The organism is Streptomyces sp. NPDC001880 (assembly GCF_053594575.1).
Genome location: NZ_JBSFET010000004.1, coordinates 1 through 56,282, shown reverse-complemented (window position 1 = coordinate 56,282; position 56,282 = coordinate 1). Strand labels below are relative to the sequence as shown.

Annotated in this window: 49 protein-coding genes, 1 tRNA gene, 3 pseudogenes and 1 riboswitch (1 of these 54 running past the window's edge); of the genes and pseudogenes, 27 read left to right on the top strand and 26 right to left on the bottom strand. The window is 70.7% G+C overall.

What is annotated here, in order from left to right; genetic code table 11:
• Both ACWCQ6_RS03835 and ACWCQ6_RS03830 read left to right on the top strand, forming a co-directional pair.
• On the top strand, positions 1-1,377 hold the 3' portion of the coding sequence (locus ACWCQ6_RS03835; protein ID WP_451085166.1) for an MFS transporter. Its footprint begins 234 nt before the window's first position; the window shows 1,377 of its 1,611 coding nt (coding positions 235-1,611); the start codon falls outside the window, past its left edge; it ends in the stop codon at positions 1,375-1,377.
• Positions 1,378-1,564: 187 nt separating this feature from the next.
• Positions 1,565-1,942 carry a peptidase inhibitor family I36 protein gene (locus ACWCQ6_RS03830; protein ID WP_451085165.1) on the top strand — a complete coding sequence of 126 codons (378 nt, stop codon included), beginning with the start codon at positions 1,565-1,567 and terminating at the stop codon, positions 1,940-1,942.
• Positions 1,943-2,027: 85 nt separating this feature from the next.
• Here ACWCQ6_RS03830 and aceE read toward each other — a convergent pair whose 3' ends face one another.
• Positions 2,028-4,760 carry a pyruvate dehydrogenase (acetyl-transferring), homodimeric type gene (gene aceE / locus ACWCQ6_RS03825; protein WP_451085164.1) on the bottom strand — a complete coding sequence of 911 codons (2,733 nt, stop codon included), beginning with the start codon at positions 4,758-4,760 and terminating at the stop codon, positions 2,028-2,030.
• 471 nt (positions 4,761-5,231) lie between these two features.
• On the opposite strand from aceE, the gene ACWCQ6_RS03820 reads away from it, so the two are divergent.
• The 6 genes from ACWCQ6_RS03820 to ACWCQ6_RS03795 all read left to right on the top strand — a co-directional run bounded on the left by ACWCQ6_RS03820 (position 5,232) and on the right by ACWCQ6_RS03795 (position 10,107).
• Positions 5,232-5,669, top strand: coding sequence for a DUF3052 domain-containing protein (locus tag ACWCQ6_RS03820; RefSeq protein ID WP_451085163.1), 438 nt, complete (start codon positions 5,232-5,234; stop codon positions 5,667-5,669).
• Positions 5,670-5,894: 225 nt separating this feature from the next.
• Positions 5,895-6,353 carry a peroxiredoxin gene (locus tag ACWCQ6_RS03815; RefSeq protein WP_189541777.1) on the top strand — a complete coding sequence of 153 codons (459 nt, stop codon included), beginning with the start codon at positions 5,895-5,897 and terminating at the stop codon, positions 6,351-6,353.
• 145 nt (positions 6,354-6,498) lie between these two features.
• Positions 6,499-7,074 (top strand): TerD family protein, encoded by a 576-nt coding sequence (locus tag ACWCQ6_RS03810; protein WP_451085334.1) that lies wholly within the window; start codon positions 6,499-6,501, stop codon positions 7,072-7,074.
• 343 nt (positions 7,075-7,417) lie between these two features.
• On the top strand, positions 7,418-7,993 hold the full coding sequence (locus tag ACWCQ6_RS03805; RefSeq protein ID WP_451085162.1) for a TerD family protein: 576 nt from the start codon (positions 7,418-7,420) through the stop codon (positions 7,991-7,993).
• Positions 7,994-8,063: 70 nt separating this feature from the next.
• A complete protein-coding gene (locus ACWCQ6_RS03800) occupies positions 8,064-9,200 on the top strand; it encodes a DUF475 domain-containing protein (protein ID WP_451085161.1) in 1,137 nt (378 codons plus the stop codon).
• 172 nt (positions 9,201-9,372) lie between these two features.
• Positions 9,373-10,107 (top strand): TerD family protein, encoded by a 735-nt coding sequence (locus ACWCQ6_RS03795; protein WP_451085160.1) that lies wholly within the window; start codon positions 9,373-9,375, stop codon positions 10,105-10,107.
• A 43-nt stretch (positions 10,108-10,150) separates the two neighbouring features.
• Here ACWCQ6_RS03795 and ACWCQ6_RS03790 read toward each other — a convergent pair whose 3' ends face one another.
• Positions 10,151-10,969: a TerD family protein gene (locus ACWCQ6_RS03790; protein WP_451085159.1), complete on the bottom strand. Its 819-nt coding sequence runs from the start codon at positions 10,967-10,969 to the stop codon at positions 10,151-10,153.
• A 220-nt stretch (positions 10,970-11,189) separates the two neighbouring features.
• Between ACWCQ6_RS03790 and ACWCQ6_RS03785 the strand changes: the two genes are divergently transcribed.
• From ACWCQ6_RS03785 to ACWCQ6_RS03775, 3 genes are read left to right on the top strand one after another with little or no spacing between them, the layout of a single operon-like run.
• Entirely contained in the window at positions 11,190-12,353 is a 1,164-nt protein-coding gene (locus tag ACWCQ6_RS03785) for an HpcH/HpaI aldolase/citrate lyase family protein (RefSeq protein ID WP_451085158.1), read from the top strand.
• Positions 12,350-14,923 (top strand): phosphoribosyltransferase, encoded by a 2,574-nt coding sequence (locus ACWCQ6_RS03780; RefSeq protein ID WP_451085157.1) that lies wholly within the window; start codon positions 12,350-12,352, stop codon positions 14,921-14,923. Before ACWCQ6_RS03785 ends, ACWCQ6_RS03780 begins: the two co-directional genes overlap by 4 nt.
• Positions 14,920-15,780, top strand: a complete 861-nt coding sequence (locus ACWCQ6_RS03775) for an HAD family hydrolase (RefSeq protein WP_451085156.1) — start codon at positions 14,920-14,922, stop codon at positions 15,778-15,780. Before ACWCQ6_RS03780 ends, ACWCQ6_RS03775 begins: the two co-directional genes overlap by 4 nt.
• A 56-nt stretch (positions 15,781-15,836) precedes the next feature.
• Here ACWCQ6_RS03775 and ACWCQ6_RS03770 read toward each other — a convergent pair whose 3' ends face one another.
• The 4 genes from ACWCQ6_RS03770 to ACWCQ6_RS03755 form a co-directional block, all read right to left on the bottom strand.
• Positions 15,837-16,064: an FmdB family zinc ribbon protein gene (locus ACWCQ6_RS03770; protein WP_451085155.1), complete on the bottom strand. Its 228-nt coding sequence runs from the start codon at positions 16,062-16,064 to the stop codon at positions 15,837-15,839.
• Between the two features lie 61 nt (positions 16,065-16,125).
• Positions 16,126-16,716 carry a DUF4383 domain-containing protein gene (locus ACWCQ6_RS03765; protein WP_451085154.1) on the bottom strand — a complete coding sequence of 197 codons (591 nt, stop codon included), beginning with the start codon at positions 16,714-16,716 and terminating at the stop codon, positions 16,126-16,128.
• A gap of 109 nt (positions 16,717-16,825) precedes the next feature.
• Positions 16,826-18,193, bottom strand: a complete 1,368-nt coding sequence (locus ACWCQ6_RS03760) for a hypothetical protein (protein WP_451085153.1) — start codon at positions 18,191-18,193, stop codon at positions 16,826-16,828.
• Positions 18,194-18,264: 71 nt separating this feature from the next.
• The gene (locus ACWCQ6_RS03755; RefSeq protein WP_451085152.1) at positions 18,265-19,029 is read right to left on the bottom strand and encodes a DUF4097 family beta strand repeat-containing protein; all 765 of its coding nucleotides are present in this window, start codon (positions 19,027-19,029) and stop codon (positions 18,265-18,267) included.
• A gap of 219 nt (positions 19,030-19,248) precedes the next feature.
• Here ACWCQ6_RS03755 and ACWCQ6_RS03750 point away from each other — a divergent pair.
• Positions 19,249-19,323: transfer RNA gene (locus tag ACWCQ6_RS03750), tRNA-Val, on the top strand.
• Positions 19,324-19,395: 72 nt separating this feature from the next.
• Here ACWCQ6_RS03750 and ACWCQ6_RS03745 read toward each other — a convergent pair.
• From ACWCQ6_RS03745 to ACWCQ6_RS03735, 3 genes and pseudogenes are all read right to left on the bottom strand, one after another.
• Positions 19,396-19,707: pseudogene (locus ACWCQ6_RS03745) on the bottom strand (tyrosine-type recombinase/integrase); the annotation flags it as partial.
• Positions 19,708-19,859: 152 nt separating this feature from the next.
• A pseudogene (locus ACWCQ6_RS03740) lies at positions 19,860-20,057 on the bottom strand (hypothetical protein); the annotation flags it as partial.
• Positions 20,058-20,222: 165 nt separating this feature from the next.
• Positions 20,223-20,858 (bottom strand): TetR/AcrR family transcriptional regulator, encoded by a 636-nt coding sequence (locus ACWCQ6_RS03735; RefSeq protein WP_451085151.1) that lies wholly within the window; start codon positions 20,856-20,858, stop codon positions 20,223-20,225.
• Positions 20,859-20,985: 127 nt separating this feature from the next.
• Here ACWCQ6_RS03735 and ACWCQ6_RS03730 point away from each other — a divergent pair, with 127 nt between their 5' ends.
• Positions 20,986-21,924: an alpha/beta fold hydrolase gene (locus ACWCQ6_RS03730; RefSeq protein WP_451085150.1), complete on the top strand. Its 939-nt coding sequence runs from the start codon at positions 20,986-20,988 to the stop codon at positions 21,922-21,924.
• Positions 21,925-22,196: 272 nt separating this feature from the next.
• Here ACWCQ6_RS03730 and ACWCQ6_RS03725 read toward each other — a convergent pair whose 3' ends face one another.
• Complete coding sequence (locus ACWCQ6_RS03725) at positions 22,197-22,490, bottom strand: GYD domain-containing protein (RefSeq protein ID WP_451085149.1); 294 nt, start codon at positions 22,488-22,490, stop codon at positions 22,197-22,199.
• Between the two features lie 397 nt (positions 22,491-22,887).
• Here ACWCQ6_RS03725 and ACWCQ6_RS03720 point away from each other — a divergent pair, with 397 nt between their 5' ends.
• Positions 22,888-24,504, top strand: coding sequence for an MFS transporter (locus ACWCQ6_RS03720; RefSeq protein ID WP_451085148.1), 1,617 nt, complete (start codon positions 22,888-22,890; stop codon positions 24,502-24,504).
• Between the two features lie 125 nt (positions 24,505-24,629).
• Here the strand turns inward: ACWCQ6_RS03720 and ACWCQ6_RS03715 are convergent, their stop codons facing one another.
• Positions 24,630-24,704, bottom strand: a complete 75-nt coding sequence (locus tag ACWCQ6_RS03715; RefSeq protein WP_451085332.1) for a 50S ribosomal protein bL37 — start codon at positions 24,702-24,704, stop codon at positions 24,630-24,632.
• A 186-nt stretch (positions 24,705-24,890) separates the two neighbouring features.
• Here ACWCQ6_RS03715 and ACWCQ6_RS03710 point away from each other — a divergent pair, with 186 nt between their 5' ends.
• The 4 genes from ACWCQ6_RS03710 (at position 24,891) to ACWCQ6_RS03695 (ending at position 27,810) form a co-directional block, all read left to right on the top strand.
• Positions 24,891-25,541, top strand: a complete 651-nt coding sequence (locus ACWCQ6_RS03710) for a hypothetical protein (protein ID WP_451085147.1) — start codon at positions 24,891-24,893, stop codon at positions 25,539-25,541.
• A 153-nt stretch (positions 25,542-25,694) separates the two neighbouring features.
• Positions 25,695-26,135, top strand: coding sequence for a DUF7144 family membrane protein (locus tag ACWCQ6_RS03705; protein ID WP_451085146.1), 441 nt, complete (start codon positions 25,695-25,697; stop codon positions 26,133-26,135).
• A 32-nt stretch (positions 26,136-26,167) separates the two neighbouring features.
• Positions 26,168-27,514 (top strand): DUF1254 domain-containing protein, encoded by a 1,347-nt coding sequence (locus ACWCQ6_RS03700; protein ID WP_451085145.1) that lies wholly within the window; start codon positions 26,168-26,170, stop codon positions 27,512-27,514.
• Between the two features lie 71 nt (positions 27,515-27,585).
• Positions 27,586-27,810, top strand: coding sequence for a DUF2277 domain-containing protein (locus ACWCQ6_RS03695; RefSeq protein WP_072483455.1), 225 nt, complete (start codon positions 27,586-27,588; stop codon positions 27,808-27,810).
• Here ACWCQ6_RS03695 and ACWCQ6_RS03690 read toward each other — a convergent pair.
• The 3 genes from ACWCQ6_RS03690 to ACWCQ6_RS03680 form a co-directional block, all read right to left on the bottom strand.
• On the bottom strand, positions 27,797-28,465 hold the full coding sequence (locus ACWCQ6_RS03690; protein ID WP_451085144.1) for a DedA family protein: 669 nt from the start codon (positions 28,463-28,465) through the stop codon (positions 27,797-27,799). The two genes, ACWCQ6_RS03695 and ACWCQ6_RS03690, sit on opposite strands and share 14 nt — an antisense overlap.
• Before the next feature lie 737 nt (positions 28,466-29,202).
• On the bottom strand, positions 29,203-30,162 hold the full coding sequence (locus ACWCQ6_RS03685) for an SDR family oxidoreductase (protein ID WP_451085143.1): 960 nt from the start codon (positions 30,160-30,162) through the stop codon (positions 29,203-29,205).
• Between the two features lie 548 nt (positions 30,163-30,710).
• Entirely contained in the window at positions 30,711-31,355 is a 645-nt protein-coding gene (locus ACWCQ6_RS03680) for an HNH endonuclease family protein (RefSeq protein WP_451085142.1), read from the bottom strand.
• 236 nt (positions 31,356-31,591) lie between these two features.
• Here ACWCQ6_RS03680 and ACWCQ6_RS03675 point away from each other — a divergent pair.
• Positions 31,592-32,037 (top strand): annotated as a pseudogene (locus tag ACWCQ6_RS03675) (ABC transporter permease); the annotation flags it as partial.
• Here ACWCQ6_RS03675 and ACWCQ6_RS03670 read toward each other — a convergent pair.
• Positions 32,024-32,686, bottom strand: coding sequence for an HAD-IA family hydrolase (locus tag ACWCQ6_RS03670; protein WP_451085141.1), 663 nt, complete (start codon positions 32,684-32,686; stop codon positions 32,024-32,026). The pseudogene ACWCQ6_RS03675 and the gene ACWCQ6_RS03670 overlap by 14 nt on opposite strands.
• On the opposite strand from ACWCQ6_RS03670, the gene ACWCQ6_RS03665 reads away from it, so the two are divergent.
• Positions 32,643-35,414: an MFS transporter gene (locus tag ACWCQ6_RS03665; protein WP_451085140.1), complete on the top strand. Its 2,772-nt coding sequence runs from the start codon at positions 32,643-32,645 to the stop codon at positions 35,412-35,414. The genes ACWCQ6_RS03670 and ACWCQ6_RS03665 overlap by 44 nt on opposite strands.
• A 73-nt stretch (positions 35,415-35,487) precedes the next feature.
• Here the strand turns inward: ACWCQ6_RS03665 and ACWCQ6_RS03660 are convergent, their stop codons facing one another.
• Both ACWCQ6_RS03660 and ACWCQ6_RS03655 read right to left on the bottom strand, forming a co-directional pair.
• The gene (locus ACWCQ6_RS03660; protein WP_451085139.1) at positions 35,488-35,976 is read right to left on the bottom strand and encodes a GNAT family N-acetyltransferase; all 489 of its coding nucleotides are present in this window, start codon (positions 35,974-35,976) and stop codon (positions 35,488-35,490) included.
• A 43-nt stretch (positions 35,977-36,019) separates the two neighbouring features.
• Entirely contained in the window at positions 36,020-36,148 is a 129-nt protein-coding gene (locus tag ACWCQ6_RS03655; RefSeq protein WP_451085138.1) for a hypothetical protein, read from the bottom strand.
• A gap of 475 nt (positions 36,149-36,623) precedes the next feature.
• On the opposite strand from ACWCQ6_RS03655, the gene ACWCQ6_RS03650 reads away from it, so the two are divergent.
• Positions 36,624-38,621, top strand: coding sequence for a bifunctional glycosyltransferase 87/phosphatase PAP2 family protein (locus ACWCQ6_RS03650; RefSeq protein ID WP_451085330.1), 1,998 nt, complete (start codon positions 36,624-36,626; stop codon positions 38,619-38,621).
• 116 nt (positions 38,622-38,737) lie between these two features.
• Here ACWCQ6_RS03650 and ACWCQ6_RS03645 read toward each other — a convergent pair whose 3' ends face one another.
• Entirely contained in the window at positions 38,738-39,745 is a 1,008-nt protein-coding gene (locus ACWCQ6_RS03645) for an AEC family transporter (RefSeq protein ID WP_451085137.1), read from the bottom strand.
• A 168-nt stretch (positions 39,746-39,913) separates the two neighbouring features.
• Positions 39,914-41,164, bottom strand: coding sequence for a cytochrome P450 (locus tag ACWCQ6_RS03640; protein WP_451085136.1), 1,251 nt, complete (start codon positions 41,162-41,164; stop codon positions 39,914-39,916).
• Between the two features lie 280 nt (positions 41,165-41,444).
• Between ACWCQ6_RS03640 and ACWCQ6_RS03635 the strand changes: the two genes are divergently transcribed.
• The gene (locus tag ACWCQ6_RS03635) at positions 41,445-42,614 is read left to right on the top strand and encodes a steroid 3-ketoacyl-CoA thiolase (protein WP_451085135.1); all 1,170 of its coding nucleotides are present in this window, start codon (positions 41,445-41,447) and stop codon (positions 42,612-42,614) included.
• A gap of 113 nt (positions 42,615-42,727) precedes the next feature.
• Here the strand turns inward: ACWCQ6_RS03635 and ACWCQ6_RS03630 are convergent, their stop codons facing one another.
• From ACWCQ6_RS03630 to ACWCQ6_RS03605, 6 genes are all read right to left on the bottom strand, one after another.
• Entirely contained in the window at positions 42,728-43,468 is a 741-nt protein-coding gene (locus tag ACWCQ6_RS03630; protein WP_451085134.1) for a hypothetical protein, read from the bottom strand.
• A 197-nt stretch (positions 43,469-43,665) separates the two neighbouring features.
• Positions 43,666-44,487 (bottom strand): ECF transporter S component, encoded by an 822-nt coding sequence (locus tag ACWCQ6_RS03625; protein ID WP_451085133.1) that lies wholly within the window; start codon positions 44,485-44,487, stop codon positions 43,666-43,668.
• The gene (locus ACWCQ6_RS03620) at positions 44,484-46,196 is read right to left on the bottom strand and encodes an ABC transporter ATP-binding protein (protein WP_451085132.1); all 1,713 of its coding nucleotides are present in this window, start codon (positions 46,194-46,196) and stop codon (positions 44,484-44,486) included. Before ACWCQ6_RS03620 ends, ACWCQ6_RS03625 begins: the two co-directional genes overlap by 4 nt.
• Positions 46,193-47,350 carry an energy-coupling factor transporter transmembrane component T gene (locus tag ACWCQ6_RS03615; protein ID WP_451085131.1) on the bottom strand — a complete coding sequence of 386 codons (1,158 nt, stop codon included), beginning with the start codon at positions 47,348-47,350 and terminating at the stop codon, positions 46,193-46,195. The genes ACWCQ6_RS03620 and ACWCQ6_RS03615 overlap by 4 nt, the downstream gene beginning before the upstream one ends.
• Entirely contained in the window at positions 47,347-48,033 is a 687-nt protein-coding gene (locus tag ACWCQ6_RS03610) for an SCO2322 family protein (protein ID WP_451085130.1), read from the bottom strand. The genes ACWCQ6_RS03615 and ACWCQ6_RS03610 overlap by 4 nt, the downstream gene beginning before the upstream one ends.
• Entirely contained in the window at positions 48,030-49,304 is a 1,275-nt protein-coding gene (locus ACWCQ6_RS03605) for a prenyltransferase/squalene oxidase repeat-containing protein (RefSeq protein ID WP_451085129.1), read from the bottom strand. Before ACWCQ6_RS03605 ends, ACWCQ6_RS03610 begins: the two co-directional genes overlap by 4 nt.
• A gap of 131 nt (positions 49,305-49,435) precedes the next feature.
• A riboswitch (cobalamin riboswitch) is annotated at positions 49,436-49,509 on the bottom strand.
• Between the two features lie 130 nt (positions 49,510-49,639).
• On the opposite strand from ACWCQ6_RS03605, the gene ACWCQ6_RS03600 reads away from it, so the two are divergent.
• On the top strand, positions 49,640-50,200 hold the full coding sequence (locus ACWCQ6_RS03600) for a DinB family protein (protein ID WP_451085128.1): 561 nt from the start codon (positions 49,640-49,642) through the stop codon (positions 50,198-50,200).
• 55 nt (positions 50,201-50,255) lie between these two features.
• On the opposite strand, the gene ACWCQ6_RS03595 is transcribed toward ACWCQ6_RS03600, so the two are convergent.
• Entirely contained in the window at positions 50,256-51,296 is a 1,041-nt protein-coding gene (locus ACWCQ6_RS03595; protein WP_451085127.1) for an MBL fold metallo-hydrolase, read from the bottom strand.
• A 213-nt stretch (positions 51,297-51,509) separates the two neighbouring features.
• Between ACWCQ6_RS03595 and ACWCQ6_RS03590 the strand changes: the two genes are divergently transcribed.
• The 4 genes from ACWCQ6_RS03590 to ACWCQ6_RS03575 all read left to right on the top strand — a co-directional run bounded on the left by ACWCQ6_RS03590 (position 51,510) and on the right by ACWCQ6_RS03575 (position 56,193).
• Positions 51,510-52,970 (top strand): aldehyde dehydrogenase, encoded by a 1,461-nt coding sequence (locus ACWCQ6_RS03590; RefSeq protein WP_451085126.1) that lies wholly within the window; start codon positions 51,510-51,512, stop codon positions 52,968-52,970.
• On the top strand, positions 52,970-53,203 hold the full coding sequence (locus tag ACWCQ6_RS03585) for a ferredoxin (protein WP_451085125.1): 234 nt from the start codon (positions 52,970-52,972) through the stop codon (positions 53,201-53,203). Before ACWCQ6_RS03590 ends, ACWCQ6_RS03585 begins: the two co-directional genes overlap by 1 nt.
• 215 nt (positions 53,204-53,418) lie before the next feature.
• The gene (locus ACWCQ6_RS03580) at positions 53,419-54,225 is read left to right on the top strand and encodes a 3-hydroxybutyrate dehydrogenase (protein WP_451085124.1); all 807 of its coding nucleotides are present in this window, start codon (positions 53,419-53,421) and stop codon (positions 54,223-54,225) included.
• A gap of 30 nt (positions 54,226-54,255) precedes the next feature.
• Positions 54,256-56,193, top strand: a complete 1,938-nt coding sequence (locus ACWCQ6_RS03575) for a helix-turn-helix domain-containing protein (RefSeq protein ID WP_451085123.1) — start codon at positions 54,256-54,258, stop codon at positions 56,191-56,193.
• Positions 56,194-56,282 lie beyond the last annotated feature (89 nt).

Here is a 56,282-nt window from a genome sequence, read left to right as displayed (position 1 = left end):
GCACTCGCGGTCTCCCTGATCACCGCGGGCAAACTCGGTGACCGGTTCGGCCACCGCCAGACCTTCCTCATAGGTGTCGTGGGCTTCGCCGCGGCATCCGGGGCCATCGGCCTGTCCGACAGCGTCGCCCTGGTGATCGTGTTCCGGGTGCTCCAGGGCCTCTTCGGCGCCCTGCTGATGCCCGCCGCGCTCGGCCTGCTGCGCGCCACCTTCCCGGCCGAGAAGCTGAACATGGCGATCGGCATCTGGGGCATGGTGATCGGTGCCTCGACCGCGGGTGGTCCGATCCTCGGCGGCGTGCTCGTCGAGCACGTCAACTGGCAGTCCGTCTTCTTCATCAATGTGCCGGTCGGTGTGATCGCGCTGGTGCTGGGCCTGGTGATCCTCAAGGACCACCGCGCCGAGAACGCGCCGCGCTCCTTCGACATCGGCGGCATCGTGCTGCTGTCGCAGGCGATGTTCTGCCTGATCTGGGCGCTCATCAAGGGCGCCGAGTGGGGCTGGGGCGACTACAAGACGCTCGGCTTCCTGGGCGCCGCCGTGGCCCTGTTCGTGGTCTTCGCGCTCTCCCAGAAGAACGTCAGGGAACCGCTGATCCCGCTCGCGATGTTCCGCTCCATTCCGCTGTCCGCGGGCGTGGTCCTGATGGTGCTGATGGCCTTCGCGTTCATGGGCGGCCTGTTCTTCGTCACCTTCTACCTCCAGAACGTGCACGGTCTGAGCCCCGTCGACAGCGGCCTGCACCTGCTGCCGCTGACCGGCATGATGATCGTCGCCTCGCCGCTCGCGGGTGCCATGATCACCAAGTTCGGCCCGCGGGTTCCGCTGGTCGGCGGCATGGTGTGCACGGCGGTCGCCATGTTCGGCATGTCCCGGCTGGAGATCGGCACCGGCACCGTGACCATGTCGATCTGGTTCGGCCTGCTCGGCCTCGGCCTCGCCCCGGTGATGGTCGGCGCCACCGAGGTCATCGTCGGCAATGCCCCGATGGAACTCTCCGGCGTCGCGGGCGGTCTCCAGCAGGCCGCCATGCAGGTCGGCGGCAGCCTCGGTACGGCGGTGCTCGGCGCCGTCATGGCGTCCCAGGTCGACTCCAAGCTGGAGGACAACTGGACGGCGGCGCAGCTCCCGCCGCTCAGTCCGCAGCAGCTGGACCAGGCGTCCTCGGCCGTCGAGGTCGGCATCCCGCCGGTCGGCGGCAACGTCCCGCCGGAGATCGCGGGGAAGATCGCGGGCGTCGCCCATGACACCTTCGTGTCAGGGATGAGCACGGCGTTCATGGTCGCCGGTGTCGTCGCGGCGGTCGCCGCGGTGGTCGCCACGCTCACCAAGCGCGGTGCCAACGCCGGGGCGGGCGCGGGCGCCGGTCACATCTGACCGGACCCACGACGGCTCGCGGACTCCGCGCCCACGCGTCAGCACAGTGCGTACAACAGCCCCGCCGGACCCCTCCGGCGGGGCTGTCGCCTATCCGGGTGGTGTGGTCCGCGGCCCCTTTCCCGGACGCTTGGCCGCAGGTCAGGGTGCGTGCAACTGATCCGCACCAGCACGGGGGACGAATTCCATGCGTACGACCGTTCTTGCCAGCGCCCTGGCCGCCGCCTCCCTGGCCGCCATCGCCCTGACCCCGCAGACCGCCGCCCACTCCGCACCCGTCGGGCTCGGCTCCTGCGCCGCCGGCCAGCTCTGCCTCTGGGACGAGCCGGACTTCACCGGCACCCGCCGGACTCATGAGCTGTCCACCACCGACATCGACAGCTGTGTCCCGCTGCCGAAGGGCAGCAGGGTCCAGGCACTCGCCAACCGCACCGGCCGCCCCGTCACCACGTACCAGTCGGCGGAATGCGCCGAGACCGGCGAGTTCGAGACGTACCCGGGCGGCGGCACCTGGGTGCCCCGGTCCCCGTACCAGGTCAGGGCCTTCAAGATCTGGGAGAACTGACCGCGGGCCGGAGCACGTAGGACCGGCTCGCAAACGCCGAAGGGCGGCGGAACCTCCCGGCCCCGCCGCCCTTCGTGCGCACTCCCTACGCGTCGCCGCCGGCCGCGCCCGGGTCGGCCGCGGTCACATCCAGCAGCTCGTACCGGTCGATGGCCTGCTTCAGCAGCGAACGGTCGATCCGGTTCTCCTTCGCGAGCTCGGTGAGCACCGCGAGGACGATCGACTGCGCATCGATGTGGAAGAACCGGCGGGCCGCGCCACGGGTGTCGGCGAAGCCGAAGCCGTCCGCACCCAGCGACTGGTACGCACCGGGCACCCAGCGCGCGATCTGGTCCGGCACCGAACGCATCCAGTCCGAGACCGCCACGAACGGACCCTCGGAGCCGGAAAGCTTCCGCGTGACGTACGGGACGCGCTGCTCCTCCTCCGGGTGCAGCAGGTTGTACCGCTCCACCTCCACGGCCTCGCGGCGCAGCTCGTTCCAGGAGGTCGCCGACCAGACGTCCGCCCGGACGTTCCACTCCTCGGCGAGGATCCGCTGGGCCTCCACCGCCCACGGGACCGCCACACCGGAGGCCATGATCTGGGCCGGGATCTCGCCCCGCTCGGCGGCCTTGAAGCGGTAGACGCCCTTGAGGATGCCCTCCACGTCCACGTTCTCGGGCTCGGCCGGGTGCTGGATCGGCTCGTTGTAGACGGTGAGGTAGTAGAAGACGTCCTCACTGTTCTCGCCGTACATCCGGCGCAGACCGTCCTTGACGATGTGCGCGATCTCATAGCTGAAGGCCGGGTCGTAGGCGACGCACCCCGGGTTGGTCGAGGCGAGCAGCTGCGAGTGGCCGTCCGCGTGCTGGAGACCCTCACCGGTCAGCGTCGTACGGCCGGCGGTCGCACCCAGCACGAAGCCGCGGGCGAGCTGGTCGGCCATCTGCCAGAACTGGTCACCCGTGCGCTGGAAACCGAACATCGAGTAGAAGACGTACACCGGGATCAGCGGCTCGCCGTGCGTGGCGTACGCCGAACCCGCGGCGATCAGCGACGCCGTGCAGCCGGCCTCCGAGATGCCGTCGTGCAGCATCTGACCGGTCGGCGACTCCTTGTACGCGAGCAGCAGATCACGGTCCACCGCCTCGTACTGCTGGCCCAGCGGGTTGTAGATCTTCGCGCTCGGGAAGAAGGCGTCCATACCGAACGTGCGGTACTCGTCGGGCGCGATCAGCACGAAACGCTTGCCGATCTCCTTGTCCCGCATCAGGTCCTTCAGGATGCGGACGAACGCCATGGTGGTGGCGATCGACTGCTGACCGGAGCCCTTCTTCGCGGTCGCGTACGTCTTGTCCTCGGGCAGGGCCAGCGGCTTCGCACGCACCACCCGGGTCGGGACGTAACCGCCCAGACCCTTGCGGCGGTCGTGCATGTACTGGATCTCCTCCGAGTCACGGCCCGGGTGGTAGTACGGCGGCGCGCCGTCCTCCAGCTGCTTGTCCGTGATCGGGATGTGCAGCCGGTCACGGAACCGCTTGAGGTCCTCGACCGTGAGCTTCTTCATCTGGTGGGTCGCGTTGCGGCCCTCGAAATTCGGTCCCAGGGTCCAGCCCTTGACCGTCTGCGCCAGGATCACCGTCGGCTGGCCCTTGTGGGCCTTGGCCGCAGCGTAGGCCGCGTAGACCTTCCTGTGGTCGTGACCGCCGCGGCCCAGGTGCAGGATCTGGTCGTCGGTCATGTCCTTGACCATGTCGCGCAGCCGCGGGTCGTCCCCGAAGAAGTGCTCACGGATGTACGCACCCGACTCGGTGGCGTACGTCTGGAACTGGCCGTCCGGCGTGGTGTTCAGCTTGTTGACCAGGATGCCCGTGCGGTCCTGCGCCAGCAGCGGGTCCCAGGAGCGGTCCCAGACCAGCTTGATGACGTTCCATCCGGCGCCGCGGAACTGCGACTCCAGCTCCTGGATGATCTTGCCGTTGCCGCGCACCGGGCCGTCGAGCCGCTGGAGGTTGCAGTTGACCACGAAGGTGAGGTTGTCCAGGCCCTCACGGGCGGCGATGGACAGCTGGCCGAGCGACTCGGGCTCGTCCATCTCGCCGTCGCCCAGATAGGCCCAGACATGGGATTTGGAGGTGTCGGCGATGCCGCGCGCCTCCATGTAGCGGTTCATCCGGGCCTGGTAGATCGCGCCGAGCGGTCCGAGGCCCATCGAGACGGTCGGGAACTCCCAGAAGTCCGGCATCAGCCGCGGGTGCGGGTAGCTGGACAGGCCGTTGGGCGCCTTCGACTTCTCCTGGCGGAAGGCGTCGAGCTGCGCCTCGCTCAGCCGGTCGAGCAGGTAGGCGCGGGCGTAGATGCCCGGGGACGCGTGCCCCTGGAAGAAGATCTGGTCGCCGCCCAGACCGTCGTCCTTGCCGCGGAAGAAGTGGTTGAAGCCCACGTCGTACAGCGAGGCCGAGGAGGCGAAGGTGGCGATGTGGCCGCCGACGCCGATCCCCGGACGCTGGGCGCGCGACACCATCACGGCCGCGTTCCAGCGGGTCGCGTTGAGGACCTTGCGCTCGATCTCCTCGTCGCCGGGGAAGAACGGCTCGTCCTTCGTGGCGATCGTGTTCACGTAGTCCGTACTGCGCATCTCCGGCACGGCGACACGCTTCTCGCGCGCACGCTCGATGAGCCGGAGCATCAGATAACGGGCCCGCTCACGGCCTCGCTCGTCGACCGCGGCGTCGAGCGAGTCGAGCCATTCCTGGGTCTCTTCGGGATCGAAGTCCGGGACCTGGCTCGGCAGGCCGCCAATGATGATCGGGTTGCGATCGGATCCGGAAGCCACGCTGTTCCTTCGCTGTTCGGTAGTGCTCTACGGGGCCTGATTGACGGAGAACATGCCCCCGGGATGTATGCAAGTACGCCATCACCATCGTGTACCGCGAGGGCGCAAACGTCATCTCTACCGAGGGGTAACCGCAGTGTGGTGAGACTCCGCGTCCGGTGTGCGGGGATGGCTCGTGCCAAACCGCAACCATACGCCCAAGCCGTCCAGGCGTTCCCAAAGGATGTTCGACTCCGAATGACGGACCGAAACGGCATAAGCTGTGGAAGGACGTAAAGGGTGTGGACGGTAGCGCCGGACCCCCGGAGGGGATCTGCCGACAGTGCGGCGACGTGGCAGGGAACGTCACCGTTTAGGCGGTCTCGGACGCCGGGTACTTGCGCGATCCGCCACTCCCGTGTGGACTACGGCCAACGCCTCGCGTACGCGCGTGGCTGAAGCATTTTCCGAAACATGATCAGGAGGCAACCCGTGAGCGCGACCGCGGACCACGCGGAGGAGCGGACCAACCCGGCAGCACGCCTGGGGTTCGAGCCCGGACAGGTGGTCCAGGAGATCGGCTACGACGACGACGTCGAGCAGGAGCTCCGTGAGGGCATTGAGGCCACAATCGGCCAGGATCTCGTCGATGAGGACTACGACGACGTCGCAGACGTCGTCCTGCTGTGGTTCCGCGACGAGGACGGCGACCTTACGGACGCGCTGGTGGATGCCATTGGTCTGATCGAGGACGGCGGTATGGTCTGGCTGATGACGCCGAAGACCGGCCGTGACGGGTACGTCGAACCGAGCGACATCAACGAGGCCGCACAGACGGCCGGTCTCTCCCAGACCAGGAGCATCAACGCGGGCAAGGACTGGACGGGCAGCCGTCTGGTCACGCCGAGGGCGGCCAAAGCCAAGCGCTGAACCACGCTCGCCACACATTCGCCCTGAAGGCCCCCGACGGCATCGAGCCGCCCGGGGGCCTTCGTGCGGTCACCGAGCCCTCCGTACGGCCGTCGGGGGCCTTCGTGCGGCCACGGGGCGGCCCGGACGGCCGGGGGAAGCGGTGGGTTCCCCGTGCGGGCTCTGCGTAGGCTGGGAGCCACCCGGACGGCCCAGCCCGGTGAACGTAGCGAAGGGACGCTTTTCATGGCGATCGAGGTCGGTACCAAGGCCCCGGATTTCGAGCTGAAGGACAACCACGGCCGGACCGTGAAGCTCTCGGACTTCCGCGGCGAGAAGAACGTCGTGCTGCTGTTCTACCCGTTCGCCTTCACGGGCGTATGCACGGGTGAGCTCTGCGCGCTCCGTGACGAGCTGCCGAAGTTCGAGAACGACGACACGCAGCTGCTCGCCGTCTCCAACGACTCCATCCACACCCTCCGCGTCTTCGCCGAGCAGGAGGGCCTCGAATACCCGCTGGTCTCGGACTTCTGGCCGCACGGCGAGACCTCGCGGGCGTACGGCGTCTTCGACGAGGAGAAGGGCTGCGCGGTGCGCGGCACCTTCATCATCGACAAGGAGGGCGTGGTGCGCTGGACCGTCGTCAACGGTCTGCCCGACGCCCGGGACCTCAACGACTACATCAAGGCGCTCGACGCGCTCTGATCCGGCACCGGTGGATCCGCATGCGGGCCGGTGAAAAGCCCTGCTTAGCCGGGAACCGGTCACTAGGATCCAGTCGTTGATCGGATGCCAACAACGTGGAGGCGCCGGCGTGTGCCGGCCCCCAAGGAAACCAATGGGAGGACTCGTGGGAGTCAGCCTCAGCAAGGGCGGCAACGTCTCGCTGACCAAGGCCGCGCCGAACCTGACCGCGGTCATCGTCGGGCTCGGCTGGGACGCTCGCACCACCACCGGTGGTGACTTCGACCTCGACGCCAGCGCGCTGCTGACGAACGCCGAGGGCAAGGTCGGCAGCGACGGGAACTTCGTCTTCTTCAACAACCTCAAGAGCCCCGACGGCTCCGTCGAGCACACCGGTGACAACCTCACCGGTGAGGGCGAGGGCGACGACGAGGTCATCAAGGTGAACCTGGCCGGTGTCCCGGCCGACGTCGACAAGATCGTCTTCCCGGTCTCGATCTACGAGGCCGAGAGCCGCCAGCAGAGCTTCGGCCAGGTGCGCAACGCGTACATCCGCGTGGTCAACCAGGCCGACAACAGCGAGCTGGCACGCTACGACCTCAGCGAGGACGCCTCGACGGAGACCGCCATGGTCTTCGGTGAGCTGTACCGCCACGGGGCGGAGTGGAAGTTCCGTGCCATCGGTCAGGGGTACGCCTCGGGGCTGCGCGGCATCGCGCAGGACTTCGGCGTCAACGTCTGAGAAAGCGCGACCCGGCCGCGCCGCCGAGGCGCGACCCGGGTCACGTCAGGGTGTGTTTCGAAAGTGGCGTCGTCCGCCCGGAGGGCGGGGTCGGGGGCATCTGGTGCGTGTGATCGCAAGGCGGCGGGAGGAAGGCGCAGCGGGCTGCGCCGACGACCGACAACGCGGCGAGCGTGCGTGCCGGACGTTCCCGGCCAGGCGGGACTTTCGAACCACGCCCTAGCAGTACCCCGTCCGGCGCCGCGCCCTCGTGCGGCGCCGGAAGCGCTCAACGGACGGCCCGGGGGCTTCTCGGTCCACCGGGCCCAGCAGACGGTTCATCGACTCGGGGAGGACACACACCATGGGCGTCACGCTCGCCAAGGGAGGCAATGTCTCCCTCTCCAAGGCCGCACCCAACCTCACCCAGGTGCTGGTCGGGCTCGGCTGGGACGCACGATCCACCACGGGCGCCGACTTCGACCTCGACGCCAGCGCGCTGCTGTGCCAGTCGGGCCGGGTGCTCGGCGACGAATGGTTCGTGTTCTACAACAACCTCACGAGCCCCGACGGTTCCGTGGAGCACACCGGCGACAACCTCACGGGCGAGGGCGATGGCGACGACGAGTCGGTCATCGTGCACCTCACTCAGGTGCCGGCGCACTGCGACAAGATCATTTTCCCGGTCTCCATCCATGAGGCCGACAGCCGGGGCCAGACCTTCGGCCAGGTCAGCAATGCTTTCATCCGCGTGGTCAACCAGGCGGACGGTCAGGAACTCGCGCGTTACGACCTCAGCGAGGACGCCTCGACGGAAACCGCGATGATCTTCGGTGAGCTCTACAGGTACAACGGCGAGTGGAAGTTCCGTGCAGTGGGACAGGGGTACGCATCCGGGTTGCGCGGCATCGCTCTAGACTTTGGGGTCAACGTTTCGTAAAGCCGCGCACTGCGCGGGGGAGCCCCGTACACCTCGGGGGAGACCCGTTACATACACGATGGGGTAGCCAGTGCTTTTGAAAACCTTTGGCTGGTCGTTCGCGGTCACCGCGCTCGGCCTGGTCGCAGCTCTGATCTACGGGGGGTGGGAAGCCTTCGGGATCGTGGCGATTCTTTCCGTCCTGGAGATTTCGCTGTCCTTCGACAATGCGGTGGTCAACGCCGGAATCCTGAAGAAGATGAATGCCTTTTGGCAGAAGATCTTCCTCACGATCGGTGTGCTCATCGCGGTCTTCGGTATGCGGCTGGTGTTCCCCGTCGTGATCGTGGCCATCACCGCCAAGATCGGTCCGATCGAGGCGGTCGACCTTTCCTTCAACCAGCCCGAGCGTTATCAGGAACTCGTCACCGACGCCCACCCGGCGATCGCCGCCTTCGGTGGAATGTTCCTGCTGATGATCTTCCTCGACTTCATTTTCGAGGAGCGTGACATCCAGTGGCTGCGCTGGATCGAGCGCCCGCTCGCCAAGCTCGGCAAGGTCGACATGCTGTCGGTCTGCATCGCGCTGATCGTGCTGCTGGTCGCGGCCATGACCGTCGCGACCAACGCCCACCAGCACGGCGGCGGTCACGCGGACAAGGCGGAGACGGTCCTGCTCTCCGGCGTCGCCGGTCTGATCACGTACCTCATCGTCGGCGGTCTCTCCGGCTTCTTCGAGAACAAGCTGGAGGAGGAGGAAGAGCGCGAGCACGAGGCCGAGGAAGAGGCCAAGCGGACCGGCAAGAAGGTCTCCGCCGTCGCGCTCTCCGGCAAGGCCGCGTTCTTCATGTTCCTCTACCTGGAAGTGCTCGACGCGTCCTTCTCGTTCGACGGCGTCATCGGCGCCTTCGCCATCACCAACGAGATCGTGCTGATGGCCCTCGGCCTCGGTATCGGCGCCATGTACGTCCGTTCGCTCACGGTCTACCTGGTCCGCCAGGGCACCCTCGACGACTACGTGTACCTGGAGCACGGCGCCCACTACGCCATCGGCGCGCTGGCCGTGCTCCTGCTCATCACCATTCAGTACCAGGTCAACGAACTCATCACCGGTCTCATCGGTGTCGCGCTGATCGCCTGGTCCTTCTGGTCCTCGGTCCGGCGCAACAGGGCGCTGGAGGCCGAGGGCGGCGGCGACGCCGGTTCCAAGGCGCCGTCCGGGGTGTGACCCGGTAGGGATTGCGGAACGCTCTCAGCGGGGCGGTCCGTGAGGCAACGGTTCTCCGGAGACATCCGGACCCGGCCCCACGGCCGCCCCGCAGTGATGTGGGTGTCCCGTCCGGGCGCGTTACGGCCGTGGGGCCGGGGCACTTTTCTACCGAGAAGCATGGGGGTTGGGGATGGCGTTCTGGGACGGCCTGTGGCCGCGGCGGGAGACACAGTTCGAGTCGGGCAGCGCGGCGACCAGTTCCATCGTGCTCTCCCGGCGGCACGCCACGGTCTCGCTCGCCAAGCAGGGGGCGCTGACCGGCAATCTGCGGGTCAACCTCTCCTGGCAGATGCGTACGTCGGACATCATGGGCCGCTCGCGGCAGAGCGGCCGGCTGCGGCGGCCGCTCAAGCTCTTCCAGCCCGATGCGGTCCAGGCCCACACCCAGGGCATGGTCAACGTCGACCTGGACCTGGGCTGCATGTACGAGCTGAAGGACGGAACCAAGGGCGTCGTCCAGCCGCTGGGCAACCTCATCGGCGACCTGAACGGTCCGCCGTACATCCGGCTCAGCGGGGACGACCGCTTCGGTGCGCCGTCGGGTGAGACCGTCTACGTCAATCTCGACCAGCGCGACCAGATCAAACGGCTGCTGTTCTTCGTCTACATCTACGACCAGACGCCGGCCTTCGACCGTACGCACGCCAAGGTGACGCTCTACCCGGGCAACGGCCCGCGGATCGAGATCGAACTCGACGAGCACGCCCCCGAGGCCCGTTCCTGTGCCGTGTTCACGGTGGAGAACATCAAGGACGAGCTGATCGTGCGGCGCGAGGTGAAGTTCGTGTACGGATTCCAGTCGGAGCTGGACCGGCTGTACGGCTTCGGCATGCAGTGGGGACGCGGCTACAAGTCCCGTACCTGAGCGGGCCCGGTATTCGGAGGCGGGCCCGCCCGGGAGCCGTCCCTCAGGACCGTACGAACTGCGGTCCCTGCGGCGGCAGCACGAAGTTCGGGTCCGGGGCGGGTGCCGCGGCCGCGGCGGGCTGCGGATAGCCGTAGGCCGGCTGGGCGGCAGCGGGCTGCGGGTACCCGTACGAGGGCTGCGGATAGCCGTACGCGGGCTGCTGGTGCTGGACGGTGGCCTGCGAGTCGGGGCCGGGCGCCACAGCCGGCGGGAAGTCGGGCGCGGGCGGGAAACCGGACGCCGGTCCGGGCGACGGGGCCGGCTCGGGCTCGGCCGCGGTTTCGTCGACCGAGATACCGAAGGCGGTCGCCAGGCCGACCAGACCGGTCGGATAGCCCTGCCCCACGGCCCGGAATTTCCAGCCATCGCCGCGCCGGTAGAGCTCGCCGCAGATGATCGCCGTCTCCTCTCCGGTCTCCGGCCGCACGTCGAAGACCGCGAGCGGATCCCCGTCGGCCGAGGCCGCGTCGTACAGCAGGATGCGCAGGTCGCTCACCTGTGCGAATGCGGCGCCGTCGGAGGAAGCGGCGACGACCACCTGCTCCACCGAGGCGTCGAGCCCGCCCAGATCGGCCTCGATGGTGTCCGTGAGCCCTTCGGGGACGCTGCGCTTGGGCAGTCGTCGTACCAGGCCGGAGGGGTGGCGGGGCTGGTTGTAGAAGACGAAGTCCTCGTCCGAGCGCACGCGGCCACCTGCTCCGAGCAACAGGGCCGAGGCGTCCACGTCCGGAACTCCGGCGCCCGGGGTCCAGCGCAGCACGGCCCGTACGGTCATGGCGTCCAGAGGGACGTTCGAGCCTTTCACCATCGCGTGCGTCATGCCCGTCATCCTGCCTGCTGGCTGCCCGCGCGGACAACGCGGGGGTCGCACCAGGTGTCCCGGCGGTTTGCCGGAAGTCCGGGGTTCGCGGTGCTCCGACCCGCCGGGAAATGGACGAGTTACCCGGAATTCATGCACGTGGGGAACTGTTGACACCCGTCCATACGTACTATTACCGGCCATGCGTTGCACGGCCGGTCAGCCAATTCGGGGGAGTTACATGCGTCATTTCGGGCATATTGCACCCGCCGCGAGGAAGGGTCTGTTCTTCCAGGAGCCGTGCGAGTTCGGTCCGGACTCGTCGGCCCGCGTGCTTTCGGCCGCCCTGGGTGCGACCCTGTACAGCCCTGCCACCCGGCCGCGACTTGCCGACGACGTGATCAAGCAGGCCGGGCGCGGTGTCGTCTCGATGGTGCTGTGCCTGGAGGATTCGATCGACGACTCCGAGGTCGCCGCTGCCGAGGAGAACCTGGTCAGGCAGTTCGCCGAGCTCGACACGCGCGGCGCCGAGGTGCCGCTGCTTTTCATCCGGGTCCGGGAGCCCGGTCAGATAGCCGACCTGGTGCACCGGCTCGGCATCACCGTCCGGATGTTGTCCGGTTTTGTACTTCCGAAGTTCACCGAAGAGCGTGGCCTGCCCTTCATGGAGGCGCTCACCAACGCCGAGAAGGCATGCGGACGGCGCCTGTTCGCGATGCCCGTCCTCGAATCGCCCGAGCTGCTGTATCTGGAGACCCGCGGGGAAACCCTCCAGGGCGTGGCCCGTACCGTCGACAAGTACCGCGACCGGGTGCTCGCGCTGCGGCTCGGCGTCACCGACTTCTGCTCGGCGTACGGACTGCGCAGGGCGCCGGACATGACGGCGTACGACGTACAGATCGTCGGCGGCGTGATCGCCGACGTGGTCAATGTGCTGGGCCGCGCGGACGGCACCGGCTTCACGATCACCGGCCCGGTGTGGGAGTACTTCCGGCTTCAGAAGCGCATGTTCAAACCCCAGCTGCGCCGCAGCCCCTTCCTGGAGGGCCGGGCCGAGGAGCTGCGCACGGCGCTGATCGAGCACGATCTGGACGGTCTGCTGCGCGAGATCGGGCTCGACCGGGCCAACGGCCTGCTCGGCAAGACCTGCATCCACCCGTCGCACGTCGCGCCCGTGCACGCACTGTCCGTGGTCAGCCACGAGGAGTTCAGCGACGCGGAGGACATCCTGCGGCCGGAGCGCGGCGGCGGTGGCGTCATGCGTTCCGCGTACACGAACAAGATGAACGAAGTGAAACCGCACCGCGCCTGGGCCGAGCGGACCCTGCTGAGGGCCGAGGTCTTCGGCGTGGCCAGGCAGGACATCGGCTTCGTGGAACTGCTGGCCGCGGGCCTCGCGGAATGAGCGGGCACCCGGCAAGGACAGCGAGAGAGAACCGGCAAGGACAGCGAGCGAGAGAGAAAGGGACGGCGAACGTGGTGTGGTCGGGCAGCTGGGTGACGGAGCGACTGGGCGTCGAGCTCGTCGGTGACGGGAAGCCCGACGGCGACCGGGAGCTGAGAGAGCTGCTGGGCCTCGCCCTGCGCCGCAACCCCAAGCGGGCCCACCTCCTCGTGTCGAACGTCCTCGGCAAGCACGTGCCGCAGAAGCCCTCCGTGGTCTACGGCACCGGATTCGAGCTCGGCCGACGGGTGCGCGAACTCCTCGGTGACGCCGAGGCGCGCCGGGCCGTGGTGCTCGGTTACGCGGAGACGGCCACTGGCCTCGGCCACGCGGTCGCCGACGGGCTCGGCACGGCACCGTACCTCCACTCCACGCGCCGCCCCGTCGAGGGCGTGGCACGGGCGGGCGGCTTCGAGGAGTCCCACTCGCACGCCACCTCGCACCTGCTGCTCCCGGAGGACCCGGACCTGCTGGCGGGCGTCCGCGGCCCGGCGGACGCGGACGCCGACGCGGGCACGGACGCGCCACTGGTGCTGGTGGACGACGAATTCTCCACGGGCAACACCGTGCTCAACACCATCCGCGCCCTGCACGAGCGGTATCCGCGGAGCCGTTACGTCATCGTCGCCCTGGTGGACATGAGGTCGCCGGCCGACCGGGGAAGGCTGACCGGCTTCGCCGCGGAGATCGGCGCCCGCGTCGACCTGGTGGCGCACGGCTCGGGCACGGTCACCCTCCCGGAGGGCGTCCTGGAGAAGGGCCGGGCACTGGTCGCCGCGCACGAGCCGGAGCCCGCGGACCGTGCCGCGCACGAAGCCGCCGAAGCCCCCGGCCGTCGGCCCTGTACCCGGGTGGACCTCCGGTGGCCCGCCGGTGTGCCCGACGGTGGGCGGCACGGCTTCACCCCCGCCCACCGGGCGGTCCTGGAGCCGGCCCTCCCCGCCATGGCCGCCCGCATCGCCGAAGCGCTGGGTGACGCCCGCCGCGTACTGATCCTCGGCTTCGAGGAGCTGATGTACGCCCCCCTGCGCCTGGGCACGGCCCTGGAGGAGCGCGCCGACGCCGAGGTGCACTACTCCACCACCACGCGTTCCCCCGTCCTCCCCGTGGACGACCCGGGCTACGCGATACGGACCCGGCTGGTCTTCCCGGCCCATGACAACCCGGCCGACGGGCCCGGCGACCGGTACGCGTACAACGTCGCGGGCGCCGGCTTCGACGCCGTCGTGCTCGCCGTCGACTCCGCCGCCGACACCCCCGAACTCCATGCCCCCGACGGCCTGTTGGCGCAGCTGGCCGCGCACACCGACCACGTCCTGCTCGCGGTCGTCCCCTCGTACGTTCCCTCGCGCCCCCACCCGCGTGTCCCCGAACGGCAGGAACCCCCCATGCTGCCCGAGCCCCTTCGCGGCCCCGCCTTCTCCTCCTACGCGCCGGACGAGGTCGGCTGGCTGCTCCAGGACCTCTCGGACACCGAGCTGGAGGCGCCCACCGAGGAGCGCGAGGAGGCGATACAGAGCGGTGGCGCGCACTACGCCGAATCGCTGCCCGTCGAGTACCAGCCGTCCGCCCAGTACCAGGAGCTGTTCAAGGCGGCGCTGGAACTGTCGGCCGCCCGTGTCGCCCGTGCCGTCGGCACCGTCACCGAAACCGTCCTCGCCGAGCGCACCCCCCGCCCGGTCCTGGTCTCGCTGGCCAGGGCCGGCACGCCCGTCGGCGTACTCATGCGCCGCTGGGCCAGGCACCGGCACGGCATCGACCTGCCGCACTACGCCGTCTCCATCGTGCGGGGCCGCGGCATCGACGCCAACGCCCTGCGCTGGCTGGCCGCCCACCACGACCCGGCGGACGTCGTCTTCGTCGACGGCTGGACCGGCAAGGGCGCGATCACCCGTGAACTCTCCGCGGCGCTCGCCGAGTTCGACGGCTTCGACCCGGAGATCGCGGTACTGGCCGACCCGGGCGGCTGCGTCCGCACGTACGGAACCCGCGAGGACTTCCTCATCCCGTCCGCCTGCCTCAACTCCACCGTCTCCGGACTGATCTCGCGGACCGTCCTGCGCTCCGACCTGGTGGGCCCCGAGGACTTCCACGGCGCGAAGTTCTACCGGGAGCTCGCGGACACCGATGTGTCCGGCCATTTCCTCGACAGCGTCGCCGCGCACTTCGGCGAGGTCGTCGACGCCGTGGACGCCGAGGTCAAGGAACTGCTCGCGGCCGACCGCGCACCCACCTGGGAGGGCTGGGCCGCCGTGGAGCGCATCAGCGAGGAGTACGGCATCCACGACGTCAACCTCGTCAAGCCGGGCGTCGGCGAGACGACCCGGGTCCTGCTGCGCCGCGTCCCGTGGAAGATCCTCGCCAAGCGAGGCGCGGGCGCGGACCTCGAACACATCCGTCTGCTGGCCGAGCAGCGGGGTGTGCCGGTGGAGGAGGTCGAAGGACTCCCGTACACCTGCGTCGGACTGATCCACCCGAAGTACACCAGGGGCGCGACGGGTGCGGACGGCAAGGCGGTGGAGTCGAAGTGACCACCCCCGCGGCCCCGACGACGGCCGACGCCGGCGCCCCCGTGACGCTGGTCGCCAGCGACCTCGACCGGACCCTGATCTACTCCGCGGCGGCGCTCCGGCTCGCCGTGCCGGACGCCGAGGCCCCCCGGCTGCTGTGCGTGGAGGTGTACGACCGCAAGCCGCTCTCCTACCTGACCGAGACGGCCGCGGCGCTGCTCGGTGAGCTGGCCCGCACCACGGTCTTCGTCCCGACGACCACCCGCACCCGCGAGCAGTACGGTCGCATCCGCCTGCCCGGCCCCGCGCCGCGGTTCGCGATCTGCGCCAACGGGGGGCACCTGCTCGTCGACGGCGAGTCCGACCCCGGCTGGCAGCGGCAGGTGGCCCGCAGGCTCGCCGACGAATGCGCCTCCCTCGCCGAGGTCCGCGCCCACCTCCTGGCCGCGGCCGACCCCGCCTGGCTGCTCAAGGAACGGGTCGCCGAGGACCTCTTCGCCTATCTCGTCGTGGAACGCCCGCTGCTGCCCGAGGGCTGGGTCGAGGAACTGGGGGAGTGGGCGCGGACACACGGCTGGACGGTCTCCCTCCAGGGCCGCAAGATCTACGCCGTTCCGGGCCCGCTGACCAAGAGCGCCGCCATGGAGGAGGTGGCCCGGCGCACCGGCGCCACACGCACCCTCGCCGCCGGTGACAGCCTCCTGGACGCCGATCTGCTCCTCGCCGCCGACCGCGCCTGGCGCCCGGCCCACGGCGAACTGGCCGACACCGGCTGGAGCGCCCCGCACGCCGAGGCGACCACCGCGCACGGCGTGGCGGCGGGCGAGGAGATCCTCCGGCACCTCCTGCGGGCCGCGGGCGAGGCCAGATCGTCCTGACACCGGGCGCAGCCGCAAGCGGTAGTGGGTCCCGGCTGCCCGGGGCCACACGCCTCTCAGCCGCAGCAACCGCCGCCGCAGCAGCCGCCCCCGCCTCCCCCGCCGGCCGACGGGGCGGCGGGCGCGGACCCCGCGGCCGACCCGCCGACGGCCACGGTGGAGAGCAGCTTCACGGTGTCGGAGTGCCCGGCGGGGCAGGAGGCCGGGTCGGAGGACTGAGCCATCGGGCGGCTGAGTTCGAAGGTGTCTCCGCAGGAGCGGCAGCGGAATTCGTAACGAGGCATGGCCCCAGGTTAGGGCCTGCCCGGCACCGGTGCACCGGATGCGGGCACGACGGGCGGCGGGTCAGGGACTGCGCCGGACGACCGGCATCGGCGGCGCGGTCGCCCTCCGGCCGAGCCGCATCTCCCGCGCCGCTTCCTCGGGGTGGCGGGCCCGCCAGTACGGGTTGTCGTGCGGAAGGCCGCCGCTGACCCGCCCGTACATCCCGAAGACCATCAGCATCAGACCGACCACAAAGCTGAACAGCACGTTCTGGATGCGGAAGGCGAGGAAGTTGTAGTCGGTCTCCAGCAGCGCGAGGTTCACGAAGCCGCTGAGGATGAAGGCGATGCCCAGAATCATGTTGAGCGTCGAGGCGAAGTTGCCGCCGATCACCATCCCGATGAACAGGAGCAGGCCGACACAGATGGACAGGACGCTCAGGGCACCGTTGGTGTTGAGGCCCGCGACGGTGGCTCCGCCGGTGCTGAAGAAGCCGATCTTGTTGATCAGCCCCAGGACACCGAAGGCGAGCAGCAGCAGCCCCATCAGCCCTGCCCCGACCCGGTAGACGCGGTTGAGCCGGTGGTCGACCGGCAGATGCTGGTCGAGCCGGGTGGCCTTGCGGCGGCGCGGAGTCCGTCGTCCGCCTGCATGCAGTACATGGGTGGCCATGTCGGCCTCCTTCGCACGGCCTCCTTCGCACGTACTTCCAGGATCCGTCCAAGGCGTTGCCACCGCACACCGGAGCCCGCGGGAGGTCATGGCGCGCAGCCGGTACGGCTCAGGCGCCCGCCCCGCGCTCCTCGCGGATCTCGGAGACCACCCGCGCGGCCGTCCGCCGCACCGCTTCGGTCTCGGTCAGGAAGTGCCAGTAGTCGGGGTGACGCCCGTCGAGCACGGCGACGGCTCGGTCCAGCCGGGCCACGGCGTCGTCCAGCGGACGGGCATGGCGCGGATCGGGCGTGCTGCGGCCGGCCATGGCCAGGCGCTGCGCGTCGCGGACCGCGAACCGGGTCCGCTGGATCTCCTGCTGCGGGTCCTCGGCCACATCGTCCAGCCGACGCAGCCGGTCACCGGCCGCGGACACCGCCTCGTCCGTGGCGTTCAGCAATGCGCGGACCGTGCTCAGCCGGGACGTCGCATCGACCCACCGCTGCTCGTCCCGGGCCTGGGCGGCCTCCTTCAGCTTCTCCTCGGCCTGCCGCACATTGACGGCCGCCTGCTCGGGCACGGGCTGGAGATCCTGCCAGCATGCCGCGGAGAAACGCCGCCGCAACTCGCTCAGCACCGGCTCCACCGAGCCCGCCCGGGTCGTCAACGCCTGGGCGCGCGTACGCAACGACACCAGCCGGTGGCCGATCTCGGCGGCGCGCTCGGGCAGCTTTTCCGCCTCGGACCGCACCGCCTCGGCATCGCGCAGCACCCGGTCGGCACGCTGCAGGGTCTCGGTGACGCCGTGCCGGCCGGCGCCCTGATTGAGCTTGGTCAGCTCGGGGGCGAGGGCCGCCAGCCGGGCGGCGAGATCATCCGCCCGCAGCCCGGACGCACGCACCGTGTCGAGAGCGTTGCTCGCGCCGAGCAGCGCCTGCCGGGCCCGCTCCACGGCGGGCGCGAGCTGGGCGAGCTGCGTCTCCGCGCTGCCCAGCAGCGGACCGAGCCTCTGCGCGAACCGGTCCAGCTCGGCCTTGACCCGTACCAGCTCGTCCTTGGCCGCGGCCAGCTCCGACCGCGCGCGGGCGGCGACCGACGGCTCCAGATCGTCCCGGTCCAGGTCGTGAGCGTCGACCGCGGTGATGTACGTGTGGCTGACCTCGTCGATCCGCCGCCCCAGGGCGGTGAAGTCGTCCACGGCCTTGCGCGCGGTGGGCGAGCTGTCCACCGCGGTGATCGTCTCGATCGAGATCCGCAGATCGCGCTGAGCCGTGTCCAGCTCGTAGAAGGCCGACGCGGCGGCGTCCTTCGCGGCCTGCGCCTCGGCGCGCTGACTCTCCCCGCGCCCGCCGAACCAGCGCCTCGTACCACCACCCGCGAAAGAGGCCGGCAACGCCGCGGCGAGCAGCGGCACCGGCAACAGCATCAGCACGACGACATCCCTGACGGCGGAACTCCCACCCGCTCTCGCCCGCGGCCGCGCGTGTGTCGCCGTCACATCCCTCTCCCGTGCCGTTTCGCCCTGCCCGGTACATTCTCGCACCAGGTAAGGACGAACACACGGGCCGGTCAGTTCGCGCTTCGGACCGTGACTTCGCCGTTGTCGCTCCGGGCCTTCACCACATGACTGCTGCCATCGCTGCGCGGCGCGTCCACCGAGGTGCGCCCGTTGTCGGCGACGGCGTCCACCGCGTACTTCACGGGGCCGCCCGGCAGATCGATGGTGATCGCCCCGTTGTCGCTCACGGTGTCCACGAGATCCGGCACGGCCGCGAACCCCAGCCGGATGCTGCCGTTGTCGGACCGCGCCGACACGGACCTGGCCGAGATCCCCTCGGCGACGACGGCACCGTTGTCGCTGGACAGCTTGAGCGGCCCGGTGGAGTCCCGGACGGTCACCTCGCCGTTGTCGGCGTTGAGGGTGAGCGGGGTGCGGAAGCCGGAAGCGACGATCCTCCCGTCGTCCCCCTCGACGACCACCGTCACCCCGCGCGGCACCTTCACCTGGTGCTCCGCGGCGCAGTCACCGATCAAGGCGTCGCACTTCACCCCGAGCGTGAGCGTGTCGTCCTGCATCCCCCAGTGCGGCTCGGGCCCGTTCCCGAACGCCACCCACCCATCGACACGGCGGGTCACCTCGACCTTCCGCACATCGGCCGGCACGAGCTCCAGCGACGACTGCCCGGAACGGATGGTCAGCGTCTTGCCGCTCAACGCGAACGACTTGTGCTCGGCAGGCGCGCCGCTCACATCCGTACCGCCACAACCGGAAAGCACAAGAGCCAGAAGCGCGGCCCCACCGGACGCGATGAGAGTGCGGGTGCGGACTGCCACGATGATCTTTCCCCCAGGTCGTACGGCGGATGCCCCGATGCTGCGGCCTTCACCGTAAGTACGCGACCGCCCGGCCGGAATCCGGACGGCTACCGTACGCGGGGTAGGGATAACCCCCGCACGCCCCGCCGTACCCTCGCCGACCGGCGTCCCGTTCGCTGCCGCCCGGGATCGTTTGTGACCATGGGCCGTAGTCCATGTACGCTGTTGCCTCATCACGGGTGCGTAGCTCAGGGGTAGAGCGCTGCTCTTACAAAGCAGATGTCGGCGGTTCGAAACCGTCCGCGCCCACCAGCACAAAGGCCCCTCGCCGATCATGGCGAGGGGCCTTTGACATCTATTTCTGACATCAACGGGGACGATCGGTCACGACCGGGGACGGCTCCTGAGCAGCCGGTCCATGTGACTCACGGCCTCGCGCTGTGTGTCCTGGACGACGTGCGTGCAGACGTTCATCGTGACAGCGATCTGGCTGTGCCCGAGGATCTCCATCACGACGCGGGGCGGGACGCCGGCGGCGGTGAGCAGGGTCGCCGTACCGTGCCGGGCATCGTGGAGCCGGATGACGCGCAGGCCGGCGTTCTTCGCGTCGCGGGTGAACGAGCGGTAGAGGTTGCGTGGCTCGATGGGCTGTCCCGTCCGAGTGGTGAAGACGTACCCGAAGCCCGCCATCTCCTTCTCCTCGTAGGACAAGAAGCCCAGGCTCCGGTAGAACGCGTGGTTGCGCTTGCCCTCCGGGGACGATTCGTGGTCCGTGGACAGGAGGAAAAGCGGCAGTGCGAGTAGCGCCGCATGAGGTGCTCGACCAGGGCGCGGTCGACGCCCTGCCGGTGATGCGCAAGATCGACCACGACATCCTGGACGTAGCAGATGTCTTCGTCGTCGGAGATCGTCCGGGCCAGGCCGAGGAGTGTTCCTGAACCGTCTCGTGCTGTGATGACCAGGTGAGAGTTGGCCAGGCCCCTGCACAGCCTGTCGACATCCCGGGCGTAGCCCTCCCAGCCGACCGAGTCGTAGAGGCTCAGCATTTCCTCGGGATCGAATGCGTCCTCTTTTGCTATGAACACCCTGAACCCCCCATGCGGCGCTGCCGCTTCTCGTCGCCGATCCGACACCACATCCGACTCCACACCTGCCGGGCCCGTCGAGATCGACATTGAACTGGGGTCGGCGTGCAAGCGCTTGGCGACACGTCAGGTCGAACCCGCTCCCGTCTCGGATGTCTCGGCAGCCGCAAAGATCCGGTCCAGGTGGTGACGGAGCACCGCGACGGCCGACTCCGGACTCCGCTGGCCCACGAGAATGCTGGTGCCCAGGGTCGCCGCCATCGCGAGCAGGCTGATCGCCTCCGTGCGTGCGTCGGCGCCCGGGTCGGCCAGGCCTGACGCCTGCGCCTGCTCGAGCAGTCCAGTCAGGGCGTTCTCCGCGGCGTCGGGGTTGTCGATGAAGGGCTGGGCGGCCAGCGCCTCGTCGGTCACCGACAGGATCGCGTAGGAGCTGTACAGCAGGTGGAACGTACGGCTCTCCTCGTCGGTCGGCAGCGAGGCCAGCAGCAGCGCCTCCACCGTGGCGCGCGGACCCGGCTCCGGGCCGGCGGCGGCCAGGCGGGCACCCACCCTCGCGGTGAAGCGGTCGGTCAGGTGCCGGAGGCCGTAGAAGAGCAGCCTCTCCTTGGTCTCGAAGTAGTACTGCACGAGCCGGAGCGACACGCCGGCCTCCGCGGCCACGTCCCGCATGCCGACGGCGTGCAGCCCTCGCCGCCCCGCGACCTGGATGAGCGCCTCGGCGATCTGGGCGCGCCGCTCCTCGTGATCCACACGCTTCGGCATGTTCCGGTGTCTCCGCCCGTCGATGGTGGGTTTGCGGTCCGCTCTCCGAACCCCTTTATGATACCGGCGTACCAAATTCATGGTACGGTCGTACCATGAAGAACGGATCTTCACAGGAGGTGCCGCCGTGCCCGAGAACACCGCCCGCGTACGCCGCGATGTCGGCCGCTACGTCAACGACACCCTGCGCGACCGCTACTTCGCCGCCGCCGACGTGCTCTACGCGATGGGGGCACCCGTCCGCTCCGAGACCGACGTGGACACCGCCTTCGGCACCACGCACGTCTACCGGTACGGGCCCGCGGACCCCGCCGCCGAGTCCCGGACCCCGATCGTCCTGATCCACGGCGCCGGCTACAGCTCGGCGATGTGGTACCCCAACACCCCCGGGCTCAGCCTCGACCGCCCCGTGTACGCCCTCGACACCCCCGGCGACGCCAACCGCAGCATCCACCGCGAACCCATGTGGCAGCCCGAGCGCGCCGCCCAGTGGATGGACGAGGCCCTCGACGCGCTCGGCCTCGACCGGGTCCACCTCGTCGGCTCCTCCTACGGAGGCTGGCTGGTGCTCAACCAGGCGCACCTGCGGCCCGGACGGCTCGCCTCGGTCACCGCCCTCGACCCCGGCGGCCTGGAGAAGGTCGGCCTGCGCTTCTTCGCCTGGATCTTCGTGAGCCTGTTCGCCACCTTCGCCCCGAAGGCGCTGCGCCCGCGTCTCGCCGCCTGGTTGGATCAGCCGGTGCTCGCCATCCCCGAGATGCGCAAGTGGATCCAGCTCGGCGCCCGCGCGTACCGGATCCGCCGCCCCGCGCCCCTGCCGCTGGCTGAGGACGAGCTGCGGTCCATCCGGACCCCGCTCTACGTGATCATGGGCAAGCACAGCCTGCTGGTACACCCCAAGCGGCAGCTGGAGCGCGTACCGCGCCTCGTTCCCGGAGCCCGCGCCGAGATCATCTCCGCGACCGGGCACGGCCCGCAGATCGACCACCCGGACGTAGTCAACGCCCGGATGCTGTCCTTCATGGAGGACGTCGACTCCCTCGACGCTGCTGCGGTCGACGGATAGGACTACGTGGGTGTCGTCGGCGCCGTTTTGCGCGAGTGCGTGCCGCAGACTCGGCGTGCTGACCCTTGTAGCGGGCGGCGAGTTGCGGTTCCGAGGGGAGGCGTTGTTCTCGCGCTGAATGCCGTCGACGAGGAGGGTAGCCACGGTGGCGCCGGCTACTGCACGGACACAGCACAGACGCCCCGCCACCCACCAGGACCGCCAACGGACGTGCAGGCCGGGCCTGTTGATTCGGATTGCCGGACGCCATTGCCTGCAGTGCGTGGAGGTCCTCAGCCGGCCTTGGCGATGATGCGACCCATCTCCTCCTGACCGAAAGCCCGCAGAGTCGTGGTACGGACGTTACCCACTCCGCCGAGTTGCAGGAGTGTCGCGGTGGCGGTTTCGTCGTCGGGCGCCTCGACGACGGCCACGAGGTCGTACGGGCCGACGGTCCAGTAGAGACTCGAAAGCTTCGCCCCGAGCTTCTGTGCCGCTGCGGCGAACGCATCGGCGCGTTTCGCAGTGTCCTTGTAGTTTCGGACCCCTTGATCGGTCCAGTTCAGCAACGCGACATACGTCGCCATTTTCTTTCACCTCCACGAGGAAACACATCGTTGGGATAATTCTGAACATTACGGCTGAAGTCTGCGCGCGGTGCGCACCCGAACGAGCTGTACGGGCGATCACGGGCGATTGATCACGGTGGCCGGAACGTGCGAGAGGCGCTTTGCGCTACAGCCGCGCTGACCTGCAAAGGGGCACTCGGCAGCGCCGAGGCCGCCTCAGCTGCCTCGCTCCACCGCAGTGCGGTTCGAATCCGTCCGCCCCCACCAGCCGGAACGCCCCCGCAGCGAGCCGCTGCGGAGGCATTGACGATGGTTCAGTGCGCTCGCGCACGGCCCTTGCCGCAGAATCCGCCAGTTGGACGATCTCCGTGGCGGGTCACGGATGGACCGCCGGAGCGGCTGGGACGATGCACGCATGGCACCGAAGGCGGGCACTGCTGAGGGTTCGGCAAAGGCGCGACTTGTCCTGCTGACACTCGCGGCCGGTCAGTTCCTGATGGCGCTCGACAGCTCCGTCATGAACGTCTCGATCGCGACGGTGGCCGACGACGTGGGCACGACCGTGACAGGTGTCCAGGGTGCCATCACGGCTTACACGCTGGTCATGGCGATGTTCATGATCCTCGGCGGCAAGGTGGGAGCGCTGATCGGCCGCAAACGCGCGTTCGTGATCGGCTGTGCCGTCTACGGCTGTGGCTCCCTGACCACGGCACTCGCACCGAACCTGCCGGTGCTGCTGCTCGGCTGGTCGTTCTTCGAGGGCGTCGGAGCGTCGCTCATCCTGCCCGCGATCGTGGCGCTCGTCGCCAGCAACTACGCCGCTGAACGCCGTCCCGCCGCCTACGGACTCGTCGCGGCCGCCGGGGCCGTGGCGATCGCGCTCGGGCCGCTCGTCGGGGGTGTCGCGACGACCTACTTCTCCTGGCGCTGGGTCTTCGTCGGCGAGGTCGTGGTGGTGCTCGCCATCGTGGTGCCGGCCCGCCATATCGCTGACGCAGTGAGCGACGAACGTCCGCGCATCGACGTCATCGGCGCCGTGCTCTCCGCCCTCGGACTCGGAAGCTTCGTCTACGGTGTGCTGCGATCGAGCGAATGGGGATGGTTCAGGCCGAAGCCCGATGCGCCTTCGTGGCTGGGAGTGTCGCTGGCCGTGTGGATGATGCTGGCCGGTCTGTTTCTGATCTGGCTCTTCCTCCACTGGGAGGCCCACCTCGTGAAGCGGCGCAGGGAGCCACTCGTCGACCCGGCCATGCTGCGGAACCACCAGCTCACCGGCGGGCTGACGATGTTCTTCTTCCAGTACCTCGTTCAGATGGGCATGTTCTTCGTGGTACCGCTCTATCTGTCGGTGGCCCTGGGCCTGTCCGCGCTTGTCACCGGCGCCCGTATCCTGCCGCTCTCGGTCACACTGCTGGCGGGCGCAATCCTGATCCCACGCCTCCTGCCCGATGTCTCGCCGCGGCTGGTCGTGCGGCTCGGGAACCTCGCGCTGCTGGCGGGAGCGGTAGCTCTGATGGCCGCGCTCGACGCGGACGCCGGCGCGGAAGTCGTCACCGTTCCCCTCCTGCTGATCGGGCTCGGGATGGGAGCACTGGCGTCCCAGCTCGGTTCGGTCACCGTGTCCGCGGTTCCGGAATCACAGAGCGCGGAAGTCGGCGGAGTCCAGAATGCCGTCACCAACCTCGGTGCCTCGATCGGCACGGCTCTTGCCGGGTCGATCCTGATCGCCACCCTCACGTCCTCGTTCCTGACCAGCGTGGAGCTGAATCCGGCGGTCCCGGCGGATGTCAAGACGCAGACGGGCATCGAGCTTCAGGGCGGCGCGCCCTTCCTGTCGGACACTCAGCTCGAATCCGCCCTCACGGAAGCCGGCACGAGCAACGAGGCGACTCAGGCCGCGCTCGACGCGAACGCCGCCGCCAGGCTCGACGGCCTGCGCGCCGCACTCACCGTCCTCGCCTTCACCGCTCTCCTCGCCTTGTTCTTCACTTCACGGATTCCGGAGGTCCAGCCTCGATCGACAGGAACGTGACGTGACATGGCATGGCGTGCTTGTTGTTGCTGCCGCGTCGTGGCTCGAACGCATCGCTCGCCCCGTCCCGCCCGGGGGCGGGACGGGGCGGCGTGGGAATGGGGTGCTCGGCTCGATGGTTCGGCTCAGGCGTTGGGGCGCTTGCCGTGATTGGCGTTCTTCTTTTTGCGGGCGCGGCGCTTGTTTGCTCGCTTGGCCATGACCTGCCTCCCTCACCTGGGGTTTTGGGGCCTAGGCCAGTCTAGGTCCGGCCCGCCCCGGCCGCATCGGAGACGCTGGGTGCCGCCGTTCATGCCGGTGACCCTCAAGCCTCCCCCTGCGGAGAGCCAAGCCCAGGGTCGCCGTAACGTGTCTTGTTCACGTCAGCACGATCCCAGGGGGGATACATGTCGTACGGCTATCCGCCGCCCCAGCCGGGTGAGCAGCCCCAGCCCGGTCAGCCGCCTCAGCCCGGTCAGCAGCCCCAGCAGCTGCCGCCGTCGCCGTATGCGCAGTGGCCGCAGCCCGGCCCCGGGGCGTACGGCTGTCCACAGCCGCCGAGTAAGTCCCGTACCGGGCTTGTCGTCACCCTGTCCGTGCTCGGCGGGGTGGTCCTTCTGCTGGCGGCCGGTGTGCTGATCGCGGTGACGAGCGCAGGCGGTTCGTCGTCGACGGCCAAGCCGAAGCCCTCGGCGGCGGAGCCCACGAAGAGCGAGACGCCCGCGACGGGCGGGGCCTCCGATGCGCCCACCGAGCTGCCGGCTCTCGAAGGCACGGACGCCGAGGGCGATGTGCGGATCACCCGGTGCGAGGTGGACTCGCTGACCGAGTGGCCGGATGCGGACGTGGAGGTCGTGAACCACTCCGACACCCAGGCGTCCTACATCGTGTCCGTCGAGTTCGTGGACGGCGACGGTACGCGCCGGGCCTCGGGGCTGGCGACGGCCACCGACCTCGCGGCGGGGCAGAAGTCGGTGCAGAAGGCCCAGGGGCTGGGGAAGGTCCCGGGCAAGATGACCTGCAAGGTCGCGAAGGTGACACGGCTTCCTTCGTCGTAGCGGCTGACGCGGAGGCGGTGCCCGGTCGGAGGGGAGCGCGCCGTGCGCGCCCATTCGGGAGACACCCGCACGGGCGCGTCCGAGTGGTCGCGCGGGAGGGGGCCACGCAGAGTCGGTTCTGTCCCACAGTCTCGATCCGGCCAAGGAGTTTCGATGGCACACTCAGCACCCGCGCCAGGTCCGGTCCCGGTCGGTTCCGGCGGCCAGAGGGACGTCAACCCCTGGGCAACCGGCGGGATCATGTTCGCCGGTGTCCTGATGCTCGTCGACGGTGTCCTCGGAGTGATCAAGGGAATCAGCGGCATCGCCTCCGACGACGTGTACGCGCACCTCAGGAACTACACCTTCAAGTTCGATGTGAGCTCCTGGGGGTGGATCCACCTCGTTCTCGGCATCGTGCTCGGAGTCGTCGGCCTGGGAATCCTCAAGGGTGCCGACTGGGCCCGCGCCACGGGTGTGGCGGTCGCGGCGATCAGCCTGATCATCAACTTCATCTGGCTGCCGTACAACCCGGTCTGGGCGCTCGTCTCCGTCGCCATCGACGGGTTCGTGATCTGGGCCCTGTGCACGGGCGACGTGAAGGCGGCCATCTGAGCGGGGACGGGTGCCAATGGCTGGAGGTAGAGGTGGAACTCGCCGGTCTTGCCGCCGAGGCGTATGTCTACGGGTATCCGCTGGTCCGTGACCTGTCGGTGGTCGAGGACTTCATGCACACGGGCTTCGGTCCGTTGCCGCCCACGCCCTTCAACCACTTCGCGCACGCGGGCCGGTCGTCGTCGACGGACATGCCCTCCATGTCCGTCGACGACACCGTCCGCTGCGTCGTCCATCTCGATCTCTCCGGTGGACCGGTGCTGCTGCGCCTTCCCGGAGCGGACGGAGCGGACGGAGCGGGCGGAGCAGGCGGTGCGTACTGCGTGTTTCAGTTCGTTGATGCCTGGACCAACAACTTCGCGTACGTCGGGCGCCGTGTCACGCCCGCCCAGGCCGGGGACTGGCTCGTCGTTCCCCCGGGCTGGGCGGGCAGCGTGCCCGACGGTGTGCTCGGGGTCATCGACGCACCCACGTCCGTCGTCTCCGTCATCGGGCGCAACATCTGCGCCGACTCCGACGCCTCCGAGCAGGGCCGCGGGCTCCAGGAGCAGCTGGGCGTCACATACGTCGAACCGGGCACGCACCGTACGGGACTGCCCGCGCCCGACCCCGACGTACCGGAGGCACTGCGGTTCTTCGAGCAGCTCAGGGTGTGGATGGCCGACTTCCCGCCGTCCGCGCCCGACCAGGCGTACCAGGACCGGTTCCAGCCGCTGGGGCTGCTGGAGGAGGGGCCCTCGCCGTACACCCGGGCCGACCCCGCCCTCGTAGGGGCGCTGGCCGAGGGCCTGGCGCGGGGAAGGATGTGGTTGGAGGAGGCGAGCCGGGCCGCGGCGGCGCGCGGGGGGTGGGTGATGGACCCGCATCTCTTCGACTACAACCTCGACCACCACGGCGTCGGAACCATCGATTCCCCGGAGTGGCGGATCGCCGACCGCGAGGCGTCCTACCGGACCAGGGCGGTCGCGGCGCGGGGCTCGCTGTGGGGCGTGCACGGTTACGAGGCGGTGTACGCCCACATCTCCAGCGACGCCGGGGGCGAGCGGCTGAACGGGGACCACTCCTACGTGATGCGCCTGGAAGGTCCGCCGCCGGTCGAGGCGGGCTGGTCCCTGGCCGTGTACGACATGGCCGGTCAGCGGATCGGCGAGGCCCTGGCGGGGCGTGGCCCGGGGTACGGGGAGGACGGTTCGCCTACGGTCCGCATCGGGCGGGAGCGGCCGGACGACCCGGACGCGGATCCGGATGCGGCGGCGGACCGGGCGCACCGGCTGTCCGCGCCCGACGGGGACTTCCGGCTCGTGCTCAGGCTCTGCGCGCCGGGTCCCGGGATCCTTGACGGGACGTACGCGATGCCCGCCGTCGAACGGACTCGGTGAGGAGGGGAGGGGAGGCGGCCGGACCGGGCGGAGGCGGGGCGGCTGTCAGTGGTGCGGTTCACACTGGAGACATGTGCCGCAGCATCAAGACCCTTCGTCCGCCCGCCATCCCCGAAGAAGCCACCGAGGAGGAGATCCGGGCTGCCGCTCTGCAGTTCGTGCGCAAGGTGTCCGGCTTCCGCGCTCCGGCCGCGCACAACCAGGAGGTGTTCGACCGGGCCGTCGACGAGATCACCGAGGCGACCGTCAGACTCCTGGACGGGCTGGAGATCCGGGGTGCGGTCAGGACGCCGTAGTGGCCGTCGCGCTCGCCGGTGCCGCGGCGGCGGCCTCCGCCGCCGGGCGGCGCACAAGATACGCGGCCAGGGCGCCCGCAACGAACAGGGCAAGGACCGAGACGGCCGTGGCCACCCACGTCGCTCCGAGCCACTGGCCGCCGAAGTAGCCGAGGCCCACGCTGTAGCCGGCCCATGCCACGCCCGCCAGGGCCGACCAGGGCAGGAATTCCTTGACCTTGCGATGCGCGGCGCCCGCGCCCAGGGAGACCACCGAGCGCCCGGCCGGGGCGAAGCGGGCGATGATGACGAGGATGCCTCCGCCCCGGGCGAGGGCGGCGCCGAGGTGTTCCTGTGCGGAGGTGAGGCGGCGGGAGCGGGCGATGGCCCGGTCCAGGCGTTCCCCGCCGCGCCGGGCCAGCCGGTACGCGACGAGGTCGCCGAGCACCGAGGCGCAGGCCGCGCAGAGGATCAGGGCGAGCAATGAGGGGACCTCGGTCACCTGCCCGGCGGCGCCGGCGCCCGTGACGGTCGTCGAACCGGCGGCAGCTGTTGCGGCGGTGATCACCAGGACCCCGCTGGGCAGCAGGGGCAGGAAGACGTCCAGCAGCACCGAAAGGGCGATCACGGCGTAGATCCATGGGCTGCCGGTCAGCGCGCCCACACTCTCAAGCACCTACTACTCCCCGATTCGGAACAACGCCGCGACGTCGCAGGGGAGCGGCAGGAGCGGCAGGGTCGGCTGTACAGCGTACGCCTGGCGTTCATCCAGTGATCCATAAATACGAACGATGTTGGGAACCTCACGTACACCCGGAAATGGGAAGACTCGGTTCCGGGAGCATGCCCGGATGCACGTGAGGAACGGCCCGTTTCGGCCCAGGGGAGCGGCCCGTGGACGGGGGAGCGGTCGCGTACGGATCAGACCGTCACGGGCGGTGCCTGCTCGGACGCGCGGTTTTTGTCGCGCTCCGTGCCGCCCCGGCTGAACAGCCGGTCCAGGGCGAGTGCGCCGGGGGCCGGTGAACACCAGCAGGAGGAACGCCCAGCAGAAGACTGGCCGAGGGCTCGCCGCCGTTCTGCAGCGGGAACAGCGCCTCGGGCTGGTGGACCTTGAAGTACGCGACCGGGATCGGTCGGGGCCGCCTCGCGGGCCCGGCGGGCCTCCCCGGCGTCGTGCGTCTGCCGCTGCCGCTGCCGCTCGTCGGGCGCGCGGGCCGTGCGGGTGTCGGCCATGAGCGGCCGTACTCGGCCGAAAACGTGTCGATGATTTCGGCGTGGGTGGAGGTGGTGCCGGTGGTCGGGGAGGTGGCGAAACGGCGCTCTTGCGTCCACCCGTGCGCACGGGTATGGAGCCGTGCGGCGTGCACGGCTCCGCATGGTGCGGAACGACGTGTGTGGGGTCCCCGAGGGTCAGCGGTAGTCGTCCGCCGGCCTGTCCTTCCCGCCGTACCTGATGTCCTCGATGTACGCCCAGGCGTCCGGCTGGCTGCCGTCGATGTCCCGGATTCCGTAGGTCCTGGCGAGTTCCGCGCTGGAGGTGGACTTCCCGTTCCAGCGGGCTGCCCGGTCCGGGTCGGCGGCGAGCGCGGCGACCGCGCGGGCGAGGTAGTGCGGCGATTCGGCGATCGCGAAGGTCGGTTCCTGGGCGACGGCATCGCGCCAGTTCTCCTCGCTCACGCCGAAGTGGGCGAGCATCTGTTCCGAGCGCAGGAAGCCCGGTGTGACGGCGACCGCCGTCCCTCCGTACTCCGCCAGCTCCTCGCCCAGCCCGAAGGCGATCCGGATCGGGGCGTTCTTCGCCAGGTCGTAGTAGAGGTTCTCGCGGAAACGGCGATTGGAGACCGCTGTGCCGTCGGTGACCTCCACGTGCAGGGGCGCGTCGGAGCGGACCAGGAGCGGGAGGGCGAGTGCCGCGGTGATCACGTGCGAGCGCACGCCGAGTTCCAGGATGCGCAGGCCGTCGGCGAGCGGCGTCTCCCAGCTCTTCTTGCCGAAGACGGAGCCGATGAGCAGGTGCTCGCCGCCCCAGAGGTCGTTGACCAGGATGTCGAGCCGTGCCTGTTCGCGGTCGATCCGTTCGACGAGGGCGCGAACCCGGTCCTCGTCCAGGTGGTCGGTGGGGACGGCGATACCGGTGCCACCGGCGGCGGTGACCAGTTCCGCGGTCTCCTCGATGGTCTCTGTGGTCCGGCCGACCTCGCTGGCGTGCTCGCGGGTGGTACGCCCGGTGACGTAGACGGTGGCGCCGGCGCGGCCGAGTTCGACGGCGAGGGCGCGTCCCGCGCCGCGGGTGGCTCCGGCGACGAGCGCGATCCGGCCGGTGAGCGGGCCGTCCTGGCCGTTGGGCTGGGTGTTCCTGTCCTTGTCCATGGCACCACGGTGCACGTTAAAGGCGACAGATCATGTCGCCTTTTCCTGAGTCGTTTCCGTGTGTCCTGCGGGCGGGGGCGCTCCTGTGTTTCTGGCCAAGGTCCGAGGCCAGTGGGTTCGTGTTGTCGACGGCGTGGGGCCGAGCCGCGTGTGGGGGGAATGAGCGATGGCCAGGTCACGATCAGGCTGGCGAGTGGCGAGTGGCGAGTGGCGAGTGGCGAGTGGCGAGGCACTGGTGCTGTGGCGTCGGGCCGGCGACGCTCCGGATGACGGACCTCGGTCGGGTTGTCGATGACCGGGCGCCTGGGCGCCGATCCATCGCATGGCCGGAACGCTGGACAGGGCGTTTCCCGAGCTGTTCGCACCCGACCGTGACGAGCGGCCGGAAGTCGCTCGTCAGCGGTCCGCCGATGCCTCCGGGCCCGGCGACCACTCCCGGATCAACAACGACAAGGGAGGAAGTCGTGCCGGACCCGAAGGCCGGAGGCTCCACTGCGGAGCCACGAAAGAGATGACGAGGACTCAGGTTTCCAAGACCGGTGCGGAGATCAGCAGTTGTTCAGGAAGGACTGCAGGGCGCTCTTCTCGGCCGGGTCGACGGTCAGGTCGTAGTAGTGCTTCACATGCACCCAGGCCCGCACGTACGTGCACTTGTACGCGGTGCGCGAGGGCATCCACTCCGCCGGGTCCTTGTCGCCCTTGGCCTGGTTGACGTTGTCCGTGACCGCAATGAGCTGCGGGCGCGTCAGGTCGTTGGCGTACGCCTGGCGCTCGGCGGTCGTCCAGCTGCTGGCGCCCGAGCGCCAGGCCTCGGCGAGCGGGACCATGTGGTCGATGTCCAGATCGGATGCGGCGGTCCAGGTGGCGCCGTCGTACTCCGAGTACCAAGTGCCGCTGACGGCGGCGCAGCTGGAGTCCTGGGTCACGTTGGTGCCGTCGCGCTCCAGGACGACCTCACGGGTGTTGCAGGCGCCCGACTGGGTGATCCAGTGCGGGAACTTGTCGCGGCTGTAGCCGGTCGACGAGCCCTCTGCGGCGACGGTCAGCTCGCTGAGGTAGGTGCGGGCCGTCGAAGCGGAGACCGGGGTGGGCATGGCCGCCTGGGCGGTGGGGGCGGTGAGCAGGCCGGTGGTTGCGGCAAAAGCGGCGGATGCGGCGACGACGGCGATGCGACGCGCGTAGACACCAGACATACGAACTCCCTTGATGTGGGGGACCTTGGACGGGTGACCCGTGGGGCCCGGCCATCCTGGCGGTGCCGGGTTTCCGTGGGGTGGGCACCAGGTAACAGGGTGGCGACATGGGCACGTCACTTCAAGGGCTTTGGTGAACAGGTCTGGGGCGTGGGGGCGTACGTCCACATCTGCGCGGGCGCGCAGGCTGACGCGGTGACAAGTCGGCGCCCTGGAAGCATGGTTCGCGTGAGTGGGCAGGGGTGGGCCCGGTCGTGGGGCTGCGGCGCGCTGCTACCGGTGACTGCGGCATCCTCATCGGCGGTGCGCTGACCGCGACCGTGCTCGGCGGGCGGCGGGCGCTGGTTGGATTGACGGCCCCGCGCGGGGAGGCGGGGGCGGCGCTCGGGCTGCTCGACCGTGGGGTGGGAGGGAGATTGCCCGGCCCGCGGCGTCGGACGCGTTGCCGCCGGGGCTCGATCAGACCCGGACGGCGGGGCTCGTGGCCCTGCCGGGTGCCTTCGTGGGCATGCTGCTGGGCGGCGCCTCACCGGTGCAGGTGGGGGCCGTGCAACTGTTCGTACTGGTAGCCCTGATGGTCATGCAGAGGGTGGCCGTTGCGATGGTGCTCGAACTGGTGGGGGCGGCTGACCGAGGCCGAGGCCGGGGCGAGTGCCGCCGGGCTGCGGCTATCGCACGCTGATGTGCAGCCGGACCGAGCCGTCGGGCGCCGCCTCCACCCGGATCTGCGTCAGGTCCTCGACATGCGCGTCGGGGGAGAGCGCCCCGGCGCGCGGGCCGACGCCCACGACTCGCATGCCCGCGGCCCGGCCCGCCGCGATACCCGCCTCCGAGTCCTCGAGGACGACGCAGTCCGCAGCGGCGAAGCCCAGCTCGGCCGCGCCCTTGAGGAAGCCCTCCGGGTCCGGCTTGCTGGCGCCGACGCTCTCGGCGGTGACGCGGATCTCCGGCATCCGCAGGCCCGACGCGGTCATCCGGGCGCGGGCCAGTGCCTCGTCGGCCGAGGTGACCAGGGCGTGCGGGAGCGCGGCGATCGCGTCCATGAAGGCGGAAGCGCCGCCGATCGGTACGACGCCGTCGGTGTCCGCGGTCTCCTCGGCGAGCATGACCCGGTTGTCCGCGTAGTTCTGCTCCATCGGGCGGTCCGGGAGGAGGTACGCCATGCTGGCGTACCCCTGCCGCCCGTGGACGACCTTGAGTGCGGCCTCCGGGTCCAGTCCCTCGCGCAGCGCCCAGCGCCGCCAGCAGCGCTCCACGACGGCGTCGGAGTTCACCAGAGTGCCGTCCATGTCCAGGAGGAGGGCGCGGGCGGTGAGGACGGTGGCCGGCATGGGCGGGCTCCAGGGCGCGGGGAAAAGGGAACAAGCAGCCCCGCCCGCCGGTCAGGGGGTGGCGGGCGAGGCTACTTTGTTCCATCACGATACAAAGGCCTGCCGGAGAAAGCCAATCCGTTCCGTTCCGGGTGGTCCGGTCCGATCCGTCCGGGGGGCCGGGAGGTTCGGGGGTTCGGGTGGTCGACGTGTTCGTCCCCGGGGTCAGGAGGGTCCTCGGCCCGGCGCCACCGAGCCGAGCAAGAGCGGCATCGTCGCCGCCGCGTCCTGCGAAGAACGCTTCGACCCCGGCTGCTCCTCGGGTGGTCCCTGCCGCAGCCGTGTCGTTCCCCAGCGTCACGTACGGCCGGATCCGCAGGGGATCGAAGCCCTTGGCGGCCGCGATCTCCGCCCGGTCGGCCGCCGACCGCTCGGCCCGGTGCCGCTCGGCGGCGAGGTACTGCTCAAAGGCCGGCTGTCCTCAGTCGCACGCGGGCCCGGTGCCGCTCGGTCTTGGTCAGGTCTGCTGTCGATACGCACTCCGGGCCTGTGCGCCCGGCCCATATGCCCGGTCGTTGCGGGCCCCTCCCCTTGCCTGCCCGGCGATTGGGCAGCCCGCTTCCGGTCCGTACCTGCTCAGCAGGCCATAACCGTACGGAAAGGCCAGGATGGGGATGTAGCGGACCCGAGGAGATGTTTCATGGCCCAGCATCTGAGCCCTTCGGCCCCGGCCCCGGCCCCCGGTGAAGGGCGCTCCACGCGGTCCGTCCTCGTGGCCATCGGTGCGCTGCTCCTCGGTATGCTCCTGGCCGCACTCGATCAGACCATCGTCTCCACCGCGCTGCCGACCATCGTCAGCGACCTCGGTGGCCTGGAACATCTTTCCTGGGTGGTCACGGCCTATCTGCTGGCGTCGACCGCCGCGACCCCGCTCTGGGGCAAGCTCGGCGACCAGTACGGGCGCAAGAAGCTCTTCCAGGCCGCCATCGTCATCTTCCTCATCGGCTCGGCGCTCTGCGGTATCGCCCAGAACATGCCGCAGCTCATCGGCTTCAGGGCTCTTCAGGGGCTCGGCGGCGGCGGCCTCATGGTGCTCTCGATGGCGATCGTCGGCGATATCGTCGCGCCGCGCGAACGGGGCAAGTACCAGGGTCTGTTCGGGGCGGTCTTCGGTGCGACGAGCATCCTCGGACCGCTCCTCGGCGGTCTGTTCACCGAACACCTCAGCTGGCGCTGGGTCTTCTACATCAACCTGCCGATCGGTGTCGTCGCGCTCCTGGTGATCGCCGCCAGGCTGCACATCCCGGTCCGCGGCACGAAGCACACCATCGACTACCTCGGCACCTTCCTCATCGCCTCCGTAGCCACCTGCCTGGTCCTCGTCGCCTCGCTCGGCGGCACCACCTGGGCCTGGGGATCGGCGCAGATCATCGGTCTCGCCGTGCTGAGCGTGCTGCTGCTGATCGCCTTCGTGTACACCGAACACCGGGCCGCCGAGCCCGTCATCCCGCTGAAACTCTTCCGGATCAGGACCTTCAGCCTCGTCGCCGTCATCAGCTTCGTCGTCGGCTTCGCGATGTTCGGCGCCATGACCTATCTGCCGACCTTCCTCCAGGTGGTGCACGGCATCTCGCCGACGATGTCCGGTGTGTACATGCTCCCGATGGTGCTGGGCCTGCTCATCACCACGACCGCCTCCGGCCAGATCGTCAGCCGTACCGGCCGCTGGAAGGTCTTCCCGATCGCCGGCACCGGTCTGACCGCCATCGGGCTCATGCTCCTGCACCGGCTCACGGAGACCAGCAGCACCTGGCAGATGAGCAGCTACTTCTTCGTCTTCGGCGCGGGACTCGGCCTGGTGATGCAGGTCCTGGTGCTGGTCGTGCAGAACGCCGTCACGTACGAGGATCTCGGCGTCGCCACCTCCGGGGCCACCTTCTTCCGCTCCATCGGCGCCTCGTTCGGCGTCGCCGTCTTCGGCACGATCTTCACCAACCGGCTCACCGACAAACTGGCCGCCGCGCTCGCCGGTCAGCCGCTGCCGCCCGGGGCCGGGGTGGAGGGGCTGGCCTCCGACCCGCGCGCCATCGGGCAACTGCCGCCCGCGCTGCGGCCCGCGGTGCTCCACGCGTACTCGACGTCGATCACGGACGTGTTCCTGTACGCGGCGCCCGTCGTGCTGATCGCTTTCGCGCTCGCCTGGTTCCTCAAGGAGGACAAGCTGCGCGGCTCGGTGACCGCCCCCGAGCCCACCGAGACTTTGGCGTCGAACCCGGTCGAGCGGTCCTCGTACGACGAATGCGCCCGTGCCCTCTCGGTGCTCGCCACGCGTGCGGGGCGCCGCGAGATCTACGTGAAGATCACCAAGAGGGCGGGGTACGACCTGCTGCCCGCGGCGAGCTGGATGCTGCTGCGCATCAGACGGCACGGCACGGTCGAACCGGCCATGCTCGCCGACATGGCCCCGGTGCCGCTGCGGGTGATCAGTGACGCGGCCCGTCAGCTGGAGGAACGCGGACTGGTGCGGCGCGAGGGCGTGCAACTGGTGCTCACCGCGACCGGCTCGGAAGCGGTGGTGAAGCTCGCGCAGGCCCGCGAGGAGTCCATGGCCGAACTGCTGGGCGACTGGTGGGGACCGGACCGCCCGACCGATCTGGTCAGGCTCGTGGAGGAACTGACCGCCGAGACGAGCGGGTCGAGCAAGGAACGGCCGCACAGCCCCGAACCGAAGCGGGACCACGCGGCCTGAGCCGTACGAGGAACGGCCGCACAGCCCCGAATCGAAGCGGGACCACGCGGCCTGAGCCGTACAACGAGCTCCGCTACGGCCTCGCAGGCAGTTCCTTCGCGAACCAGTGCTCCGCGTACTGCCGCCGGTGGAACGCCGGAACCTCCCGGTAGCCGTGCTTGGCGTACAGCCCCCGCGCCTCGACCAGGTCGTTGCGGGTGTCGAGGCGGAGCGTGCGGATGCCGAAGGCGCGCGCCGCGTTCTCGACGGCCGCCAGGAGCAGCCCGCCGCCGCCCGTGCCGCGGTGCTCGGGGCGTACGAACACCCGGGTCAGCTCAGCGGTGTCCGCGTCCACCACCAGCAGCCCGGCGCAGGCCGCCGCCGTCCCGTCGAACCGGCCGACGACGAACTGACCGGTGGGCGGGACGAGCAGGTCGGCCCCGTCGTCGGTGAGCCCCTCGTCGATCTCCTGGGCGGTGGCGGGCCGCCCCCAGTACCGGCCGGCGACCTCGCCGTAGTAACCGCGGCGCAGCGACGAGGCGTCGGGGGAGTCGAACGGTTCGGGGGCCAACGTCCAGGTCATGCCGGTCATTCTGACCTGGGCACGATCAAGCAGGCCAACGATTTCACCGGACACCCGCCGCCGCGGACGGCACCGTCCGCAGCCGTCGGCTCCGCCGCACCAGCAGCACCGCGGCGACCACCACCAGTACGGCCCCGAGCAGCGACAGCACCCAGGCGGGGACGCCGGCCACGGCCAGCAACTCATTCCGGTTACACCTGCCTCCGGGACGGGGTGTCGGCGTCGGCCGCGCGCAGCTCGTGACCGCCGTCGATCCGCCGCGGCGGAGTACGTGTCGTCCACGCGCGCCCCTCACCCCGCACACTCCGCTTCCCCCTTGTGTGCCGCATGTCCCGTCGGCCTCCCTCGTGATCGACAACACGGGAAGGGGCGTACGAACCGCAGTTCCAGTTCCGGCCATGGATCCGTTTCCGGCGGCTCGCCTCGCCCGTCCGCTCGGACACGCTTTCGGGCAAAAGTGGGACGACAGTCGGGTGACGAGGGGGTTGATTTCGCCTACCTCGTAGTGCAATGCGATGGTTTCACGGCACGCCCGGATCGAGGAACGGGTACCGGAACGGCGGGAGGGTCGGCGCAGCGTGGCGAATGCGGAGCACAGTGCGCGCGGGGACGCGGCGACGGGGGCGAGGACCGGGACTGCCCGAGCTCTGCTCTGGCTGCTTGTGGCCGCTCTGACTGTACGTCAGATGGCGGTGGTGTTAAGACAGCCGCCGGGCGAACGGCTCACCGGACTGAGGACCTGGATCGGCGAGAACGGCGTCCTGCATGTGACGGGCTCGCTGTACGACAACGACCGGTTCACCGGTACCCCGTTCGCCGGACTGGTACTGGAACCACTGACCCGTACCGCAGAACAGAGCCTGGGCGTCGCCTGGACCTTCGGCTCGCTGCTGCTGGTCGCCGCGCTGGGCGTCGTCACCGCCCGCGCGCTGCCGGGACCGGTTTCCCGGCGCACCACGTTGCCGGCCGCACCCGTCGCGATCAGCCTGCTGATGCTCTCGCTGCCGGTCCGCGACGCGCTGCACCTGGGGCAGACCAGCATCCTGCCGGTCCTGCTGGTGCTGCTGGGCTGTTGCGCGGTCCGCGGGGAACGCGCCGCGGGCATCCTGATCGGACTGGCTGCCGCGCTCCAGCCGATCGTGCTGCTCTTCGCCGCGCTGCTCCGGCTGACCGGGCGACGACAGGCCGCGCTGACCGGCGGCGCCGTGTTCGCCGCCTGCACGGCGCTCGCCTGGGCCGCGATGCCGGGCGACTCGTGGACGTACTGGGTGCACCACGTCGCGGGAACCGGGCTCGGCGGCGACGCGGACAGCCTCGCCAACCAGTCCCTGCATAGCGCCCTGCTCCGGTTCGGGCTCGCGGGCCCGTGGGAGATCGTGCTCTTCGTGATGCCGGCGGCCGCCGTCTGCTTCTTCGGGCTGCGTCGCGCCGCACGGTACGCGGGGGACGGGCAGCCGCTCCTCGCCGTCGCCGTGACCGGCTGTGTCGCCGTAGCCGTCTCGCCGACCGCCTGGCAGCACCAACTGCTGTGGGTGCTGCTCGCAGTGGTCGGCCGGGTCGGGAAGCGGGCCTCCGACCGGCTGGTCTGGCCCGCGGTCGTGGTCCTCGTGCTCACCCTGCCCGGGAGCATGCTGCTGCCGAACATCGAGGCGCTCGGCCCCGTACGCGACAACGTGCTGCTGATCGCCGCGCTCGCCGCGGCCTGCGCCGTGCCGTTCCTGCCGCGCACCTCGGAGCACTGGCAGCCCCCGATCCCCACGGACTACGCGGTCCCTGTCCCGGCCCGCTGGAGCTGCGTCCCGCTGCCGTTATGGCGGCGGGTGCCGAGCCGGCCCAGCCTGTTGCTGGAACTGCTCCTGATCAGGGTCGTCTACTCCGCGTACGCCCAAGTCAGGCTCGCGGCGACGGCCGGCCGCGCGACCGCCGAGCAGCACGGCCGCCAGATCCACTCCATCGAGCAGCGGCTGCACATCGACTTCGAGCACCGGATCAATCACGCGGTCGTGGGCATCGGCCGGCTGCGGGGATTCTTCGACCACTACTACACGACGTTCCACTTCATCGTGCCGATGGTGATCCTCTCAGTGCTCTGCGTACGGCGCCCCGCGGACTACCGCTGGGCCCGCAGCGCCCTCTGCTTCGCCACGCTCCTCGCGCTGGTCGGCTTCTGGCTCTACCCGCTGGCCCCGCCGCGCCTGATGCCGGGGCTCGGCTTCGTCGACACGGTCCACGGTGTCCAGGACTTCGCGAAGCCGGACTACGGAAGTCTGACCGCGATGACCAACCAGTACGCGGCGATGCCCTCGCTGCATTTCGGCTGGTCGCTCTGGTGCGGGGTGGTCGTCGCCGTGCTGGCCCCGAAGGCGTGGATGAAGGCGCTGGGGCTGCTGCACCCGCTCTTCACGGTCTCCGCGATCATCGCCACGGCCAATCACTGGTTGCTGGACGCGGTGGGCGGAGCGGTCGTGGTAGCGCTCGGCTTCGGGCTCACCCATCTGCTGGCGGGGCCGCGGAGGCTGCGGCAGATGACCGCACCGGTGGCGGAGCCGCGGGACGCCCCGGAGCGGCCGGCGCCGCTGCCGGAATCGAGAACGACGCCGGAACCGAGAACGACGGACGCGGCGCTGGGCAGCAAGCAGCTCTGAGGGCCCGAAAGGGCCGAAGGGGTGCCGGGACGAACGCCTCGTCCTGGCACCCCTTCGGCGTGGATCGCCGCCTGACCAGCATCCGCCCTCCGGCGCCGGTCCGCCACTCGAACAGCTCAGGAGCCGGCCGGCCCGAGGGCCCATGCGGCGAGTGAGAGCGTCGCCATGGAGGTCACCGTCGATGCCACCACCGCATCGCGGGCCGGCCGGGTGTCCAGTCCGTACTGCTGGGCGTAGATGAAGGCGTTCTGAGCGGTCGGCAGCGCCGAGCAGAGCACCACGGCAAGGAGTTGGTGCTCCGGCAGATGCAGCAGCGGGCCGCCGACGGCGCATGCGATCAGGGGCTGGACCAGTGTCTTCAGCGCCACCACCACGGTGACCTCGGCACGCGCCGTGCGCCCCGCGCCCTCCGTACGCACCGGCTGTGCCGCGTTCGGTGCGAGTTCCGCCGAACCAGCGGCGGCCGGGCGGGAGTTCAGGGACAGCCCCAGTGTGATCAGTGCCGTCGGCACGGCGGCATCGCCGAGCAGGTCGCAGGAGTGGGCGAGCACGTGCGGCAGCCGCAGTCCGAGCGCGGACACGGCCACCCCGAGCAACGAGGCCATGATGATGGGGTTGCGGACCGGCATGGTCAGCATCCGCCGGAACACCACGGCCTTCCCGGAGCCCGCCCCCGTCCCCGTGTCCAGCAGCGTCAGGATCACCGGGGAGACCAACAGCACCTGGAACAGGATGACCTGGGCGACGAACGACGCGTCACCGAGCACCTGGACCGCCACCGGAATGCCGAGGTTGGAGGAGTTGACGTAGCCCGACGTCATGCCGCCGATCGCCCGGTCGGCCGTGCCCCGGCCGAAGAGCCGGCCGGCCGCCAGGAACCCCAGACCGCAGACCAGCGCGGTGCCCGCGGCGAACGCGACCATCGAGGAGTTGGCGAAGGAGGCCGGCCGCGCCCCGGACGCCATGGTGAACAGGGCGGCGGGCATGGCCACATGGAAGACGAACCGGCCGAGCACGGTCTCCGCCCGATCGCCCAGCAGACCGCTGCGGCCGACCACGTAACCGATGGCGGTGAGCATCCATATGGGGGCGAAGGCGGAGAGCAGGGCGTGCATGTCCGCCATGATCCTCGCGCCATTGTGCGCCGCCCGCACAGGAGTTCGGCCGGGTGCGATGCCGTGAGCCGGTACGGACGGCGGGGGCCGAGGCGTGAGGAATGAGACCCCCGCCGTCCGAGACGAGCCCCCACCGTCCGAAACGACTGCTCCGCCGTCCGGAACCGACGGCAGCGGTCAGCGCTTGGCGGTGCTGACCTGGAGCTGCTTGATCCCGTTGAGCCATGCCGAGCGCAGCCGCCGCGGATCGTCGGCCAGCCGCAGGTCGGGCAGTACGTCGGCGATCGCGTTGAAGATCAGGTTGATCTCCATCACGGCAAGGGACTTGCCGAGGCAGAAGTGCGGACCGCCGCCGCCGAAGCCGAGGTGGGGGTTGGGATCACGGCGGATGTCGAAGGCCTCCGGGTTCTCGAAGACCTCGGGGTCGTTGTTGGCCGACGAGTAGAACAGCCCGACCCTGTCGCCCTTCTTGATCTGCTGCCCGCCCAGTTCGGTGTCCTGAGTGGCGGTCCGCTGGAAGGAGACCACGGGGGTGGCCCAGCGGACGATCTCCTCGGCGGTCGTCTCCGGGCGTTCGCGCTTGTAGAGCTCCCACTGGTCCGGGTGGGTGAGGAAGGCGTGCATGCCGTGGCTGATGGCGTTGCGGGTGGTCTCGTTGCCGGCGACGGCGAGCAGGATCACGAAGAAGCCGAACTCGTCGGAGGAGAGGTTCCCTTCACCCTCCGCGGCGACCAGCTGGGAGACGATGTCCTTGGCCGGGCACTCCTTGCGGGCGGCGGCCAGGTTCATCGAGTACGAGACGATCTCCATGGCCGCCTCGGTGCCGGCCTCCTCGGTGATCGCGTACTCGGGATCGTCGTACGCGGCCATCTTGTTGGACCAGTCGAAGATCTTGGACCGGTCCTCCTGCGGTACGCCGATGAGTTCCGCGATGGCCTGGAGCGGCAGCTCGACGGCGATGTTGGTGACGAAGTCGAACGAGCCGTCGTCGTCGGCCGCGGCGAGCGCGGTCTCGACGATCGAGCGGGCGCGGTTGCGCAGCGCCTGCTCCAGGGAGCGCACCGCCCGGGGGGTGAAGCCTCGCTGGACGATCTGGCGGACCCGGGTGTGCTCGGGCGGGTCCATGTTCAGCATGATCAGCTTCTGGACCTCGATCTGGTCCCGGCTGATCGACTCGTTGAAGCGGATGACCGCGGTGTTGGTGTGGGAGGAGAACAGCTCGGGGTGGGTGGAGACGTACTTGACGTCCGCATGCCGCGTGACGACCCAGTAGCCCTCGTCGTCGAAACCGGAGATGCCGGCCGGCTGGGCGCACCACCAGACCGGTGCGGTCTGCCGCATCTGTGCGAACTCCGGGTGCGGAATGCGGTCTTGGAGCAGATCGGGGTCGGTGAAGTCGAACCCTTCGGGCAGATGGGGGCAGGGCATCGGCAGCTCCAGGTCGGTCCGAGGGCCGCCCGGACGTTGCCTGACGGCCCATCAGATGTTGACGGAAAGGTAGTAACGAGTTCTACAACTGGCAAGAGCGGCGGTCCGTTCTGTTGCGTGAAGAGTGAGTGGGCACGGCATGAAGCGGACACAAGGAGCGTGCAGCACTCTTGCGTACCGGGGGTAAGCCTCATAAGACTGCTAAAGAACTAGAACGCGTACTAGTTCCATCCGCGGGCGCCGGGACGCCCCTGCGGAAGCGCGAGGAGAGGACGAGCTCATGGCCGCGGAACCCGTCATCGTCGAAGCCGTACGCACCCCCATCGGCAAGCGCGGAGGCGCGCTCGCCAATCTGCATCCCGGCTATCTGCTGGGCGAGACCTACCGAGAACTCCTCGGCCGCACCGGCATCCACGCCGACTGCGTCGAACAGATCGTCGGCGGCACGGTCACCCACGCCGGCGAGCAGTCCATGAACCCGGCCCGCAACGCCTGGCTCGCCGTGGGGCTTCCGTACGAGACCGCCGCCACCACCGTGGACTGCCAGTGCGGTTCCTCGCAGCAGGCCTCCCACATGGTGGCCAACATGGTCGCGGCCGGGGTCATCGACGTGGGCATCAGCTGCGGTGTCGAGGCCATGTCGCGCGTGCCGCTGGGCAGCGGCTCGAAGCACGGACCGGGCAAGCCCTGGCCCGACGAGTGGAACGTCGACCTGCCCAATCAGTTCGAGGCCGCCGAGCGCATCGCCCGCAAGCGCGGACTGACCCGGGAGAACGTCGACTCGCTCGGGCTGATCTCGCAGGAGCGGGCCGCCGTCGCCTGGGCCGAGGAACGGTTCAAGCGGGAGACGTACGCCGTCCAGGTGCCGACCACCGAGGAGGAGCAGGCGGCCGGACAGGGCATGTGGCGCCTGGTCGACCGGGACGAAGGGCTGCGTGACACCACCATGGAGGGGCTCGGCCGACTCAAGCCCGTCATGCCCACCGCCATCCACACCGCGGGCAACTCCTCGCAGATCTCCGACGGCGCCTGCGCGATCATGTGGGCCTCCAAGCGGATGGCGCGCGCCCTCAAGCTCAAGCCGCGCGCCCGGATCGTCGCCCAGGCCCTGGTCGGCTCGGACCCGCACTTCCACCTCGACGGGCCGGTCGACGCGACCCGCGCGGTGCTCGGCAAGGCCGGGATGTCGCTCAAGGACATCGACATCGTCGAGATCAACGAGGCATTCGCGTCCGTGGTGCTGAGCTGGACCCAGGTCTTCGGGCAGGACCTCGAAAAGGTCAACGTCAACGGCGGAGCCATCGCGCTCGGCCACCCGGTGGGCGCCACCGGGGCCCGGTTAATCACCACGGCCCTGCACGAACTGGAGCGCCGCGACAAGGAGTTCGCCCTCATCACGATGTGCGCGGGCGGCGCCCTGGCCACCGGGACGATCATCCAGCGGCTCTGACAGGCAGGTGGGCCCCGGCCCGGGGTGCTGCGCCCGTGGGGCGGGAGGTGTGGGGGAACCCCGGCCGGTCGTCCGGCCGGGGCCCGTGTCGCCTGGGCGACGGGGAGCCTGTCTCAGTACGGCATGTGGGTGGGGAAGGTGGCGGTCGGGCTGAACAACGTCGCGTATCCCTCTTCATGGCGCCGGTGCCGCCCGGACCGGCCCACGTCCGCGACCGGTGTCGCGAGAGTGAGCAGACCGTCGTTGGCGAGTTCCTGTACGCGCATGAGCAGTGCGCGTACGTCCAGGCCGAGTTCGGCGGCCACCGTCTGCAGATCGAGTCCGGACTCCCAGCTCCACAGCAGTACGGAGTCCATGCTCGGCGACCAGATGACGGTGTTCTCCACCTCGGCGGGCGGAGACGGCGACGGGATGTAGGCCAGGGTCCCGGTCGTGGCCGGCGCAGGGGCCGAGACCGGGGGCGCAGCCGGTGGTGGGGCGGGCTGCGGGGCCTTGGGCGGCGGTGGAGGGGACTCCTCGGCCGGCTGCGGCAGGGGGTTCTCCGGCGCGGCGGCAGGCTCCCCCGCCGAATCACTCGCCGGGGACTTGCGTCGGCGCAGGAGTTTCTCGGCCAGGGACCGTGCGTCGCTGCGGCCGACGGTGCGTCGTGCCAACCGTACTTCGCGCTCGTTCAGGCCCATCAGGTCCGCGATCGATCCATCGTCACCGACCGTGACGGCGAAGGCGGCCAGCGTTCTGCTCCGCTCCGCCTGCATCTCGTCCAGCAACGCCTGCGCCCGGCGCATGCGTTCGTCGCTGGCGCAAAAAGCTTCCGCCAGGACGGTGTTCCGCTCCCAGAAGTCTCGTGGCTCCACGAGACTCACAACGCGCGGGTGGCCGTCGGGAATGGAGGAGCGAGCCGAATGCGCCTAAATGGACTAACGAATAATTAAGTTGGCCCAGTGATATCAAGTGCCCTATTCACTCCAGCGGGTGGCCGGATACGGACGCAGGCGCGGCGAAGGCCCCGACCGGTGGTCGGGGCCTTCGTGCCGGGCGTCGGCGGTGCGGCTCAGCCCTCACCAGTGCCGTCAAATGTGGCCTGGGCCTCGAAGTTGGCGCGACGGGTGGCTCGGCGCAGCGCCTTCAGCAGCGCCGGACCGACCGTCAGCGTCAGCACCGCGGTGAGCACCGCCCGGCCCAGGTCCCAGCCGAGCGAGGTGGCCACGCAGTACGCGAGGAAGCGGACCAGGTTGTCCGTCAGCGGATCGCCTGCGTGGAACGAGATGCCCGACCCGGCCGGGGGCACGATCGTCCAGCCGTACAGGTTCATCACCGTGCCGTAGGCGAACGACGCCACGAACCCGAACCCCGCCAGCAGCAGCAGCTCGGCCCGCCCGCGCAGCCGGTCCGGGCCCGGCAGCAGGCCCGCGCCCATCGCGAACCAGCCCATCGCCAGCATCTGGAACGGCATCCACGGCCCCACCCCGCCGGTGAGCAGCGCCGAGGCGAACATGGTCACCGAGCCGAGCACGAAGCCGAAGCCGGGCCCGAGCACCCGGCCGCTCAGCACCATCAGGAAGAACATCGGCTCCAGCCCCGCCGTGCCCGCCCCCAGCGGCCGCAGCGCAGCGCCGACCGCGGCCAGCACCCCCAGCATCGCCACCGCCTTCGCGTCGAGACCGGAGTCCGCGATCATCGCGACGACCACCCCGACCAGCAGCGGCAGCAGCGCGGCGAACAGCCACGGCGCGTCCTGCAGGTGCGCCGGGTCGGCGCCGGGGCCGACCAGCAGCGGCCAGCCGAACGCGACCACCCCGATCGCGCTGACCAGCACGAGCGCGGCGATCGTGCGCGGCCCGAGCCGTACCGGCCGCACCTGGCGCCCGCTCATGACGGCTCTCCCAGCGCGGCGCGCACCTGCGCCACGGTCAGCCACTCCTGCGGGGCGAGGATCTTCGCGGTCTGCGGGGCGAACGCCGGGGACGAGACCACCACCTGCCGGGTCTCGCCGTCCGCGACGGTCTCCCCGTCGGCGAGGATCACCACCCGGTGCGCCAGCTCGGCGGCCAGCTCCACGTCGTGCGTGGCCAGCACGATCGCGTGACCGTCGGCCGCGAGGCCCCGGAGCACCCCGACCAGCCGGGCCTTTGCCGCGTAGTCCAGGCCGCGGGTCGGCTCGTCCAGCAGCAGCAGCGGGGGCCGCGCGGTGAGCACGACCGCCAGGGCGAGCGCGAGGCGCTGGCCCTCGGAGAGATCGCGGGGATGGGTGTCGTCCGGCACGCCCGGCAACAGCTCGGAGACCAGGGCACGGCAGCTGCCCGGGGCGGCGCCCGCGTCACCGTCGGCCGCGGCGCACTCGGCGGCGACGGTGTCCGCGTACAGCAGATCCCGTGGCTCCTGCGGCACGAGGCCGACCCGGCGCACCATGTCGCGCGGCTCCGTGCGGTGCGGGGTCCGGCCGCCGACCCGGACGGTGCCGGTGGTGGGCTCGACCATGCCGACGAGCGTGGCCAGCAGGGTGGACTTGCCCGCGCCGTTGCGGCCCATCAGGGCGATGGTCTCGCCGGGGGCGACGGTGAGCGTCACCCGGCGCAGCGCCTCGACGCGGCCGCGCCGTACGCCGAGCCGCTCGACCCGGGCCGTGGCATCGGCGACCGGCTCGGGCACGCCGGCCGTCCGCGCGGTGCGGCCCAGCAGCCGGGCCAGGGCGCCGCGCCGCACGGGGGAGGCGGCCGGGGGCGGCAGAGCGGGAGCGGCCACCGGCTCCGGAGCGGGCGGCCGCACCGGGGCGAGCCGCTCGCGCAGGCCCGCCGCCCGGCGCCGTGCATCGCGGACCGAGAGCGGCAGCGGCTCCCACCCCGCCAGCCGGCCCAGCGCGACGACCGGCGGGTGGACCGGGGAGACGGCCATGACGTCCGACGGCGCGCCCATGACCGGGGCGGCGCCCGGCGACGGCAGCAGGACGACCCGGTCCGCGTACTGCACCACCCGCTCCAGCCGGTGCTCGGCCATCAGGACCGTCGTCCCCAGGTCGTGCACCAGCCGTTGCAGCACGGCGAGGACCTCCTCGGCCGCCGCCGGGTCCAGCGCGGACGTCGGCTCGTCGAGGACCAGGACCTTCGGGTGCGGGGTGAGGACGGAACCGATCGCGACCCGCTGCTGCTGGCCGCCGGAGAGCGTGGCGATCGGCCGGTCGCGCAGCTCTGCGAGCCCCAGCAGGTCCAGGGTCTCCTCGACCCGCCGCCGCATCACGTCCGGGGCCAGGCCCAGCGACTCCATGCCGTACGCCAGCTCGTCCTCGACCGTGTCGGTGACGAAGTGGGAGAGCGGGTCCTGGCCCACCGTGCCGACCAGATCGGCGAGTTCACGAGGCTTGTGGGTACGGGTGTCGCGCCCGTCGACCGTTACCCGCCCGTTCAGCGTGCCGCCGGTGAAGTGCGGCACCAGCCCCGAAACGGCACCGAGCAGTGTCGACTTGCCGACCCCGGACGGACCGACGAGCAGCACCAGCTCGCCCTCGGGAACGGTCAGATCGACCCCGCTGAGGGTGGCACGCGCCGCCCCCTCGTAGTGCACCGAGACCTGCTCGAACCGGATCACTGGATCTCCTTGGAACGCGGGGCGCCCGCCGGCGGCGGCACCGGCGCCACCACCGCGGGCAGCAGCCCGATCAGCACCGCGGCCGCGGGCCACAGCGGAAGCACCGGCGCGACCAGCGGTACGACCCCGGGGTGCAGCGCCGCCTCGTCGACCACGCCCGCCCAGATCATCGCCACCGCCACCGCGGCGCCCGAACCCGCCACCAGCCAGGCCCGCACGCCCCACCGGTCGGGCCGGTAGCGGGTACGCACCGAACGGGCCCCGCCGAGCCGCAGCCCGGCCGCCGCGGCGACGAGCCCGGCGAGCAGCAGCGGCATCCCGTACACCGCACCCTGCGCGGCCAGCAGACCGTACGTACCGGCGCACATCCCGAGCAGCCCGCCGAGGGTGAGGACGTTCGTGGTGTGCCGGACGGCGGGCGGGACCTGGGCGGTGCGCCCGTATCCCCGCGCGTCCATCGACGCCGCCACCGCGACCGACCGCTCCAGCGCGCCCTCCAGGACCGGCAGCCCGATCTGGAGGACCGACTTGACGCCGCCGGTCGGACGGCCCCGCAGCCGCCGTGCGGTACGCAGCCGCATCACGTCGGCGACCATGTTCGGCGCGAACGTCATCGCTACGACGACGGCGACGCCCGCCTCGTAGAGCGCGCCCGGCAGCGACTTCAGCAGCCGGGCCGGGTTGGCGAGCGAGTTCGCCGCACCGACGCAGATCAGCAGGGTGGCCAGCTTCGCCCCGTCGTACAGCGCGAAGACCAGCTGCTCGGCGGTGACCCGGCCACCGATCCTGACCCCCTGCGCCCATTCGGGCAGTGGCACCTCGGGGAGCGTGAACAGCGTGTGGGTACCGGGGATCGGCGAACCGAGGAAGACGGAGAAGACCAGCCGCACCCCGACGACGAACAGCCCGATCCTGATGAACGCTCCGTACGAACGGGCCCACGGGGCGTCCGTGCGGCGGGCCGCCACGACGTAACCGGCCACCCCCACGAGCATCCCCAGCAGCAGCGGATTGGTGGTCCGGGACGCGGCGGTGGCGAGGCCGAGCGCCCACAGCCACCAGGCCCCGGCGGGCAGGGCGTTGCTCCGGTTCGCCTCGGGGGCGCGCAGCGGACGGCTGCGCGCCAGGACAGCGGAGCCGGTCGGGGCGGTCATCCGCGGCGGCGGCGGGACTGCACGACCGCGGCGGCGCCGAGGAGGAGCACGGCGCCGACCCCGACGAGAACCCCGGCGGACGGGCCGGAGGAGCCGCCCGAGCCGGAGGACGCGGCGGACCCGGCCGGTGCGGCCGAGGCGGACGGGGATTCGGCAGGCGTCCCCTTCCCGTCGCCGGAGACCTGCTCGCCGCAGCCCGAGGCCGGATAGCCGGTGATCGCGCAGAGCATCGCGTCGCTGCTGTACCGCAACGGCGCGGCCACCGCGGCGAGCGCCTCCGCGGCGCTCGCGTCCGGGCTCACCCGCGCGCACGCGGTGCGCGGCGCGGGCGGTGTCTCACCGGCCGGGGCGTCCGCGGCCGTGCCCGGGTCGATGACGAGCGCGATCCGCTTGGTGCCGTCCTTGGCCGGGGTGCCGGCGCAGATCTCGGTGAAGTCGGGGGTGCGGCGCGGCTTCGCCGAGTCCTGGGAGTCCTCGCTCACCGAGAACCGGAAACCCTGCACCGCCCCGTCGTCCGGCCGGACCAGCGACGGGCCCTGGGTGGCGTACGTCCAGTCGGAGCCGGAGTTCTCCCAGAACGACCAGTACCGGTAGCCGGCCGCCTGGGCCGGTCCCGCGCCGAGCACGGCCAGGACGGCGCCCAGGACCACCGGCAGCGCGGTGGCCCGTGCCGCGCGCCTCACGGCTGCCTGTTCTTGCGGCGACCGCTGATCAGGAAGAACGCGATCGCGGAGAGGACGAGGCCGATGCCGATGTACCACCACACGCCGCCGATCACGTCGTCGCCGCTGTGGACCTGGTCCTTCTCGGTGGGCACGTACCCGGTGTCGGCGGACGGGTCGGGCGTCACGACGGCGGCGGGCTCGGGGCCGGCCGCGTTCAGCCGGGCGACCAGGTCGACGCCGCCGAAGTCCCGGGCGTCGTCGCCGGTCGAGTGGGCGGCCAGGATGAGCTGGGCGTAGGCGGCGGGGCCGCTCTGGGCGGCCCAGTCCGCGGAGTTCTTCTTCAGCCAGTCGACGGCCCCGGCCGCCTTGTCCTGGTGGCCCGAGGCGGACAGGGCGACGACCGCGTCGGCGGTGTTGCCGAAGTCGGGCTGCGGGGTGGTGTCGGCGGCACCGGGCATCGGCGCCTGGTTCAGGTGGTTGCTGCCGGCGAGGGCGCCGACGAGGTAGTGGGCGCCGTTCTGGGCGGCCTGCTCGGGCGTGAGGCCGGAACCGGTCTGGCAGCGGGGTGCCTTGCCCGCGGCGTTGTTCCCGACGGCCATCCCCTTGCCCATCGCGCCGAGCACGGCGGCCGCGGTGGCGTCCGCGTTCGCGGTGAGCTTCCCCTTCTTGTCGGGCTGGTACGCGAAGGCGCCGCCGTCCTTGCCGCCGCACGGGATTGCGAGTGCGAGCAGCGGATCGTAGGGGGTCTTGCCGCCGGGGGTCGTGATGTCCGCGAGCCGCTGCCCCTGCCGGGCGAGGGCGCCGATCACCAGGGAGGTGGAGTTGGCGTCGCTGGGCGCGCCGGCGGTGTAGCCCCAGCCGCCGTCCTCGTTCTGCACGGACTTCAGCCAGCGCACCGAGTTGTTCACGGTCTCCCGGTGCCCGCCGACCTCGGCCAGCGCCTGGGCGGCGGCCGCGGTGGCGTTGGTGTCCCGTACCGTCTTCGCGTCGCACGGCTTGGAGACATCGGGCCGGTACGCGGCGTAGGAGCCGTCGGCGCACTGCTGGGAGACCAGCCAGTCCACCGACTTCGCCGCCGGTGTGACCCCTTCCACCCGCTGGGCGAGGAAGGACATCGACTGCCGCCACACCCCGTCGTAGGTGGGGTCCTTCGTGCCGTACAGCCCGGCGGGCAGTGCGGCGGACGGCGAGGGCGAGGGGGACGGCGCTGCGACCGCGACCGGCGCAGCGGCCGTGCAGAGCACGGCGGCGGTGGCGGCGAGCGCTGCGGCGCTGCGGCGTACGGTCATGGCTGGCGGGGCCTCTCCTGCGGGGTGAACCGGGCACAGGCACGCTCAGGCACCAGGCTCCGGCTCCGTATTCCTCGACGGTGCCGACCACCGGTGGGTCCGGAGGTCCGAGCCGGTCACGACCGCGGACAGGGCATTCCGACTCACCGTCTGCGACGACGGTTCACGGCTGCGTGGTCAGTGCCGGATTCGCACCGGCTTCCCCCTGAACGGGCATGATGACGACCCGTACACTCTACCGGGCGCGCCCGGCAGGGCCCGGGGCGGCTTCGGCTCGCCCGCGACGCGGAAAACCCACTGGCGGGATCCGCCCCGCACGGACGACCATCTCCCGCATGAGTGATCACCCCGCACGCTGGACCCAGGCGACCGTCTACCCCGACATGTGGGCGGACCCGGACGACGACCCCCGCAACTCGGAAGGTGCCGGCCCGGACGGCGAGCTCCCGACGCTCCAGGACTACCTGACCGACTACCGGCTGACCCTGCGGATGAAATGCGAGGGTCTGGACGCGGAGCAGCTGGCCCGGCGGTCGGTCCCGCCGTCGACGATGTCGCTGCTCGGCCTCCTGCGCCACCTCGCCGAGGTGGAACGGGACTGGCGCAACTGGATCACCGACGGTGAACCGCTGCCCAAGCTGTACGGCAAGCGTGACGCGGACTTCGACGGAGCCGTCGCCGATCAGGCCGTGGTCGACGCCGCCTACGCCGATCTGGAGCGCGAGCAGGCCGCGACCGACGCCGCGCTGGCCGCGCACCCGGACCTGGGCGAGCGGCTGGGGAAGGACAGGATCTCCGTCCGGTCGCTGCTGGTGCACAGGATCGAGGAGTACGCCCGGCACTGCGGGCAGGCCGACCTGCTGCGCGAGTGCATCGACGGGAGGGTGGGACAGTGAGGCCCGGCCGGTGAGATGAGCTTCGCGGGGCGGGGCGGCCCGCCCCGCCCCGCACTCACACCGCGATGTACGTCACCGGCTCGCTCCCCGGCACCGCCTCCGCGCGCCCGAGCTTCACCAGCCGCCGCAGATGCGCCTCCGCCTCCGAGACGGCGATGTTCCGGGAGCCGTGCGGGATCTGCTCCCAGGGCCGGTTCCACTCCATCCGCTCGGCCAGCTCCCACGGCGTCAGCGGCTGCGCCAGCAGCCCCAGCAGCCCGGTCAGCCGCTCCTCGTGATGACCGAGGAGCTCCTGTACGCGTCCTGCCGCATCGGTGAAGGCGTACTGATGGGCGGGCAGCACCTCGGCGGCCCCGAGCCTGCCGATCCGCTCCAGCGAGTCGAGGTAGTCGCCGAGGGGATCGCTGGCCGTCGCGTCGTCCGGGTCCTCGTACAGCCCGATGTGCGGACTGATCCCCGGCAGCAGATGATCCCCCGAGAAGAGCCGCCCCCGGCCCGGCAGATTCCCCGGATGCTCCTCCTCCAGGTGCAGGCACACATGCCCCGGCGTGTGCCCCGGCGTCCAGATCGCCCGCAGCCTGCGCCCCGCCAGATCGAGCAGCTCACCGGGGGCGATCTCCCGGTCCGGCAGCGCGGCCCCCAGCCCCGGCAGGGTCCGCATCCGCCCCCCGTCGGCCGCGGCGGCCCGCAACGGCGCGAGGTGTTCCTCGGGCGCGCCGACCGCGGTGAGCTTGGCCGCGAGATACGTCAGCCAGGTACCGGGCCGGGACCCGCGGGTACGCCGCACGATCGCGGTGTCCGCCGCATGCATGGCGATCCAGGCCCCGGAGGCCTCGCGCACCTGCCCGGAGAGCCCGTGGTGGTCGGGGTGGTGGTGGGTGATGACCACCCCGTGGATGTCGGCCATCTCCGTACCGACGGCGGCGAGCCCGGCACCGAGCGTGTCCCACGCCTCGGGATCGTCCCACCCGGTGTCGATCAGGACCGGCCCCCGGTCGGTGTCCAGGACGTGCACGAGGGTATGGCCGAGCGGATTGTCCGGGATGGGCACCTTGATGCTGTGCACGCCCCCGCCGTGGTCGGTCACCTGCGCCATGAGGTCCCCATCTCTCTAGACGGACGTGCGGCTTTGCGGCTCCGGTGCGCCGCCCCCACTGTAACGAGAACTTGTTCCAGTAGTAGCCCTGGTCGACCATCTCGTCGGGGTGCTGTCGCGGACGTGGACTCCTGGAACTGGAACTGGTATCAGTTCTGACACGGAGTCAGATACTGAGTCGGACAACGCGCCGGGCCGCGGGAGGCAGCAGCCATGACCGAGCTTGTCGAACACGGAAAACTGTTCATCGGCGGGGAGTTGGTCGATCCGCTGGGCCGGGACGTGATCGAGGTCGTCTCGCCGCACACCGAACAGGTCATCGGCCGGGTGCCGCATGCCTGCGAGGCGGACGTGGACCGGGCCGTCGCCGCCGCGCGGCTGGCGTTCGACGAGGGGCCCTGGGCGCGGATGAGCCTGGACGAGCGGATCGCGGTGGTCACCAGGATCAAGGACGGCTTCGCCGTGCGGTACGAGGAGATCGCCCGGGTCATCAGCTCGGAGAACGGCACCCCGTACACGTCGAGCGTCATGGTGCAGGCGCTCGCCGCGATGATGGTGTGGGACGCGGCGATCACCGTCGCCCGCGACTTCCCGTACGAGGAGCGGCGGGCCGGGGCGCTCGGGCCGCTGCTGGTGCGCCGGGAGCCGGTCGGGGTGGTCGCGGCCGTCGTGCCGTGGAACGTTCCGCAGTTCACCGCCGCCGCCAAGCTCGCGCCCGCGCTGCTGGCCGGCTGCTCCGCGGTGCTCAAGGTCTCGCCCGAATCCCCGCTGGACGCCTACGTCCTGGCCGAGATCGCCGCCGAGGCCGGGCTCCCGGAGGGGGTGCTCTCGATCCTTCCGGCCGACCGCGAGGTCAGTGAGTACCTGGTCGGGCATCCCGGCGTCGACAAGGTGTCGTTCACCGGCTCCGTGGCCGCCGGGCGCCGGGTGATGGAGGTCGCCTCCCGCAACCTCACCCGGGTCACCCTGGAGCTGGGCGGCAAGTCCGCCGCCGTGATCCTCCCCGACGCCGACCTGGACGCCGCCGTCGCGGGCATCGTTCCCTTCGCCTGGATGATCAACGGCCAGGCGTGCGTGGCCCAGACCCGCATCCTCGTCCCGCGCTCCCGCTACGACGAGACGGCCGAGGCGTTCGCCGCCGCGGCCGGTGCGCTGAAGGTCGGCGATCCGCTCGACCCCGCCACCGAACTGGGCCCGCTGGTCGCGCAGCGCCAGCAGCGGCGCTCGCTCGACTACATCCGGATCGGGCAGGACGAAGGCGCCAAGATCCTTACCGGCGGAGGCCGTCCGGCTTCCCAGGAGCGGGGCTGGTACGTCGAGCCGACCCTCTTCGGCGACGTCGACAACTCCATGCGCATCGCCCGCGAGGAGATCTTCGGACCCGTCATCTGCCTGCTGCCGTACGGCGACGAGGACGAGGCCGTACGGATCGCCAACGACTCCGACTACGGTCTCAGCGGCAGCGTCTGGACCGCCGACACGGAACGCGGCATCGACATCGCCCGCCGGGTCAGGACCGGCACGTACAGCGTGAACACCTTCAGCCTCGACATGCTCGGCCCGTTCGGCGGGTACAAGAACTCGGGTCTGGGCCGGGAGTTCGGCCCCGAGGGGTACGGCGAGTACTTCGAGCACAAGATGATCCATCTGCCGGCCGGATACGAGGGGGCGTGATGGGGGACCGCTGGGCCGTGGAGGTCGACCGGGGTGTCTGCATCGGCTCCGGGATGTGCCTGAACCACGCACCGGGCCGCTTCGCACTGGACTCCGCCCGGCAGTCGCACCCGGCGACCCCGGAGACCGACGCCGACGAGAAGGTCCTCACGGCGGCCGAGGGCTGCCCGGTCGAGGCGATCACGATCACACTGACCGGCTCGGGCGAGGTCGTCTTCCCGCCGGAGGAATAGACCGGGGCGGGGGAGGACCCGCCATGCGCGGCCGGCCGAGAGCCCGGCCGCGGTGGACCCGGAGCCGACCGCGGAGCAGCGGGCGGCACCGGACGCGGCGCGCCGACGGCCCGCCGCCGTACCCGCACCATGTGGACCATCACCATGCCGGGGTACGACGGTGTGTGCACCGGCCCCGTGTGACGAGGGCCCCGGCCATCCTTACGGTGACGGTCATGGAGACTCCTCAGAGCCCGGTCCCCGGGCCTGCCCCGCACACCGTCCCGCCGCCCGTGAACCCGCCGCTCGCCGGGCGCACCGCCCTGGTGACCGGCGCCGCGAGCGGGATCGGGCGGGCCTGCGCCCAGTCCCTGGCGGCGGCCGGCGCCCATGTGTACGTGGTGGACAAGGCCGCCGAAGCCGCGAACAGCCTGGCGGAAGAGATCGGCGGGACGGCGTGGGTGATCGACCTCTCCGACCCCGCAGCGGTGGACACCCTGCCCGACGACGCGGACATCGTGGTCAACAACGCCGGCCTCCAGCACGTCGCGCCCGTGCACGAATTCCCGCCGGAGCGCTTCGCGTTGATCCAGCGCGTCATGGTGGAGGCCCCGTTCCGCATCTTGCGCCGGACCCTGCCGGGCATGTACGAACGCGGCTGGGGGCGCGTGGTCAACATCTCGTCCGTGCACGGACTGCGGGCCAGCCCCTACAAATCGGCCTACGTGACGGCCAAGCACGCACTGGAGGGACTCAGCAAGGTGGTGGCGCTCGAAGCGGCGGGGCACGGGGTGACGAGCAACTGCGTCTGCCCCGGCTACGTACGCACCCCGCTGGTCGAGAACCAGATCGCGGACCAGGCCCGCACGCACGGCATCTCCGAGGAGGAGGTGGTGGGCCGGGTCATGCTGGAACGCAGCGCGATCAAGCGGCTGATCGAGCCCGATGACGTCGCCGAGGCCGTGCTGTGGCTCTGCGGGCCGCGCACCGGGCACATCACCGGGACCTCGCTCGCCATGGACGGCGGCTGGACCGCCAACTGACCCCCGCCCCCTACGATTGCCGGCCCATCCATGTCTGAACCGTCCACCTCCGCCGCGCCCCATCTGCGGCGCCTGCTCGACCTGCTGGCCGGCGACGCCCCCGCCGAGGAACTGGGCGCCGTCTCCTCGCAGGCCCGTGCCGCGGGTGTGCCCGCGGGCGATCTGGCGGAGGTGGAACGGGCCACCGCCACCGCCCTGCGGATCAGGGGCGCCCTGCGCCAGCACCGTCGCCGCGAGCTCCAGCTCACCGCGCTCTTCGACACCGCGGGCGACCTGGCCGCCTCCCGCGACCTGGACGAGGTGCTCAAGGCGATCGTCCGCCGGGCCAGGATGCTGCTCGGTACGGACACGGCGTATCTCACCCTCCCCGACGAGGAGGCGGGGGACACCTACATGCGGGTCACCGACGGATCGGTGTCGGTGGTCTTCCAGCGGCTGCGGCTGGAGCTCGGCCACGGGCTGGGCGGCCTGGTGGCGCAGACCGCGCGCCCGTACGCGACCCCCGACTACCGGACCGACGACCGCTTCCACCACACCCGCAACATCAATGCCGGGGTGCTGGACGAAGGGCTCGTCGCCATCCTGGGTGTACCGCTGCTGCTCGGCTCCAGCCGCGGCGGCACCGGAAAGGTCATCGGCGTCCTCTTCGCCGCCGACCGCGCGGCCCGCGTCTTCAGCCCCGACGAGGTCGCGCTGCTCTGCTCCCTCGCCGCGCACGCCGCGATCGCCATCGACACCGCCCGCGCGCTCGCCGACACCCGGTCCGCACTGGACGAACTGGCCGGGGCCAACGCCGAGCTGGCGGAGGCGAATGCGGCGGTACGGGCGCATTCGGCGGCCATGCGGCGGGCCGAGGAGTCCCACGACCGGCTGACCGACCTGGTGCTGCGCGGCCGGGACGTCACGGACGTCGCGGCGGCGGTCGCCGGGCTGCTGGACTCCCCGCTGACCATTCACGACCCGGGCGGGCGGCTCCTGGCGGCCGTCCGGCCCGACGGCACGGACTTCGCCGCCGACAGCATGGACGCCGGATGGCTGGCCGAGACCGCCGAGGAATCCCGTACCGGCGCCCGCGCCGTGCACCGCGACGGCCGGTGGATCTGCGCGGTCCTCGCCGGGCGGGAACTCCTGGCCGGACTGGTCCTGCACCGGCGCGGACAGCTCGACGACTCCGACCGGCGGCTGTTCGAGCGGGCCTCGGTGGTCACCGGACTGCTTCTGCTGCTGCGGCGCACCGTCGCCGAGACCGAGAACCGGATACGCGGCGAGCTGATCACCGATCTGCTGACCGACGTGGACCGCGACCCGGCCGGACTCACCGAACGCGGCCGGCGCCTGGGCATCGACCTCGACCGCCCGCATCTGCTGCTGGTGGCCGAGGGCGGGGCCCGGGAGCGGTTGGCCCCCGCCGCGGTGCGCTACCTCTTCGGCGGCGACGTCCACGGGGTGAGCGCGGAACACGCCGGGACCGTGGTGCTGCTGGTGGCGGCCGATGACCGCGGACCGGCCGCGGGCGAAGCGGCACGCATGGCGGCGGCCCAGCTCGGCCAGCTCGCCCAGACCCCCGTCACCGTCGCCGCCACCGGCCCGGCGCGCGGCGCCCGGGAACTGGCCGCCGCGTACGAGGAGGCCGCCCGCTGTCTGCGAGCGATGCGGGTCCTCGGGCGCACCGGGGAAGGGGCCTGCGTCGATGAACTCGGCTTCCTGGGCGTGGTGCTGGGCAACACCCAGGACGTCGACGGCTTCGTCTCGGCGACGCTCGGGCCGCTGCTGGAGTACGACGCGCAGCGCGGCACCCACCTGGTGCGCACCCTCAGCGCCTACTTCGGGTCCGGCGGCAGTCTCGTCCGCGCCAAGGACGAACTCCACGTGCACGTCAACACGGTGGTGCAGCGGCTGGACCGGGTGCAGGTGCTGCTGGGCCGCGACTGGAACGAACCGGGTCGCGCCCTGGAACTGCAACGTTGATCAGCCGGCCGTCGCCCCGTTCAGTTCAGTTCGCCCTCCGGCACTTCCCCGGAACCACCCTCTCCGGGCCCGTTCTTGAGCCGGTCGGC

Coding starts and splice junctions, on each gene's coding strand:
- ACWCQ6_RS03595 (WP_451085127.1), bottom strand. CDS start 51,296: ATGGCGCAGGTGACCGACCACGGCGGGGGCGTGCACAGCATCAAGGTG.
- ACWCQ6_RS03790 (WP_451085159.1), bottom strand. CDS start 10,969: ATGACGCACGCGATGGTGAAAGGCTCGAACGTCCCTCTGGACGCCATG.
- ACWCQ6_RS03660 (WP_451085139.1), bottom strand. CDS start 35,976: ATGACCTGGACGTTGGCCCCCGAACCGTTCGACTCCCCCGACGCCTCG.
- ACWCQ6_RS03795 (WP_451085160.1), top strand. CDS start 9,373: ATGGCGTTCTGGGACGGCCTGTGGCCGCGGCGGGAGACACAGTTCGAG.
- ACWCQ6_RS03735 (WP_451085151.1), bottom strand. CDS start 20,858: ATGCCGAAGCGTGTGGATCACGAGGAGCGGCGCGCCCAGATCGCCGAG.
- ACWCQ6_RS03670 (WP_451085141.1), bottom strand. CDS start 32,686: ATGCCGGCCACCGTCCTCACCGCCCGCGCCCTCCTCCTGGACATGGAC.
- ACWCQ6_RS03785 (WP_451085158.1), top strand. CDS start 11,190: ATGCGTCATTTCGGGCATATTGCACCCGCCGCGAGGAAGGGTCTGTTC.
- ACWCQ6_RS03830 (WP_451085165.1), top strand. CDS start 1,565: ATGCGTACGACCGTTCTTGCCAGCGCCCTGGCCGCCGCCTCCCTGGCC.
- ACWCQ6_RS03640 (WP_451085136.1), bottom strand. CDS start 41,164: ATGCCCTGCCCCCATCTGCCCGAAGGGTTCGACTTCACCGACCCCGAT.
- ACWCQ6_RS03710 (WP_451085147.1), top strand. CDS start 24,891: ATGTCGTACGGCTATCCGCCGCCCCAGCCGGGTGAGCAGCCCCAGCCC.
- ACWCQ6_RS03635 (WP_451085135.1), top strand. CDS start 41,445: ATGGCCGCGGAACCCGTCATCGTCGAAGCCGTACGCACCCCCATCGGC.
- ACWCQ6_RS03600 (WP_451085128.1), top strand. CDS start 49,640: ATGAGTGATCACCCCGCACGCTGGACCCAGGCGACCGTCTACCCCGAC.
- ACWCQ6_RS03585 (WP_451085125.1), top strand. CDS start 52,970: ATGGGGGACCGCTGGGCCGTGGAGGTCGACCGGGGTGTCTGCATCGGC.
- ACWCQ6_RS03575 (WP_451085123.1), top strand. CDS start 54,256: ATGTCTGAACCGTCCACCTCCGCCGCGCCCCATCTGCGGCGCCTGCTC.
- ACWCQ6_RS03665 (WP_451085140.1), top strand. CDS start 32,643: ATGTCCAGGAGGAGGGCGCGGGCGGTGAGGACGGTGGCCGGCATGGGC.
- ACWCQ6_RS03615 (WP_451085131.1), bottom strand. CDS start 47,350: ATGACCGCCCCGACCGGCTCCGCTGTCCTGGCGCGCAGCCGTCCGCTG.
- ACWCQ6_RS03805 (WP_451085162.1), top strand. CDS start 7,418: ATGGGCGTCACGCTCGCCAAGGGAGGCAATGTCTCCCTCTCCAAGGCC.
- ACWCQ6_RS03765 (WP_451085154.1), bottom strand. CDS start 16,716: ATGGCCACCCATGTACTGCATGCAGGCGGACGACGGACTCCGCGCCGC.
- ACWCQ6_RS03770 (WP_451085155.1), bottom strand. CDS start 16,064: ATGCCTCGTTACGAATTCCGCTGCCGCTCCTGCGGAGACACCTTCGAA.
- ACWCQ6_RS03720 (WP_451085148.1), top strand. CDS start 22,888: ATGGCACCGAAGGCGGGCACTGCTGAGGGTTCGGCAAAGGCGCGACTT.
- ACWCQ6_RS03590 (WP_451085126.1), top strand. CDS start 51,510: ATGACCGAGCTTGTCGAACACGGAAAACTGTTCATCGGCGGGGAGTTG.
- ACWCQ6_RS03725 (WP_451085149.1), bottom strand. CDS start 22,490: ATGGCGACGTATGTCGCGTTGCTGAACTGGACCGATCAAGGGGTCCGA.
- ACWCQ6_RS03685 (WP_451085143.1), bottom strand. CDS start 30,162: ATGGACAAGGACAGGAACACCCAGCCCAACGGCCAGGACGGCCCGCTC.
- ACWCQ6_RS03605 (WP_451085129.1), bottom strand. CDS start 49,304: ATGACCGTACGCCGCAGCGCCGCAGCGCTCGCCGCCACCGCCGCCGTG.
- ACWCQ6_RS03695 (WP_072483455.1), top strand. CDS start 27,586: ATGTGCCGCAGCATCAAGACCCTTCGTCCGCCCGCCATCCCCGAAGAA.
- ACWCQ6_RS03645 (WP_451085137.1), bottom strand. CDS start 39,745: ATGGCGGACATGCACGCCCTGCTCTCCGCCTTCGCCCCCATATGGATG.
- ACWCQ6_RS03680 (WP_451085142.1), bottom strand. CDS start 31,355: ATGTCTGGTGTCTACGCGCGTCGCATCGCCGTCGTCGCCGCATCCGCC.
- ACWCQ6_RS03780 (WP_451085157.1), top strand. CDS start 12,350: ATGAGCGGGCACCCGGCAAGGACAGCGAGAGAGAACCGGCAAGGACAG.
- ACWCQ6_RS03625 (WP_451085133.1), bottom strand. CDS start 44,487: ATGAGCGGGCGCCAGGTGCGGCCGGTACGGCTCGGGCCGCGCACGATC.
- ACWCQ6_RS03705 (WP_451085146.1), top strand. CDS start 25,695: ATGGCACACTCAGCACCCGCGCCAGGTCCGGTCCCGGTCGGTTCCGGC.
- ACWCQ6_RS03580 (WP_451085124.1), top strand. CDS start 53,419: ATGGAGACTCCTCAGAGCCCGGTCCCCGGGCCTGCCCCGCACACCGTC.
- ACWCQ6_RS03815 (WP_189541777.1), top strand. CDS start 5,895: ATGGCGATCGAGGTCGGTACCAAGGCCCCGGATTTCGAGCTGAAGGAC.